Source organism: Kaistella sp. PBT33-4 (assembly GCF_029194425.1).
Classification (GTDB): domain Bacteria; phylum Bacteroidota; class Bacteroidia; order Flavobacteriales; family Weeksellaceae; genus Marnyiella.
In genome coordinates this window covers 576,717-634,387 of sequence record NZ_JARFYL010000001.1, presented here as the reverse complement: position 1 = coordinate 634,387, position 57,671 = coordinate 576,717, and the positions used below count along the sequence as shown (strand labels likewise).

The 57,671-nt window shown below is 42.2% G+C and carries 45 protein-coding genes (1 of these 45 only partly in view); 20 read left to right on the top strand and 25 right to left on the bottom strand.

All coding sequences use genetic code 11. The features are described from left to right. The 3 genes from P0M11_RS02890 to P0M11_RS02880 form a co-directional block, all read left to right on the top strand. On the top strand, positions 1–1,400 hold the 3' portion of the coding sequence (locus P0M11_RS02890; protein WP_275624374.1) for a T9SS type A sorting domain-containing protein. 76 nt of this gene lie to the left of the window's left edge; 1,400 of the gene's 1,476 nt are visible here — the last part of the coding sequence; the start codon falls outside the window, past its left edge; it ends in the stop codon at positions 1,398–1,400. A gap of 57 nt (positions 1,401–1,457) precedes the next feature. Further along, positions 1,458–1,961, top strand: a complete 504-nt coding sequence (locus P0M11_RS02885; RefSeq protein WP_275624373.1) for a DUF6602 domain-containing protein — start codon at positions 1,458–1,460, stop codon at positions 1,959–1,961. Between the two features lie 163 nt (positions 1,962–2,124). Then, entirely contained in the window at positions 2,125–2,637 is a 513-nt protein-coding gene (locus P0M11_RS02880) for a hypothetical protein (RefSeq protein WP_275624372.1), read from the top strand. 59 nt (positions 2,638–2,696) lie between these two features. Here the strand turns inward: P0M11_RS02880 and P0M11_RS02875 are convergent, their stop codons facing one another. The 8 genes from P0M11_RS02875 to P0M11_RS02840 form a co-directional block, all read right to left on the bottom strand. Further along, the gene (locus tag P0M11_RS02875) at positions 2,697–3,242 is read right to left on the bottom strand and encodes a hypothetical protein (protein WP_275624371.1); all 546 of its coding nucleotides are present in this window, start codon (positions 3,240–3,242) and stop codon (positions 2,697–2,699) included. Positions 3,243–3,334: 92 nt separating this feature from the next. Then, positions 3,335–4,108 (bottom strand): hypothetical protein, encoded by a 774-nt coding sequence (locus P0M11_RS02870; RefSeq protein WP_275624370.1) that lies wholly within the window; start codon positions 4,106–4,108, stop codon positions 3,335–3,337. A gap of 1 nt (position 4,109) precedes the next feature. Beyond that, positions 4,110–5,633 (bottom strand): hypothetical protein, encoded by a 1,524-nt coding sequence (locus P0M11_RS02865; protein WP_275624369.1) that lies wholly within the window; start codon positions 5,631–5,633, stop codon positions 4,110–4,112. 427 nt (positions 5,634–6,060) lie between these two features. Then, on the bottom strand, positions 6,061–6,702 hold the full coding sequence (locus P0M11_RS02860; RefSeq protein ID WP_275624368.1) for a hypothetical protein: 642 nt from the start codon (positions 6,700–6,702) through the stop codon (positions 6,061–6,063). A 44-nt stretch (positions 6,703–6,746) separates the two neighbouring features. Further along, positions 6,747–7,007 (bottom strand): helix-turn-helix domain-containing protein, encoded by a 261-nt coding sequence (locus tag P0M11_RS02855; protein ID WP_275624367.1) that lies wholly within the window; start codon positions 7,005–7,007, stop codon positions 6,747–6,749. A 213-nt stretch (positions 7,008–7,220) separates the two neighbouring features. Next, positions 7,221–8,342 carry a hypothetical protein gene (locus tag P0M11_RS02850; RefSeq protein ID WP_275624366.1) on the bottom strand — a complete coding sequence of 374 codons (1,122 nt, stop codon included), beginning with the start codon at positions 8,340–8,342 and terminating at the stop codon, positions 7,221–7,223. 447 nt (positions 8,343–8,789) lie between these two features. After that, entirely contained in the window at positions 8,790–9,074 is a 285-nt protein-coding gene (locus tag P0M11_RS02845) for a helix-turn-helix domain-containing protein (protein WP_275624365.1), read from the bottom strand. Positions 9,075–9,090: 16 nt separating this feature from the next. Further along, complete coding sequence (locus tag P0M11_RS02840) at positions 9,091–10,419, bottom strand: phage integrase SAM-like domain-containing protein (RefSeq protein WP_275624364.1); 1,329 nt, start codon at positions 10,417–10,419, stop codon at positions 9,091–9,093. Positions 10,420–10,976: 557 nt separating this feature from the next. Here P0M11_RS02840 and P0M11_RS02835 point away from each other — a divergent pair. The 13 genes from P0M11_RS02835 (at position 10,977) to P0M11_RS02775 (ending at position 25,567) form a co-directional block, all read left to right on the top strand. Then, entirely contained in the window at positions 10,977–13,325 is a 2,349-nt protein-coding gene (locus tag P0M11_RS02835) for a class I SAM-dependent DNA methyltransferase (protein ID WP_275624363.1), read from the top strand. Positions 13,326–13,328: 3 nt separating this feature from the next. Continuing rightward, the gene (locus P0M11_RS02830) at positions 13,329–14,576 is read left to right on the top strand and encodes a restriction endonuclease subunit S (RefSeq protein ID WP_275624362.1); all 1,248 of its coding nucleotides are present in this window, start codon (positions 13,329–13,331) and stop codon (positions 14,574–14,576) included. Between the two features lie 49 nt (positions 14,577–14,625). Then, the gene (locus P0M11_RS02825; RefSeq protein ID WP_275624361.1) at positions 14,626–15,741 is read left to right on the top strand and encodes a trypsin-like peptidase domain-containing protein; all 1,116 of its coding nucleotides are present in this window, start codon (positions 14,626–14,628) and stop codon (positions 15,739–15,741) included. Then, positions 15,741–16,535: a hypothetical protein gene (locus P0M11_RS02820; RefSeq protein ID WP_275624360.1), complete on the top strand. Its 795-nt coding sequence runs from the start codon at positions 15,741–15,743 to the stop codon at positions 16,533–16,535. The genes P0M11_RS02825 and P0M11_RS02820 overlap by 1 nt, the downstream gene beginning before the upstream one ends. Before the next feature lie 33 nt (positions 16,536–16,568). Continuing rightward, a complete protein-coding gene (locus P0M11_RS02815) occupies positions 16,569–19,595 on the top strand; it encodes a DEAD/DEAH box helicase family protein (RefSeq protein WP_275624359.1) in 3,027 nt (1,008 codons plus the stop codon). A 72-nt stretch (positions 19,596–19,667) separates the two neighbouring features. Beyond that, on the top strand, positions 19,668–19,994 hold the full coding sequence (locus P0M11_RS02810; protein WP_275624358.1) for a hypothetical protein: 327 nt from the start codon (positions 19,668–19,670) through the stop codon (positions 19,992–19,994). An 18-nt stretch (positions 19,995–20,012) separates the two neighbouring features. Next, positions 20,013–20,303 carry a hypothetical protein gene (locus P0M11_RS02805; protein WP_275624357.1) on the top strand — a complete coding sequence of 97 codons (291 nt, stop codon included), beginning with the start codon at positions 20,013–20,015 and terminating at the stop codon, positions 20,301–20,303. Next, positions 20,300–20,932, top strand: a complete 633-nt coding sequence (locus tag P0M11_RS02800) for a hypothetical protein (protein WP_275624356.1) — start codon at positions 20,300–20,302, stop codon at positions 20,930–20,932. The genes P0M11_RS02805 and P0M11_RS02800 overlap by 4 nt, the downstream gene beginning before the upstream one ends. Before the next feature lie 1,026 nt (positions 20,933–21,958). Next, a complete protein-coding gene (locus P0M11_RS02795) occupies positions 21,959–22,738 on the top strand; it encodes an ADP-ribosylglycohydrolase family protein (RefSeq protein WP_275624355.1) in 780 nt (259 codons plus the stop codon). Further along, positions 22,735–23,916 (top strand): hypothetical protein, encoded by a 1,182-nt coding sequence (locus P0M11_RS02790; RefSeq protein WP_275624354.1) that lies wholly within the window; start codon positions 22,735–22,737, stop codon positions 23,914–23,916. The genes P0M11_RS02795 and P0M11_RS02790 overlap by 4 nt, the downstream gene beginning before the upstream one ends. A gap of 294 nt (positions 23,917–24,210) precedes the next feature. Beyond that, positions 24,211–24,723, top strand: coding sequence for a hypothetical protein (locus P0M11_RS02785; protein WP_275624353.1), 513 nt, complete (start codon positions 24,211–24,213; stop codon positions 24,721–24,723). A gap of 58 nt (positions 24,724–24,781) precedes the next feature. After that, a complete protein-coding gene (locus tag P0M11_RS02780) occupies positions 24,782–24,997 on the top strand; it encodes a hypothetical protein (protein ID WP_275624352.1) in 216 nt (71 codons plus the stop codon). Positions 24,998–25,054: 57 nt separating this feature from the next. Then, positions 25,055–25,567, top strand: coding sequence for a GNAT family N-acetyltransferase (locus P0M11_RS02775; protein ID WP_275624351.1), 513 nt, complete (start codon positions 25,055–25,057; stop codon positions 25,565–25,567). On the opposite strand, the gene P0M11_RS02770 is transcribed toward P0M11_RS02775, so the two are convergent. The 6 genes from P0M11_RS02770 to P0M11_RS02745 all read right to left on the bottom strand — a co-directional run bounded on the left by P0M11_RS02770 (position 25,568) and on the right by P0M11_RS02745 (position 33,163). After that, complete coding sequence (locus P0M11_RS02770; RefSeq protein WP_275624350.1) at positions 25,568–26,155, bottom strand: DUF2911 domain-containing protein; 588 nt, start codon at positions 26,153–26,155, stop codon at positions 25,568–25,570. 274 nt (positions 26,156–26,429) lie between these two features. After that, the gene (locus P0M11_RS02765) at positions 26,430–27,029 is read right to left on the bottom strand and encodes a hypothetical protein (RefSeq protein WP_275624349.1); all 600 of its coding nucleotides are present in this window, start codon (positions 27,027–27,029) and stop codon (positions 26,430–26,432) included. A 377-nt stretch (positions 27,030–27,406) separates the two neighbouring features. Continuing rightward, positions 27,407–30,589 (bottom strand): carbamoyl-phosphate synthase large subunit, encoded by a 3,183-nt coding sequence (gene carB / locus P0M11_RS02760; RefSeq protein ID WP_275624348.1) that lies wholly within the window; start codon positions 30,587–30,589, stop codon positions 27,407–27,409. Positions 30,590–30,671: 82 nt separating this feature from the next. After that, a complete protein-coding gene (locus P0M11_RS02755) occupies positions 30,672–31,031 on the bottom strand; it encodes a four helix bundle protein (protein ID WP_275624347.1) in 360 nt (119 codons plus the stop codon). Beyond that, positions 31,024–32,130 carry a carbamoyl phosphate synthase small subunit gene (locus P0M11_RS02750; protein WP_275624346.1) on the bottom strand — a complete coding sequence of 369 codons (1,107 nt, stop codon included), beginning with the start codon at positions 32,128–32,130 and terminating at the stop codon, positions 31,024–31,026. Before P0M11_RS02750 ends, P0M11_RS02755 begins: the two co-directional genes overlap by 8 nt. Positions 32,131–32,272: 142 nt before the next feature. Beyond that, on the bottom strand, positions 32,273–33,163 hold the full coding sequence (locus P0M11_RS02745; RefSeq protein ID WP_275624345.1) for an aspartate carbamoyltransferase catalytic subunit: 891 nt from the start codon (positions 33,161–33,163) through the stop codon (positions 32,273–32,275). Positions 33,164–33,607: 444 nt separating this feature from the next. On the opposite strand from P0M11_RS02745, the gene acs reads away from it, so the two are divergent. Together acs and P0M11_RS02735 are read left to right on the top strand one after the other, a co-directional pair. Then, positions 33,608–35,515, top strand: coding sequence for an acetate--CoA ligase (acs, locus tag P0M11_RS02740; protein ID WP_275624344.1), 1,908 nt, complete (start codon positions 33,608–33,610; stop codon positions 35,513–35,515). A gap of 227 nt (positions 35,516–35,742) precedes the next feature. Next, the gene (locus P0M11_RS02735; RefSeq protein WP_275624343.1) at positions 35,743–36,924 is read left to right on the top strand and encodes a hypothetical protein; all 1,182 of its coding nucleotides are present in this window, start codon (positions 35,743–35,745) and stop codon (positions 36,922–36,924) included. 89 nt (positions 36,925–37,013) lie between these two features. Here the strand turns inward: P0M11_RS02735 and P0M11_RS02730 are convergent, their stop codons facing one another. The 4 genes from P0M11_RS02730 to P0M11_RS02715 form a co-directional block, all read right to left on the bottom strand. Beyond that, entirely contained in the window at positions 37,014–37,391 is a 378-nt protein-coding gene (locus P0M11_RS02730) for a hypothetical protein (protein WP_275624342.1), read from the bottom strand. 83 nt (positions 37,392–37,474) lie between these two features. Next, the gene (locus P0M11_RS02725; protein WP_275624341.1) at positions 37,475–37,711 is read right to left on the bottom strand and encodes a hypothetical protein; all 237 of its coding nucleotides are present in this window, start codon (positions 37,709–37,711) and stop codon (positions 37,475–37,477) included. Between the two features lie 46 nt (positions 37,712–37,757). Beyond that, positions 37,758–38,159 carry a hypothetical protein gene (locus tag P0M11_RS02720; protein ID WP_187695223.1) on the bottom strand — a complete coding sequence of 134 codons (402 nt, stop codon included), beginning with the start codon at positions 38,157–38,159 and terminating at the stop codon, positions 37,758–37,760. 43 nt (positions 38,160–38,202) lie between these two features. Continuing rightward, entirely contained in the window at positions 38,203–39,345 is a 1,143-nt protein-coding gene (locus P0M11_RS02715) for an acyl-CoA dehydrogenase (RefSeq protein ID WP_275624340.1), read from the bottom strand. 130 nt (positions 39,346–39,475) lie between these two features. Between P0M11_RS02715 and P0M11_RS02710 the strand changes: the two genes are divergently transcribed. Then, positions 39,476–41,260: a long-chain fatty acid--CoA ligase gene (locus P0M11_RS02710; protein WP_275624339.1), complete on the top strand. Its 1,785-nt coding sequence runs from the start codon at positions 39,476–39,478 to the stop codon at positions 41,258–41,260. 347 nt (positions 41,261–41,607) lie between these two features. Here the strand turns inward: P0M11_RS02710 and P0M11_RS02705 are convergent, their stop codons facing one another. Continuing rightward, positions 41,608–42,387, bottom strand: a complete 780-nt coding sequence (locus P0M11_RS02705) for a hypothetical protein (RefSeq protein WP_158064489.1) — start codon at positions 42,385–42,387, stop codon at positions 41,608–41,610. 3 nt (positions 42,388–42,390) lie between these two features. Continuing rightward, entirely contained in the window at positions 42,391–43,488 is a 1,098-nt protein-coding gene (locus P0M11_RS02700) for a Nif3-like dinuclear metal center hexameric protein (RefSeq protein WP_275624338.1), read from the bottom strand. Positions 43,489–43,536: 48 nt separating this feature from the next. On the opposite strand from P0M11_RS02700, the gene P0M11_RS02695 reads away from it, so the two are divergent. After that, positions 43,537–44,409 (top strand): ion transporter, encoded by an 873-nt coding sequence (locus P0M11_RS02695; RefSeq protein WP_275624337.1) that lies wholly within the window; start codon positions 43,537–43,539, stop codon positions 44,407–44,409. A gap of 162 nt (positions 44,410–44,571) precedes the next feature. Here P0M11_RS02695 and P0M11_RS02690 read toward each other — a convergent pair whose 3' ends face one another. The 5 genes from P0M11_RS02690 to P0M11_RS02670 all read right to left on the bottom strand — a co-directional run bounded on the left by P0M11_RS02690 (position 44,572) and on the right by P0M11_RS02670 (position 57,553). Continuing rightward, complete coding sequence (locus P0M11_RS02690; RefSeq protein ID WP_275624336.1) at positions 44,572–44,874, bottom strand: T9SS type A sorting domain-containing protein; 303 nt, start codon at positions 44,872–44,874, stop codon at positions 44,572–44,574. 199 nt (positions 44,875–45,073) lie between these two features. Beyond that, positions 45,074–47,788: a GEVED domain-containing protein gene (locus P0M11_RS02685; protein ID WP_275624335.1), complete on the bottom strand. Its 2,715-nt coding sequence runs from the start codon at positions 47,786–47,788 to the stop codon at positions 45,074–45,076. A gap of 363 nt (positions 47,789–48,151) precedes the next feature. Further along, positions 48,152–50,812, bottom strand: a complete 2,661-nt coding sequence (locus tag P0M11_RS02680) for a T9SS type A sorting domain-containing protein (RefSeq protein ID WP_275624334.1) — start codon at positions 50,810–50,812, stop codon at positions 48,152–48,154. A gap of 192 nt (positions 50,813–51,004) precedes the next feature. Continuing rightward, positions 51,005–54,475, bottom strand: a complete 3,471-nt coding sequence (locus P0M11_RS02675; RefSeq protein WP_275624333.1) for a fibronectin type III domain-containing protein — start codon at positions 54,473–54,475, stop codon at positions 51,005–51,007. Between the two features lie 201 nt (positions 54,476–54,676). Then, positions 54,677–57,553 carry a fibronectin type III domain-containing protein gene (locus P0M11_RS02670; RefSeq protein WP_275624332.1) on the bottom strand — a complete coding sequence of 959 codons (2,877 nt, stop codon included), beginning with the start codon at positions 57,551–57,553 and terminating at the stop codon, positions 54,677–54,679. Positions 57,554–57,671 lie beyond the last annotated feature (118 nt).

The following is a 57,671-nucleotide window of genomic DNA, read 5'->3' as shown; positions in this document are numbered from 1 at the left end:
CTTTCGGAATAAATGGTATGACAGAATATTTATATTCAGCTCCAAGTAAAGGATATTATAATTATGGTATGCAAATTACACCTACAAATAAGATCATTTCCGCAGGTCGTTCAACATGGGGGTGCACCAATAATAGTAGCTATGAATATTTTTTCGTGAGATTTAATTTGGATGGAACTCCTGATTCTACTTTTGGAGTGAATGGTGCTCAAAGCTTATCAAATGCTCAACCTTATGATATTCAAAAATTACAAAATTCCAATAATTATTATTATAGAAGTGGAGCTATGCTAAAAAAAATTGATGAAAATGGTTTAATTGATCCTAATTTTTCATATGCAGTGCCCAATTCTAATTTTTTTATGTATGCAGAAACACCAACAGATGATATTATTGTTGTAAGACGAGGTCCTCAAAACCCTTATCCAGTAATTGATAAAATAAATTCCAATGGAACAATTAATACTTCTTTTGGAGTTAGTGGGACTATAAGTTTTCCGCAATTAAACAATTGCTTTATTGAGCAAATTATTATGGACAGTAGTGGAAACTATTATTTTGTTGGCAGAATTCAGAATATAAATTCCTCATCCAACTATCATGTGATTGTTATTAAAACTGACCAGAATGGTAATTTAATTACTACTTTTGCCAATAATGGCATTTATAACTCGACTTATTTACTTCCATCTTCTCAATCCGAGTATTATCCTATTAATGCACATACAACTAATGATAATGGGATAATAATTATAAGTAGAGCGTCACAATTACGGATGGAAAAATTGACTGATACAGGACAGCTATCAACAAGTTTTTCAAATGGTATTAAAGTCACTCCAAGTTTTTTTTCTAGTACTTTCATTTTCGATAATAAATTATACCTTTTTAATGGTTCATCATACAACGGTAGTGGATATTCTTTAACAAGATACAATTTGGACGGAAATTTAGACTCCTCATATAATAATCAAGGATCTATATCATTTCCTGCATATACTATTTTAGCAACTACATCGCAAGCTAATATTCAAGATGGAAAAATAGTAATTGCAGAAAATGTAGAAAACTCTTATTGTGCACAAATGAATTGGAAGCTAATAATGAAAAGATATTATTTCGATTCTGCAGCTTTATCTACTTCAGAAATGTCTCATAATGACATTATTACTTATCCGAATCCGGTTAATAATTATTTGTACTTACAACACCCAAAAGCAAAAAAAATCTTTTTAATTGAGATTTATAGCACAGATGGAAAACTGATAAGAAAGTTTTTGAACCCAAATAGATATGGTGATGCTTATAAAATTTATTTAGGAGATATACAAGCCGGAAACTATTTTTTAAAAGTTACTAATGAAAGTCAAACATTTAGAACTAAAATAATAAAAAAGTAGATATTCACTTTGCTTATTGAATAGAATTGCAACTACAGATAACAGTGTATTTATGTTATGCAATATTCACCTTTTGTATTCAATCAAGATGGAGCAATTTACATTCCTGCCGAAAGTGTTTATGCAGTTTTTGAAGTAAAACAGGAACTTGACAAAGCTAATTTCTTGTATGCTGCTGAAAAAATAAAAAGTGTCAGGTTACTTAATAGGACATCTGCACCAATTGTTCACGCTGGCGGACACATACAAGAACCAAAACCTCCTTTTAGAATTATGGGTGGAGTTTTAACTTTAGCATCGGGTTGGGCAGACACTTTTGGAGAGGGGTTTCAGAATTGTGTAAGTTCATTAGATGAATATTCTCAAATTGACATCGGGTGTGTTCTAGAAAAAGCTTCTTATTCGTTGACTTATCAAGAAGCATCATATTCATTGGAGACAAGTCAGAACGAAGAAACCTTAATTTATTTTTTCTTAAAACTGCTTATCAACCTACAAAAATTGGGAACAGTTCCTGCAATGGACATTGAAGCATATGCAAGAGCAATAAAAAGTATTTAATGGACAATAAGGAAGCACTAGGCAGTAACATCGGTTTGGCAAAAGTGGCGGTTCAGTGGTTAATTAACCATTCTACCTCGCATCAACTTTTGTGGTGTATTGACAGTTTTGTACTCCGAAATCCCGCACGAACACCAGTCGCCCAATCGTTGTGAAGCATTAAATGATACAGGAAATAAAAATATGTGATAAATGTGAAAGTGAGTATTACGCTGGTACATCAGAAATGAAGGAATTCTGTCCTGACTGCTCTCGTTATTTATATAACTATAAAAACTGCTCTCATTATTTTTCGAATGGACGCTGTCTCAAGTGTTATTGGAATGGAATGAGTTCTGAGTATGTTAAAAGCCTCAAATCTATTATGTGGAAACCAATTACTTTCTCGGAATTGAATGAATTAATTGAGTTTGCCATTTCAAAAATGTCACCTGATGAAATTAAACTGTGGAAGGAGGTTTCAATTAACCCTGAAAAATGGCAAGAAGTTGAACTTGGGGAAGAAGGCAAAGGGTTTTGGGCCGTTGCAATTACAGGCAACCTAGTAATTTGGTATAATGACATTGAAGAAGGTTTTAATATCTCACCTTATTCTAACTATGGAAAAATTGATGAGTATAATGCAGAACAAGACGAACTTCAAATGACAATTAGAAAAGTAAGAACGTCCAACTAACGTTTTAACTAAAACGTAAAAATTGCATTCAAAATAGAAATTGGAGTGAACCTTACTGCCTAATTTATCTGCTTCGTGAAGTCAAACAGTTCTTGCCTATAAAACGCATTTGCAATCGATTTATGGACTTTTACATCCTTCTTGATGGTGAGTGTCGCTAAATCCATTTCAGGTGCGAAATGAAGCTTAAATCGCTCCACATTGTCCAGCTCCAGCATTGCTATAAATAATTCCATCTTAATCGGTCTGGTAGGTACTTCCAAATAGTTTCTGTGGAAATAGTCCGTTGCGAGTGCCTCCAGAAAAAGGCTGCGTTCGTTCGCAGACATTAGCTCGGCAATGTCCTTAATCTTTTCGATCCTATATTCGGCAATTGCCCGTTTGTAGTGATTGAAGCTGAAGATTATATCACGGAAGAACTTGAAGTTAAAGCTCATGCGGTCGATGAGGTACTCTGTGCGCTCGGCATCACACTCCACATCGAAAGTGAAATGGGCATGCTTGCTAGTAAACGGGTAAACAATTCGAGTTTCCACCATCCCGCCATAGATCTCGTTCTCGATCACTACTATGAATCCTTCAGTTTTAAATTTAATATATTCCATAATTGTGTTTTATGTTGCAGAGGTACTGTAAAAGTTTTGCAGCGTATTATTTTTTATTTGTTATTACTGAAATAATTTAAACTGCACAACAGTTAATATCGGTTAATCCACCAGCTGGCCAGATGTTTATTGTACAGGAACAGGTCCTTTTTCGCATTACATATCATAAAGAGTTTTAGTTTCTTTTGATCTGTGAATGTGTTGAATCTTTCAGCAAGTAGTCTTCCGACAATCGCCTTGCCCTGTTCTGCGTCCCCAAACAATGGTGATGACATAATTAACTCTTGGAGAAGTTTTTCAACAGGTAATTCCTCTGTTGAAAGATCAAGAGTAACTATTGGACTGTTAGCTGTGTAGGGAAATAAGACAACATCACTAACGCTCGAGTCCAGGACTGCATTTAAGGCGTTTTGGATCTGCAAATCTACTGGATGGCATAGTCTTTCAGACTCACCTTGAAACCGCCTTGAATCAAGCGTATGAAGGTAACTCTGGAACAAGAGGTCATAAGAATTAGAGGAGAAAAAATCTCGGTTTAGATTTGACTCAAATTGCAGCTTCAAAAACCTATGGATGGCCATCTCGACTGTTTCAGTAGGGTAAGCCACTTTTGCATGCTCTACATAATCCAGGATGGACTGTCGATTGGCGATTAGGTCCCGATAAGCCTTACATATTTCCGCTGAGAACTCGTGGATCTTATGAAGGTTTTCAGAAGAAAGAAAGTCCCCATTCTCGCAGTAGTAGTCGGCAGTAATAGCTTTAAAAGGATAAAGCAACTCAATCGTGACAAACTGTTCAGAATGGATGGCAGCTGAAACCGCCATCAAATTCTGCTCGATATAAAATGTTAATACGTTTACCATTCTATGAAGCTATACAGTCTGGACAGTAGTACTCCTGTTTTATACTTGGCTTAACTCCTGTGAAAGCCATCACGTGCTTTTCTATCATCTCTTTCATGTTTACCTTGTGACTCCAGGAACGTGGAATGGCAATTGAGTCATGTACGGTAAACATGGGCATATCTGGATGCTCTTTCGAAATCTCCTTGGTAACAAAGTCAATTATACAGGTTGATTCTACCTGTTGAAGCATCAATGCGAGTTGATTACTGCTGTCGGACTTTAGATCCTTTAAGAACCTCCCAAAAGCTGGGAAGTGCTTATTAAAAAGCTTTATGTCATCACCAGCATTATCCACACTCCCAAAAAGGATTACAAAGATGGCATCTTTAGTCATCTTCCTCTTTTGATCTTGTGCGTAGAATTTTGAGTCTGTAGTGCATTTATCCTTTCCGTTCGCATTCTTACCTATGATCTTTTTATATCTGCGCTCCCAGCTTCCGTTGAGAGGCTGCCCTGGGTAAAGAACATCTCCTAAATCCTCATAAAACTCCCCCTTTAATATCCATCTTTTCAGCAACTTATACTCCTCGTTAAACTGCGATGAACAGAGGCTTTCCTCTAACTTAAGCAGGATTAAAGATCTAGATGAATATATTTTATTTATAATATTATAAATTATTAAACTTTTATTATCACTGTGTTTATCAATTATATCATTAACAGAAAAGGCCCCACCTTGAATTTGAGCCTTTAGTAACTCTACAATAGCAATCAGGAAGAAAGGCTGACTGTTCTTTATGTCGTAGTTTACCAAATCCTCGCCTGCGTAGCTCAAAAAAGGTCTGAAATCAGCACATAAATTTGTAAGATTAGTATGTAAACGATTATCAGATGTAGCCTTACGGGTTGCGTAAAAAGACCCCTCTGAAATTTGTAAAATTCGGGTACTAGTCGACAGTTTATTAAATGAACTGTTGTTTCCAGATTCTATCACCTTAGCGGCAGCTTCGCAATCAATTTGCAGCTGAGAATTAAGCCATTTTGTCAGATGCGAACATTGCGCCTGAACATCCTTACTAATCATTCGTCCGACATAAAGCTTATCTTGCAATTTAGATTCCCTCATATTTATCACAGAATTCTCTGGAAACCGTTCCACAGTTTCTAACAAAGATCTCAGATCGGCTGAAAATCTATACCTGTAACAGGTTCCCTTACCACCTTTGTTGAGATAATTTAGACGCTCAAGAATTCCGCTGTCAATAAAATAATTAAAGTAAAAATGGAATTTTTGATAATACTTTCTCAGTATGTTTGCACATAGCGGTACATAAAGGTCAAAGGTCTCATTCTCCCAGCCCTTGGTTACATTATAATAAACTTGGTTTAGGAAGAATTTCGCCAGCCGCATGTTCATCTTGAAGGGCGGTGGGTTTTGGCTGACTTTCTCCTCCAGAAATTCTGTTATAATGACTGGTAGGTAGATGAATTTGTGCATCGGTACCCTTGTCTTCTCATTGTTTTTAAATCGTGATTTTTGCATAGTGTTTTGATTAACACTAAGAATTGTAGAAGGTTATGAATCTGATCTTGCGATCTGGAGCACCATTCCCATACTTCCTCAAGCTATGGGTGGTTGCCGTTACTCACTGAGAACTTCTAGGGATTCTTAGTCGATTTTGGTATTTATTGGACTTTAATAATTTGTGTTTAAACATTAATATTATATGCAACCCGCCTCATGGCAGGAAACATCACTGAAATTTTTCGAAAAAAAATGGTAGAATTTGAAGTAAAGAACACTTAGAATAAAGCGTCAGAAATCGATTCTACCATTTTGGTTGGGCTACGAAACCCCGCATCAATTTTCCCACAGTTCAAAATGATAGCAAAAGCTGTTGGACGCCTACTTAAAGGTTCTCGTGCTAATTACTTAAGAGCAATTAACGATGCTTGTGATAATACTGGACTTAACTCGTTACTAGATCTTTAGCTAATGGGAAAGAGCATTTGCTCTGTCGTTTTCTAGATAAGCTCGTGTATATAGAAGAGAAGTATTTTTCAACATCTGTATGTTCGAATCCTACAGTAATAAAATCTGTTTTGGATATTGAGTACAAGTTTTTAGATTGTGAGTCCAGAAGAGCATGAAAATATGATCTCATCTTTGCATGTTGACTTTCACCATCCTTTTTCCTTCGCTTAATTATGTATCGGATTTTGTCTGTAGTGTCCAGTGCATCGCTGTTCGGAAAAACGTATCGTGCAACACTATTTGGAATAAGATCTTGCGGACCATCTAAATAAGATTTACTACATACTTCGTTCAATAGATCCATATGTTGATCAAGTGGCAAGTAGAATTTGCAGAGTTGGCCCGTGCTATAAATTAGACTTTCAAGATCTAGATTTTCGTTTAAGGATAAAATTGTATCAGCTGCAATCTTTAAGAGTTTCTCGGGTTCTATATCCGCCTTCTTTCCTTTATCAAGCAGCACGTATAGATCAGTGTACTCTACCCCTTTCCGAAAGTCGATTACGGTCCGTCCTTTACTTTGTTTCCTAAGTGCCGAAACTTTCTTTTGCATTTCCTCTAAATTGTTTGTTCTCATTTTTTCTTTTTTTTATTGTTGATGATTTTTAATAGCATGTTATTCTAACTTCCGAAATATTGCCTTGTAAAATGATTTTCCATTTTAAATCCGTTTTTTATCCAGTCTACAAGCTCATGTCGCAAGTAGATTACTTTCTTACCCGTTGGGTTGTAATATGGAATTTCATTCAAGGAATTTTTTTTGTACAATGTCTTAATTGAATAGCCTAAAAATTCAGCTGCCTGTCTTATCGACATTGTTTGGATGTGGTGGCTGAAATTGCCATCATTTCGCATGTTTTTAGCGTGTACATTTTGTTTCATAAATTTTACTTTTTATTAATTATTATATTATTTTAATCGGTGGAATTCCTGTTATTCTGAGAAACTAAATAGCTCATCTCACACTAATTACCTTCTCTAAATTCCGTTATCAATGATCGTCTGCTCTAATAACACTACAAAGGTATGGCTGAGAAAAATCCATAAAAATACCCCTTCGGAAAAGGGGTATAAAAAAAGATTAAATAAGTATGTTTAATCTATGGAAAGCACGAGTTTGGGTGGCTTAGTGTCAGGCTTCAGATACTTTTTCATAGTATCCTCTTTTATATCAATGGGCTGCCCATTGTATAAGCACTTAAAGTTAGAAGTGATCCATCTTCCCATAACCTGCTTTGAGGTAGCAATTAGTGAATGCTCTTCAAATAGTCTCTTAAAGAAATAGACTAATACGATTGCAGATTGTTGAAACATTAGTTTCCGACCCTGCTCAATAGTGCAACCGAAAATGAGATCTCGTAACTGAGGCTGTTCATCCTCTGAAAAATATCGGTAGAGAGCCGCAAAAATCTTAGGACAATCATCTTCTTTAAAACTAACTGTATTTGCAGAAAATGTCAGACTATATTCCTCCTCAAGACTCAGGGCCTCAACTTGGTCTACAGGAATTTCAATTGCTGAAAAAAGACTCGTTAATTCCGCTAATCTAGTTTGATATATTAGTGAAGTTGTGTTATAAAGATCGTTGAGGGTTATTTTCACCTTATTATTTAGAAAACCTATTTGCTTGGCAAGATTGCTATCATCCTCTGAAGGGGAATAGAGATCGTGACTAAATTCTTTGTAAATGGCTCCAGTTCTGGAGGAAAGTAAAAGCTTTAGTATAACAAGCTTCTCCAGATTGATTATATACCGCTCATACCACTGGATCTTAAAATCGCTGCTTAGGGTAGGAAATCTTTTATTTAATGCTGCTTCAGTCATGAAAGGCAGAAGAAAGGGTTTTGCAACTGTCTCAGCAGGCGAGAAGTTTTGCTTAAGGAAAACCAACATTTTGAGTAAAGATAAGGTGAGCTCATTCTCATAAGTCCGCAAACTTAAGTTTAAACTATCAGAGACATTTGAAATGTGTGGATGTTGCGGAAAGCTTAGCTTCCAGTTAGTGTAAGCCTTCAGACCATATTCTGAAGTAGTGGTGAGCATTGCTTGATAATTACTTTTCACACTGGAGAGAAAAGCATCGTGCAAATAATTATCCAGGTTTTCCTGGATTTGAATTGGAACATATGATCGAAAAAAATGATCAAACCCAGCCTCATACTTAAGGTTGGTAATTAGGAATGATCTGGAAAATAAGGTCCGTAGTTCTGCAAACATCTAATCTCATTTTAGTTGTCGTAAAACTAATAATTTTAAGATTGGTGGCCGCAGCTCTAGATCTTTGGGGCTGATATAAAGTGAGATCGTTTGTGCTCTGAATACTGACTGAAATTAAAATATTTATAATACATCATTAACCTATCAATTACCTTAAAAATAACATCCAATTCATAAAAAAGTCAATTCAAATTTGTCTAAAGATTAAAATTAACATAAGACCAATCCTAAATATTTTTACTAAATCTAATAATTATTGAAATCCTGAAGCAGATATTGACCTTTAAGTGTTTAAAATTTAACTAATTAAACGGCCTGATCATTAACTATCTCTTACGAAAATCAATTGCTTACACCCTAAATGGTTGGGATTTTTTATCCTCGATCAAAATCAGTAAGGCATACTCCTCTAATGAGGAGCATGAGTACTGAACATCCTATCTGGTGCTAACTACAGTTTAATGCAATTAAGGATGCTTCTAATTCGGATAATTTATAATACACCCGTGCTCCACATCCGTGTGAAGGAATTATGCCTTGCTTTGTCCACCTGGACAGCGTAGAGCTACTCACTTTTAGGTAGCTCATGGCTTCATTCCTGTTCAGAATTTTATCTTCTGTCTTAATCATATTCATAAAATTGTTCGCAAACTCCTTTAGCTGCTCTTGAACCACTTCCCGAATAATACTTCTGAGACTGTGGTGATTGGTTACAATAATTTCTTCGTTCATATTTTCTATTTGTCTTTTATTTAATATAATTTGATAGTTCAATTGAATGTTGCTCCTCTATTTTTCCAATATATTTCATCAGCATTTGAGGCGTTTGGTGGCCCGTCATAACAAGAATGTAAGGCGTTGGAATGATACCATAGTTATTGGTAGCAAAGGTTCGCCTGCCGATATGGCTGGAGATTAATAAATGTTTTGGGTACATACCTTTAACCTTCCTGGGTTTTCTTTTGGATCTTTTCGGGCTTCTAACTATTCGACCATTTTCTACCTTATCCCCTCCAGCCAGTGAAAGACTGCCTTCAACTACCTGATTGATTCCCACGTAATCACAGACCGTTTTGATATGTTCGTTATACTTAGATTCAGACATTTTTCTAGGAAAGGACCAATTCCTTCTTTTTAGAATATCCACTACCCTGCTGTCCAATGGTATTAGCACCTGTTTATTCGTTTTTGTCTGCACAAATTCTATAAACAATCTTTTACTACCATCTTTATCTTTTTCTACGATCATATCTGTGCTGAATCTCATAAAATCACTAATCCTTTGTGCTGTGAAGCAACTAATCAGTAACCAGTCTTTCGCTGTTTCCAGATGATCATCGCTGAAACTAGCTTCGGAAATACGATTCAATTCATCGGGAGACAACACCTGAAATAATGTCTTTTCGCTCTTCCCCTTAATATTTGACAAACCCGCAAAGATTGAGTAGCCAAAGCTTTTAGCATGGTAAAGGATGGTTTTAATGAACCTAAAGTTTCTTTCAAAATAGTTAATTGCATAACCTTCTTCAGCAAGACAGTATTTCTCAAAGTCATTCTTAAAACTAACATCTATATCAGTGAGCTTTAAAGATTTGATCTTACGGTTAATTTGGTACCTGGAGATGATTTCTTTAATACTCTTGACCTTGGTTACGTAGTCATTGCCAATGGTACTCCCTTTAGATTCTAAGAAAATATCACAATAGTCCAGAAACTCTTTATCGTTAAAGTCATTTTCTTCATTGGACGGATGCACAACACCCTTAAGCCAAGAAGAGTTTACTTTTCCAGACCCTTCTCTGTAGGCCTCTTCCAATTTCACCTTCAGCTTTTTTAGCCTACTGTTAACCAGCTCGTTTTCGGCAATTTTATTTTTTAGCTTAATACCTCTCAGTCCGTTGCCACGGCTATTGGTATACCTTTCCAACAATAGCCCCGCATCGGCATCCCAATCTTCCAGCAAGCATACTTCTTTGGTTGCAATTGATAGATCGATAGACCTGCCTACCCTTACTCTCATGTGGATTTTGTTTTCCATCCCATCCTTAGGATTTTTCAGATAAAATTTTACATTCATAATTCTTTCATTTAAATTTTGTTTCAATTGATGGCCTTAGGCTATATTTTACACCCCGCCTGCATGGGGTTGGCTTACGGATTTTTCATTTCATCTCATTTGGTTAAATACAGTTCTTATTGTTAATCGTATCGAACCTGTTAGGACAAAAAAAATCCTGCAAGCTGAAGCGCAAGCAGGTGGATGGAATGGAAATTACGTGGAGTATCCTACAAGGGATAGGAATCCCAGGATTGTAATTTTTTTTACCAAGCATCTGCTTAGCCGAATCCAGTCCTTGTGGAACATGTACCACCGTGGGTTTTAAAACCTCGGTTGGTGATGAAGTTCATTTATAATGTCTTCATTCTCCAAATTAACTAGTCGTTAACTTGTCCGTAACGGGGATTCGATACTTAAATCTGGTGCAAATATACGTAAAGTTTTTGACATACGCAAATTTTTCTGCATTTTTATTTGGTCAGGTGCAAATTAATTAATATTTTATAGGCCGAGTAAAACAAATCGATTGTACGGGATGGCCTTTTTTTGTGTATTTTGGTGAATAAAATTATTTAATGAACCACGCAGTACACAATAGGCTCATATCGTTTATATGGAGCATAGCAGATGATTGCTTACGAGATGTTTATGTAAGAGGGAAATATAGAGATGTTATATTACCAATGGTCGTATTACGTAGATTGGACGCTCTGCTGGAGCCAACCAAGGAAGCTGTCTTAGAGGAAGTGAGGTTTCAACGGGAAGACATGCAATTTACCGAGTGGGACGACAGGGGAATGGAACAGGCTTCTGGATTTGTATTCTACAACACTAGCGAATGGACGCTCCAGAAACTTTACGCAACTGCCACAAACAGCCAGCAGATATTACTCGGCAACTTTCAGGACTATTTAAATGGTTTCAGCCACAATGTACAGGAGATAATTGAAAAGTTCCAGCTTAGACGTCAGATTAAGCACATGGCCGATAAGGATGTGTTGCTGGACGTGCTCGAAAAGTTCACATCACCAGATATTAACGTAACTCCATTTGACAAATTAGACAGTCAGGGACGTAAACTGCCTGCACTAACCAATCTTGGAATGGGATACGTTTTCGAGGAACTGATTAGGAGATTCAACGAGGAGAATAATGAAGAGGCTGGCGAGCATTATACCCCAAGAGAGGTCATAGATCTAATGACCCACGTCATTTTTGATCCTATTAAAGATCATATGCCTTCAGTGATTACCATCTACGATCCCGCTTGTGGTACTGGCGGAATGCTCACCGAATCTGAAAATTTCATCATAGATCCAGACGGTGAAATAAAAGCCACCAAAACAGATGTGTACCTGTTCGGCAAGGAGGTAAACGATGAGACTTATGCCATCTGCAAGTCAGATATGATGATTAAAGCAAAAAATCCTGAACACATCAAAGTAGGTTCTACGCTTTCTACCGATGAGTTTGCGGGCACGACCTTCGATTTTATGCTCTCCAATCCACCTTACGGTAAATCCTGGGCTTCTGAGCAGAAATACATCAAGGACGGTAAAGACATTATCGATAGCCGTTTTCAGATAAAGCTCAAAAACTATTGGGGTGAGCTGGAAGACGCTGATGCAGTACCCAGAAGCAGTGATGGGCAGTTACTGTTCCTTATGGAAATGGTTGACAAGATGAAGCCTGTTTCCAAGGGTGGCCTTGGTAGCCGAATAGCATCCGTTCACAATGGTTCCAGCCTTTTTACAGGCGATGCAGGAGGTGGTGAAAGCAACATAAGAAGATTTATCATAGAAAATGACCTGCTGGAGGCCATTATCCAATTACCTAATAATATCTTTTATAATACGGGAATCACCACCTACATCTGGATTCTATCTAATAACAAACAAGAAAAACGTAAAGGAAAAGTTCAGCTTATTGATGCCAGCGAAATGTACCAAAAGCTGCGGAAGAACCTTGGTAACAAGAATTGCGAATTGACCAAACAGCACATCCAGGAAATTCAGGACTGTTATATGCAACTAAAAGAGCTCGACAAGAAGGGGACTGGCAATCTTGCCAGTAAGGTTTTCGACAACGAGGATTTCGGATACTACAAAGTCAATATCGAAAGGCCGAAACGGTTAAAGGCACAATTCACCACTGAAAAAATTGAAGCGTTGAAGTGGGACAAAAGTGTTCCAGAATTCAGCAAGCAACTCTTCGAAATGTATGGGGTGGAAGTTTACACAGGCCTAGAGAAACACCGTAAAGACATCAATGCCTTTGTAGAGAAGCATGAATTGAGCATCTCTCCCAAGCAGATTGCTTCACTTCTGAAAAAGGAAACCTGGGAGAAACAGGAAGCTCTGTACCAAACCGCTAAAAGGCTGATGGATGTATTAGGTACTGAAACCTACACCAATTTCAATAGTTTTTCAGATAAGATAGATGAGGTTCTTAAGCAGGATAAGACCAAGCTTTCCGCTACCGAGAAGAAGGCGATACTGGATGCCGTGAGCTGGTACGATGAAGAAGGCGACAAGGTGGTAAAGAAAACCGAGAAGCTGAATGATAAAAAGCTGAAGGACCTTCTGGAATTTCTCGGTTGTAAAGAACAGGACCTGCCGAACTTCGGGTATTTCCCAACACGTAAGCCAGGAGAATATATCATCTACGAAACGGAAACCGACCTTAGAGATGCAGAGAGCATCCCGCTGAAGGAAAATATACAAGAATACTTTTTACGTGAAGTGAAACCTTATTCCGAAGAAAGCTGGATAGCTCTGGACAGCGTCAAGATCGGCTACGAACTGAGCTTCAATAAGTACTTCTACGAACCTGCTCCATTAAGAACCTTGGAGGAGGTTACCGAGGAGATCATTGCGCTGGAAAAAGAAGGAGACGGACTGCTGGCTGAAATCTTAAACTTTTAAGAAATGAAGCGGTACGAAAAATACAAAGACAGTGGCGAACATTGGTTGCGTGAGGTTCCTGAACACTGGGAGCTTACCAAACTAAAGTGGGTTTTCGTTGAAAAGAAGAAAATAACAAATCCCCAATTGAATTCGGGAGCAATAAGTTTTGGAAGGGTTGTTTATAAAGATGACGAAAAAATTCCTGAGGCAACCAAATTATCTTATCAAGTAGTAAATAAGGGCGAATTTCTTTTAAATCCGCTCAATCTAAATTATGACCTCAAAAGTTTAAGAATTGCTTTGTCCGATATAGATGTAGTAGTTAGCTCGGGGTATATTGTTTTAAAAAATAAGGTTGAGATTAACAAGGAATATTTTAAATGGCTTTTACATATCTACGACATTTTCTATATGAAAACTCTAGGTGCTGGTGTTAGACAAACCATCAACTTTAAAGATATTTCAGAAAGTTTATTAGTTCTTCCATCACCAGTTGAACAACAAGCCATATCTGAGTTTCTGGATGATAAAACTGCCAAAATAGACCAGCTTATTGCCATCAAAGAAAAGGAAATCAACCTACTGAAAGAAAGACGGCAAATCCTCATCCAGAAAGCCGTCACCAAAGGCCTAGACCCCAACGTAAAAATGAAGGATTCTGGCGTGGAGTGGATTGGCGAAATTCCAGAGCATTGGGAGGTGATGCCAGGACGAACGATTTTCACAGAACGGAAGGAAGGCAATAAAGGATTAAAAAACTCAGTTGTTTTATCGTTAAGCTATGGTAAAATTATAATAAAACCTGACGAAAAAATGTTCGGTTTAGTTCCCGAATCTTTTGAGACTTACCAATTAGTTTATCAAGGTGATATAATCATAAGAGGTACAGATTTGCAAAATGATAAAACAAGTTTAAGAACAGGACTATCTTATTATAATGGTATCATAACAAGTGCTTATTTAAATCTAATAGTTATTAATAGCTCTCCTTTTTTCATACAACAATTCTTATATGTAATGGATATTTCCAAAGTGATATATAAGTATGGAAGTGGACTTCGCCAAAACTTGAGTTTTAACGATTTTAAATTAATGCCAATTCTTAAAGTTCCTCTTGATGAACAAACGCAGATAACTTCCTATTTAAAGAAAATAGAAGAGAAAATCACCAAAGCCACTTCCCTCAAGCAGCAGGAAATCGAAAAACTTAAAGAATACAAAACTATATTAATTGATAATGTGGTTACGGGTAAGATGAAGGTTGTCTAATTCGCAAAAATATTTTAAATTTAGTACTTTAATAAAAACACAAAACCCTATGAAGAAACATTTATTCCCTGTTTTAATAGTAATTATTTCCCTGACCTTTTTTACGAGTTGCCAAAAGAAGGAAGTTGTTAAAAAGGCACCAGAACCCATAAAACTCTTGCCTCTAAGCGGTGAACAAATCTTTAACAAATATCAGGATGCAGTGGTTCTGATAAAGCATTCTTTTGTGTACAAAATTACTATAGATGGTGAAGATTTTTTCTTTAAAGATTACGATAAGAGAACAGGGGAGATTTCAGAGTTTTTAAGCTACGAGGAGGCTAAGGCCGACCCGAATGTTACCTGGGGAACAGGTTTTTTCATAGATCCTCAAGGCACATTGCTTACCAACCGTCATGTTGTAGATGTTAGGCCTTCAGATGAAGAAGGAAAGCTTATTTTATCAGGTATTAAGTACAGGCTGGAGAGTATGTACTACGCAGGCGCTGAAGATTACCGAAGTAAAAGAAGTGATTACGAGCGGTTGCAGTACAATAATTACAACTACGATGGTTATGGAAGCACTGTACCCGAAGCAGATATGATACGCATGGGACAGATTTTAGATGAAGCCGAAGATAGGTTGAATGCACTCGGAGATTATATTGAAAATTTCGAAATGATGAAAAACCGAGTAACGAAAACTTCGATCCAATTTGGTGTCTTTTTCAATAACCAGAAATCGGAGTCACTAAATGATTATGTGCAGTACAAATCTGTAAAGATTTCTGAAAACCCTGAGGTGGATTTAACCATGATGAAGCCTGTAAATCCTGGTGAATTAATTGGGAGAAAAATCGTTAGTGCGGATATGAGTAAGATTGATTCGATACAAATAAAACCTCTTAAGATAACTGAAAAAGTAACCATGCTTGGATATAACCATGGTGTTGCAATAGGAAATACAACGAGCGGCATGAAACCGCAATTAACCGAGGGGAACATCAGTCAGGTTACCGATGAGAACAAGGTCCTTTACACTATTCCAGCCTTGCCAGGCTCCAGTGGAAGTCCAGTTTTTGACAAATTCGGACGATTAGTTGCTGTAAATTTTGCAGGAAGGACAGGAACCCAATCTTTTAATTATGGCATTCAGACACAACAAATAGCGAGATTCATTAAATAATGATGAAAGGGAAATCCATTTTTACAAAAGCAGAAGCGGACCAGATTATTGCGTTGATAGAGCAAAAATTGGTTTCAGAAAGCAGCAAGCAAAAAGGCATTCGTGATAAAATAAGAAAACTGGGCTTCTACGCAAAAGATGATTTCGGCCTTGGTGGAGGCTACACTGTTGCAGATTTCAGAAGAGTTGTCAGGATTGTAGGAACTCTTTCACCAGTGAATAAACCTGAAATAAAAAAAACCAGGTCATCTGCTGATCTGGCGAATGCTTCAAAGTCCAGTACGACATCATTAAATTTGGACAACGAGATCACTGATGAATTAAGGCTCAATGGATTTAAAGGATTTAAAACAATTGCAGAAATTGTAAAGAACAATTATGCAGATATCCCGAAGGTTAAAGGCATCTATATTTTGCTTCATCAGGACATAACTCCAGAATTTGTCGAGGTAGGTCCTGGTGGACATTTCAAAGCGAAAAATCCCAATGTTAGCATCGACCTTCTTAAAGAAAATTGGATAGAGAACTCATCCATAGTTTACATTGGAAAAGCAGGTGCGGAAAACGGAAATGCAACCTTGCACTCCAGACTCAAGCAGTATTTTAGATTCGGCCATGGTAGCCCCGTTGGACACTGGGGAGGACGGTACGTTTGGCAATTAAAGAACTGCTACGATATGGTGGTCTGCTGGAAAGAATTGCCTGCTGGAAATCCTCGAGATGAAGAGAGCAAATTAATCCAACAATTTATTAAATCATATGGGAAAAGGCCTTTCGCTAACTTAAAAGATTAATTATAGAACCTTATATGAAAAGCCAAACCAAATATGAAAAGCCAAACCAACGAACTTGCCCTTGAAATAGCCATCGAGAAATCGCTGGCTGGTATTTGTAAGGAGGATTTGAAAACCATGCAGGTGTCGGATCCTGCCACAACTTACGGTGGTAACGGATACTTTATTGGAAATCCTTCTGATTATAATAAAAAATTTGCCATTGATGAGGTGAGGTTTTGGGATTTCCTGGAAAAAACACAACTTGAAGAACTCGAGAAGCTAAAAAGGCAACCCGATTGGAAGCTAAAGATTCTGGACCGTCTCGATAAGCTGATCAAGAAATATGGGGTTCTGAAAGTTCTTCGAAAAGGGCTGGCGGTCGATGACGCTCAATTTACCCTTTTTTACGTGTACCCTTTACAAAATAGCAGCCAAGCCATCAAAGACAACTTTGAGAAAAACCAATTCAGTGTCACCAGACAATTAATGTACTCTCAGTCCAATCCACTGGAGGAAATCGATATGGTCCTCTTCCTAAATGGTATTCCTATCTCGACAATTGAACTTAAAAATCATTGGACAGGCCAAAATGCCAAAGTTCATGGGATTAACCAATACAAATACAAAAGGGATGTCAGTCAACCGCTTCTGAATTTCGGCAGATGCATCGTGCATTTTGCCGTGGATACAGATGAGGTCTACATGACAACTAAACTCGATGGAGCCAATACCTTTTTCCTGCCATTTAACTTAGGGAACGATTTCGGCAAAGGTAATCCTCCGAATCCATTCGGTCATAAAACATCTTATTTGTGGCAGGATGTACTGACAAGACAGAGTTTGGCTAACATCATTCAGCATTTTGTGAGATTTGACGGTACCGAAAACGAACCCTTAAGTAAGAAAACCCTATACTTTCCCAGGTACCACCAGCTTGATGTAGTTAGACGGCTAATTGCTGATGCAGAGAAAAAGGGATCAGGCAGGCGTTACCTAATACAACACAGTGCAGGATCAGGTAAAAGTAATTCCATAACCTGGCTTGCTTACCAATTAATTGAGGCCTACCCAGAGAGCACACACAGCGCAAATGGCCGCAGCCTGGATGCTCCAATTTTCGACTCTGTAATCGTGGTTACGGACCGCAGGCTTCTTGATAAGCAACTTCGTGAAAATATCAAAGAATTTTCCCAGGTTAAAAACATTGTTGCGCCAGCATACAGTTCCAAAGATCTGCAAGCAGCCCTGGAAAATGGTAAAAGAATTATTGTCACCACCATTCAAAAGTTTCCCTTCATTGTAGATGGTATAGCCGATATGAGTGGCAGACAGTTCGCAGTCCTTGTGGACGAGGCCCATAGCGGAAATTCTGGAACCACGGCAGATAATCTGAACCGTGCTTTGGGCGCCAATGAAGATATTGATTCAGATGACTGGCAAGACAAGATGAATGAAGCCATGAAGTCCCGCAAAATGACTCCTAATGCATCTTATTTTGCATTCACAGCTACTCCAAAGAATACTACATTGGAAAAGTTTGGAGAAGTACAGGAAGACGGATCCTTTAAACCCTTCCATTTGTACTCCATGAAACAGGCAATTGAAGAAGGTTTTATTTTGGATGTACTTGCAAATTACACCACTTATAAAAGTTACTACGAACTGGAGAAATCAATAGAGGAAAATCCGTTGTTTGATACAGCAAAAGCGCAGAAGAAACTCAGAGCTTATGTTGAAAAGCATCAGCAGACCATTAACACTAAGGCTGAGATAATGCTCGACCATTTTATGCAAGCAGTGGTACAGCCTAAAAAACTCAAAGGCAAGAGCAAGGCAATGGTGGTTACACAAAGCATCGAATCAGCCATCCGATACTATAACGCACTAAAAAACCTGCTTAAAGAAAAAGGGAGTCCTTTCAAAATAGCAATTGCATTCTCGGGCAAAAAGGTAGTCGATGGGATTGAATATACCGAAGCGCAGATCAACGGATTCCCTGAGGGCGAAACACGGGATAAATTCGATGAAGATGACTACAGGATGTTAGTCGTAGCAAATAAATATCTCACGGGCTTCGACCAGCCCAAGCTAACAGCAATGTATGTCGATAAGAAATTACAGGGCGTCTTGGCTGTCCAGGCCTTATCCAGGCTTAACCGATCAGCGGATAAACTTGGAAAGAAAACAGAGGACCTCTTCATCCTTGACTTCTTTAATTCCACCGATGACATCAAGCAATCATTTGATCCTTTTTACACTTCCACCTCTCTTAGCCGTGCAACAGATGTTAATGTGCTGCATGAAATAAAAGATTCATTGGACCAGACAGGAGTTTATGAACAAACGGAGGTAGATGATTTCAATGCGAAATATTTCATGGGCGTTGATTCCCAACTGTTGAGCCCGATAATCGATTTAGCAGCGCAAAGGTTCGATAAAGATCTCGAACTGGATGACAAACAGAAAGCAGACATTAAAATTAAGGCCAAGCAGTTTGTAAAAATCTACGGACAGATCGCAGCATTGCTCCCATATGAAATAATAGGATGGGAAAAACTTTTCTGGTTTCTAAAGTTCCTCATTCCGAAACTTAAAATCCAGGATCCCGATCAGGATAAACTTGACAAACTTTTAGAGTCGGTTGATCTCTCAACATATGGCCTTGAAAGGAGTAAACTCAACCAATCAATCGAACTTGATAGCAGTGAATCTGAAGTTGATCCACAGAAATCCAATATGAGAGGAGCTTTTGGAGGTGATGATGAAAGAGATCCGTTAGACAGCATTATTCAATCCTTTAATGAACGATGGTTTCAGGGCTGGGAGGCAACCCCCGAAGAACAGCGGGTAAAGTTTAGGTCTCTTAGCACCTCTGTCCAGGCGCATCCAGACTTTCAGAATAAGGTTGCAGATAATCACGATGTTCAAAACCGAGATCTGGCTTTAAAGAAGATTGTTGATGAGGTGATGTCTAAGCAAAGAAAACAGGAGCTTGAGCTCTATAAATTGTACGCACAGGATGCCTCATTTTACCAAGCGTTCTTTAATACAATGAAACAGGTGATTAACGTGAAGTAAATAAAAAACACAAACATGAAGAGAAAGATTTTATTAATTGGATTACTGAGCTTAGGACTTCTAAGTACTGTAGTGTCTTGTAAACAAGGGAGTGAAGGTGAAACCAAAACGGTGTATGGTGATACCTCTTCAGAGGATAACCTGCATACGGATTCCGATTATAAATACGAATACCGAACTGGCACTTCTGGAAACTACGAGTATAATTATGATGTCGTGGGACAAGATGAGTATGGCAACGACATTGAGGGCAATGTTGAAATGCAGGGAAGATATGGCTCAGGTACTGTAATAGATGCGGACGGTATCGAAAAGGATGTAGAGCTCGAATGGGTCGGCTACGGAGAATTGGAGGCTACCGATGATGATGGCAATACTTATACAATGGAAACCGAATAATAACCCTAAATTTTGAGTATGGACTACCAGGAAATAGCAGATGAGGTTTTAGGAAAATATTCACCGCATCGAACTTTAAGAACCATCTTTGACCCCCTATCTGATGAATGGACGAGAACTACGCCAGATAAAAAATTAGAAATTCTTGCAAATATTTTAGACACAAAGAAGATAACCCTGTCACAAATTCTGATGCAATATAGATATTACTATGAGGAAGAACTATCGAACAAAGCTTATGTAGTGGATGCCATACCAGATGCTTTACAATTACTGCTTGAACATTCTCTTCTTAAGAAAAACATATGATGACTTTAGGTAAATACAGACATCTAATTGCTGAGATGCCTGTGGAAGATCAAGCGTTCACAACTAAAAGATCAACTTGGGAAGGAAAGATCAATGCACATATTCTGAATCATATATTCGAAGGTCAAGATACAGTTAAGATTTCTAGAAAGGACTTATCGACAAATAATGACATTAGCACTTTCATCTATAAAGTAATTATGTGGGGTTACCCCAGAGGTATGCGAGGAAGCGCTAATGACAGACGGATCTTTGATCAGTTGGAAAAAATTATTTCAATCGTTAACCTGCCCTCGAGAGCTCTACTTTCTGAAAATGACTTGGATACAACCTTAAAACGATTATCCGACATCCCAGGCTTAGGTATTTCGACCATTTCAAAATTACTACACTTCAGAACCCATAAATACGGTGCCTATGACTGCCTTATTTTAGATGAACGGTTGATGCGGATCTTTAATGCAAATCTGTTTGCCGAATTTCAAGGTCTTGGAGGTTTTAGGTATGACAATGCCTGCCTTAAGTATCTGGGATATCTAAAAACCATGCACGAGGTATCTTTGCAGTTAGACGTTAAGCCAGCTAATTTGGAGATGTTTCTGTTTACCTTTGGTAACAATCTTAAGTAAAGGGATTAATGGCTGGGGACGGACTGGTAAAGAAAAAGGCTGACAGTAAGTTAAGCGGGCCTACAAAAACGCTATAAAGGATTTTGATCCCTTTTATAGCAAGTTTTATTTGCAAAATGCTATATTTTGCACCTAGCTTTGTAGCATGAAACCTCGGGCACTAATAGCATAATCGGTAGAACCAAAGAAAGGTTCCCTCCCGCAATCAGTAATAGTCGAATTAGTTCAGGATAAAAGTAAGCAAAAATTCGAGGTATTGTTTTATGACCTTGATCCTCCCCAGCATAAACTTAGAAAGTGGGAGGTCTGGGATCTGAGCATCCGTTGAAAGCGAGACATTCACGATTCATAAAACAGTGATTAAGTTCTACTTCACTTATCTAATCTTCGATAATGTATGGCCTATAACTGTAATGACCAGGAAAACTTAGAGTGTCGAAAATGCAGATCTTCTTCCCCACCTCCTCCCCACAACACTGATAACTAGGGTGAATTGATGGTAATTGGTAGGAACCCTATTTTCAGTAATATACTGTAAATCAACTCATTTATTTCTATCCTTACTCACTGATTATCAGCTACTCGGAACCTCTTTCTCCGCAAAGAAAGCCGAAACGCAAGTTTCGGTTTTTTTTATTTTTCGGCAATGTCAAAATTTGATCATAATGATATATTGAATTTTTTTATCATCCGTACAAAGCAACGCTTCCGCCGAACCGTTCAATGTAAAGATCCAAAATTTCAGAATCCAGTTACGAGGAGTAAAAGGCAAGTCTTTCTTCATCTAAATACTCACCACGCTTTCTGCCTAATTCCCCCGTTTTGTTGCAGATCCTATAAAACCCTTTCTAGATCAATTTCTTAAGTCACAACTAACTGTATCTACTTCTCCCCCGTTGGCATGCCGATGTTAACCTGACGGGTGCAGAGTCAATTTACGGCAGCTAAGTAAGATCAGTTTCCTGCAACCTTGCAGAAAAACGCGCACAGAAAATTTGTAACTAAGTTTGTATTCACAAAACACAAATGATGAAAAACAGCATTTTAGGCGCTATCGCAGGAGACATTATCGGGTCGGTGTATGAGTTCAATAATCACCGCTCCAAAGATTTTCCGCTATTTAATGACAGAGCTAAATTTACGGATGACTCAGTGATGACTCTTGCGGTCGCCGATGCACTGACTAACGGCCGGGACATGGCTGCCACATTAAAGGACTACGGCCGCAAATACCCCAACCGCGGATATGGCGGCAGGTTCTACCAGTGGCTCGTCTCCCCGAAAAATGAGGCTTACAACAGTTTCGGAAATGGTTCGGCTATGCGTGCCAGTGCAGCAGGATTTATGGCGGGTTCCGTAACGCAGGCAAGCCTCCTGGGACGTATGTCTGCTGAAGTGACCCACAATCATCCCGAAGGCATAAAGGGCGCGAAGGCAGTTTCAGTTGCTGTATTTATGGCTAAAGCCGGCCACTCTAAAGAGGAGATACGTAATGTGGTTACTGAACTTTATGATTATGACCTGAATTTCACCTGCGATCATATCCGTTACAGTTATAAGTTTAATGAGACTTGCCAGGAGACGGTTCCTCAGGCACTGGTAGCATTTCTGGACTCCGTCAGTTATGAAGACACCATACGGAACGCGATCTCGATTGGTGGCGACAGTGATACGATAGCCTGTATTGCCGGCGGTATCGCATCTGCATTCTACGGTGGCGTACCTTCACAGATCCGGCATTATGCATTATCCAAACTCACTCCTGAACTTGTACATAAGGTGATTGAATTCGAAAATTTCAGATGATTGTATGGGGACGTTTAAGTATCTTTCGGGTACTAAACATGCCCGAAGTGAATATTCATCTTATATCTTCACCCGACGTACACCCCGATTTAATGCTTGCCCTAAAGGATTTGCTCCACGACAGCGGGTCCTTTCTCCAAATTCATCTGCCGCGCCTTCGTTGGCAGTATGGCGATTTAATGAGCATTAACCAACACCGGTTCCATGGCGGATTTCGGTTCCGGATCGAATCCGAATCTCAAATTGAGCAGTACGATTCAGCGCGCGGATATCCGCTCAGCTGGCGGGAACTCTTTTATCTCTGCGAAAAGAGCCGTACCAATCTGAAACTTCCAAAGGACGATTTTATCATCGTTGTCACCAACCGACGCAACTCACTCAACTGGTTCAGTGCATTTTCTGCAGATGGAGAACGGAATGCCTTCGTGCAGGCCTCGGATTGGGATGTCTTCCTGGACAGTTCGCCGGAATATCCGGTTGCTTATGAGATTGTAGCTAATGTACTGCGAATTCTTATGAAGTTTGACCTTCACCTCCCGGTGGAGCAAAACTTCCACCTTACCGCTTTAGGTTGCGTGAACGACTTCTGTGCAAACAAGAACGATATCCTCCTGAAACTGCGAACGGCCGACATTTGTCCGGAATGCATTGCACGGCTGACCGCAAATGGTGTTCCTGAGAAGTTGATTTCCGATGTGCTGAATTTCTTCGAAAAAATAAGGATGCAGATGAAGTTTTCACAGGGTTTTCTCGGTGCTGTTCAGCCTAAAGCAGTTCACATTTCTGGCAAAGGAAAAATCAGTATTGGAAGCGCAGATCTGAAACTGACTCCGCTGGAGGCTACCCTATTCATATTTTTCCTTCAGCATCCAGCTGGACTCAGAATTGCTGAACTTTCAGACCATGAGGAGGAACTTTTCTTCATTTATCAACGTCTGAAATCCAATGCCGATCCCAAAAACATCCGCGACCTCGTTACCAAAATTGACGGCACATACAGCTATAATAAGTCGCGATTGTCCAAAAAAATAAAACTTTTGCTGGGAGAGCCACTCGCGCAGCACTACCTTATAAGCGGTAATCCCGGTGAAACTTTTAAAATTCCACTGAACAGAAACCTTGTTACCTCCGATTTTACGTCAAACAGCACCTCAAAGCCGGGATTTAAGTTTTGGTAAAAATGAAACAATAAGTTATAAGTACCAGTTGTGAGGGCTAATTTCACCAGGTATAAAGATTTGTATTAAGATTATTTTGTCAAAATCCTGTATGGCCTTGCTTACAAAATGCCGCCAGCGTCAGCCGTAAAGTCTCATACCCAAAAACGTGCACACTGCGGTCCTATAGATTAAAATTCGTTTCCCAACTTTTTTAGCCTTATAATTAGCTACTGCTCTGAAGCACTTTTTCTGTTGTAATGAAGCCGCGAGGCTTTTATTCGGACGAAACAAAAATTAAATATTGAATATAAAATGTCTAAAAAAGATCTTATAAAAAGATTAAAATGGTATTATCCAATGGAAATGGTACACGCATTTATCACATTTCCAATTATGGTGGTCTGGCTGCTTTTTAACAAACCGCTTCAGGACATCGTGTTCATTCTCTATGGACTGGCGCTCTGCATTTTCATCCTGTATCAGGGCCAACATTACTGGAAGCTGAAACTTTATACGCTCACGGGTAGGTCATTTGACAGAACTAAGAATCTGACTTTCTTCCGAAAGTCAAAAAAGATTAATCTTGTGATGATTGCTCTGGTGCCGCTGGTATTGATGCTACAACTGTATCTTAATGACTGGTCATATAACGGTAATTTAATCTGGTGGGCTGTTCTCGCGAATGTATTCGGCATTCTGGAGCATATTAATTATTATCACAGGCAACTGATGGTAGATAACACGTCAGATATTAATTACCTTATCAGAAACAGAAAGTTAAAAACGGCGAGTTTGGCCAAAGACCTTTTGGAGAACGAAATATAAGGTATCGTTTTTCATCCTGCGGTTAATTTCCGTAATTTAGTCCTTAAAAATAGAACTTATGAAAAATCCGGTACCTGTTTTTGAAAGTGAATCAGAAAAAGAAATCATAACGGTGAAGGCGCTGCTGGAAGATGCCGGTATAGCCGTTACCGATTCAGGTGCAGATCATCCAAAGGAAGATAATGGCCTTGCTAGCCTTTTCGTAGATCTTCCTGACGAAGCCATGGCGTTTAAAATCATCGATGCCTGGCTTCAGGAAAATGAAAGCGAATAAATAATCATCATCGCCTCTTTCCTTTTTTATTTGTTTTTTTTACTTTTTACTTTTATATTGTCTCTTACTCCCACCCTCCGAAAAGCAAATCCAGACGATGCTCCAATAATCTGGGACATCCTGAGCGGCGCCATACAACTGCGAAAAGAACAGGGCTCCGCGCAGTGGCAGGACGGCTACCCTAACCTGCAAACTATAGAAAACGATATTGCGCAGGACCAGGGTTATGTTTATGATTCCGGCGACGAACTCATTGGATATGTAGCCATTATTCTAAACACTGAACCGGCCTACGATGAAATTGAGGGCCAGTGGCATAGCGATGGTGATTTCTATGTAGTTCACCGCCTGGCGGTAGCCCGTGAGACGGCCGGAACCGGCGTGGCAACTTCCATTCTGAAAGAGGTTGAGCATCTTGCGCTTAAAAACAAAATTTTCAGCATCCGCGCCGATACCAATTATGATAATGCCGCCATGCTGAAAATCTTTAATAATCTGGATTACGTTTACTGTGGCGAAGTGTACTTCCGCGGCAGCGCACGCAAAGCTTTTGAGAAATTATTGCGATAACTATTTCTCACGCTCAATCGTATTGATTTCGCGCAGTTTTTCCACTATCCGTGAAACCGCCTCAGGCTTGGCCACCTTCACCGGAACCGTCACCTTGGTCATGTCCCATTTAATCACCATATCCAGGGCATGATCATCAACAGGGTTAAGTTCAATCTCAAACCATTCCTGCTTTTCAGTCATTTTCTGAACCGGCACGGATACCTCCGATACATTCAGTTTTTCATCGTATTCATAGGCGCCCCACTGTTGGGCATCTTTATTTAAAATGATTTTCCATTCCTTGTCGGTTGGGTTTATAAACAGACCGTAGGTTCCGGCGGGTACTGTTTTGCCGCCAAAATTTACAGCCTGGGCAAAGGTAACTTTGGTGGCACCATTAGCGCCTGCACGCCACACCTTGCCGTAAGGCACGAGTTCGCCGAAAACTTTTCGCCCTTTAACACCCGGGCGTCCGTAATCTACTGTAATTTTGGAGGTCGAGAACTGCTGTTCCACCTTGGCCCTTGGGCTGGCAGCCGGCAGGCTGTACTGCGCCGCTGCAGAAAGGGAGGCTACAAGAAATGCGCTTACTAATAGTTTCTTCATAGTATATTTTTTTTAAAGATAGAAAATTTCGCAGGAAAGGAGAAGCACATTCAGCCGGAGCTTTTTTCTACAGCTTTGCCAAAGTTCCAGACTTTGGCAAAGCTATTCACAGATCAGTCTATCAATCCACTTGGCAATTTTTTAACCCTATCCTCATCCGCAATAATTTTTACAGCCCGTTCAGAAATATTGGCCACAACCGGTGGCTGAATTGGCCAGGAAGATAGATTCTGTGATGCACGCAACTTTGCCAAAGTTCCGAACTTTGGCAAAGTTATATTTCGTAATTATTTTCGAAACGATGGAGATATTTAAAATTGTCAACTGTTTCAAATAATGTCAGAACTTCATCTGTCTGCACTGCTGTCTTTGAGTCTGAGACGATTCTCCTGTAGGACGAAAATCGATACTCTTCAATGTTTTCGCCAATATTGACAGGGTTTCTGTGAATATATACTATAGCTTTTCGAAGGTAATCCTCAGAAGTGATACGCTTTCTTTTGAAAGGCCTTTCGAATATACTACCGTGCCGATTGTGATACTTGTTAAAAGCCTGCGTGTAACTACTGATCAGCTTAGCAAGCTGTTTACTTGCCATTGACTTCTCTGCATGGAGACCCTGCTCAACTTTGCCAAAGTTTGGAACTTTGGCAAAGTTGTCTTCAAGCCCTTCCTTTATCCTAATCATCAAATGAAAATAGTTGGGCATGAGACAATAAGCATAGAGCTCAGCTACGGGCAAAAGGTATAATGATACTTTCCGGAGAAAGAAAAGCCTGTTATCATCATTTAAAAATACCTTTCCACCATTAATGCCGCGATTGAATATATGATAGAAGAATCCAGGTTCCAGATTGTCTGATCTAATGTCCATGTCTTCCTTTCAATTAGAGTTCAAATCAACTTTGCCAAAGTTTGAAACTTTGGCAAAGTTATTTTGGTTAATAAGCTTGGTAACTGATATAGTGGTCAGCGACCTTAAAATTAACATTTAGCCGGGAATTAAAGTTAAATACACTGACTTATGATTATCAGCTAATGTTTCAACTAAAAATTTGGTAACAGAATGGTACGATAAATATTTAACCAATCTACAAACATTAAAAGCGTCAGGCAACACCTGAATTATAATTATACAAACAAGTATTGTAAGAGAATTTTAATCAGTTTTCTCTAGCTCATTATTTTGCCAACATTTCAACCAAAAAACGCGCCCTCCCGGACGCGTCTTCACTTATAAAAAATTGGATTTTACATCTTCTCCATCTTAAAACTCATGCTTTCAATTACCTTCAGAATAGCCTCTACCGTATCCATGGAGGTCAGACACGGCACACCGTTCTCCACCGAGGTGCGGCGGATCTGGAATCCGTCGCGCTCCGACTGCTTGCCTTTGGTCATGGTGTTTACAATGTACTGAACCTTGCCGGTCTGGATCAGGTCAATAAGGTTAATCTCAGGATTTTCCTCGATCTTGTAACCGATCTTGGCACGGACGCCGCGTTCTTCAAAGTAGTTGGCTGTTCCCTCGGTGGCCCAGATCTTAAAGCCGATTTCCTGGAACCGTCGGGCCACTTCGCAGGCTTCTTCTTTATGCTTATCTGCAACGGTGAAAAGTATAGCGCCGTGCAGCGGCATCTTGCGGCCGGAACCAATAAGGCCTTTGTACAGTGCTTTCTCCAGCGTGGTGTCCTTGCCCATTACTTCACCTGTAGACTTCATCTCAGGTCCCAGTGAAATATCCACTTTGGTCAGTTTGGAGAAGGAGAATACGGGTACTTTCACATAAACGCCGTCCTTCACCGGTGCCAGACCGGATTCAAATCCTAAATCCTTTAGTTTCTGACCCAGGATGACTTTGGTAGCCAGATTGGCCATCGGTATCTCCGTGATCTTGGAAAGGAAAGGTACGGTACGGCTTGATCTCGGGTTTACCTCAATGACGTACACGTCGCCATCGGCCAGAACAAACTGGATATTCATCAGACCTATTACGTTAAGACCGCGCGCCAGTCTTTCGGTATAATCCACCAGCGTGTCAATCTGCTGCTGGGTGATATTCTGCGGCGGATACACAGCGATGGAGTCGCCGGAGTGAACACCGGCCCTCTCAATATGTTCCATAATCCCCGGAATCACTACCGTTTCACCATCGGAAATGGCATCTACTTCAACTTCCTTACCGGTAAGGTAACGGTCGATGAGAATCGGATGCTCAGAGTTTTCTTTAACGGCGTTGGTCATGTAATAGTCCAGTTCCTTTTCATCGTATACGATTTCCATGGCGCGGCCACCCAGTACATAACTTGGTCTTACCAGAACCGGGAAACCTATTTCGTTGGCAATCACGAGTGCTTCCTCTTTTGTGAAGCAGGTCTTACCCATAGGTTGCGGAATGCCGAGTTCCTGCAGGGCCGCTTCAAATTTGTTACGGTTTTCGGCGCGGTCCAGGTCTTCAAGCGTAGTGCCGAGAATCTGAACACCGTGTGCCGCTAACTTATCGGCCAGGTTGATGGCGGTCTGTCCGCCAAACTGTACCACAACGCCTTCCGGTTTTTCCAGTTCGATGATGTTCATCACATCTTCTTCGGTAAGCGGTTCAAAGTAAAGTTTGTCTGAAATGGAGAAATCTGTGGATACGGTTTCCGGATTATTATTGATAATGATGGCCTCGTAACCCATTTCCTTGATTGCCCAAACGGAATGCACGGTCGCGTAATCAAACTCCACACCCTGCCCGATACGGATAGGACCGGAACCCAGGACAATTACTTTCTTACGGTCGGAAGGAATGCTTTCATTCTCTTCTTCATAGGTACCGTAAAAGTAAGGGGTGGCACTTTCAAACTCAGCGGCACAGGTGTCCACCATTTTGTATACCGGCATTACGGCGTTGTCGCGTCTGAAATCGAAGACAGTTTTCTGGTCGGATTCCCAAAGGTGTGCAATGTGCAGGTCCGAGAAGCCTGATTTCTTGGCTTCAAGCAGCACATCTTTATTAAATTTATTCTCTGTGATGGTTTTTTCGAAGTCAATGAGTTTCTTGATCTTCCAGATAAAGAACTTGTCGATCTTGCTCCACTCCACAATCTGTTCCCAGTCGTAACCTCTTCTTAAGGCATCACCGATGATGAAAAGACGCTCGTCATCACAAACGCGGATCCTTCTTTCAATTTCCTCGTCCGTCAGCGCTTCTGCCTGCTTGGATTTGAGGCCAATATGTCTCAGACCTGTTTCCAGTGAACGGATGGCTTTCTGCAGGGATTCCTCAAAGTTCCTGCCGATGGCCATTACCTCACCCGTGGCTTTCATTTGAGTGGAGAGACGGCGGTCGGCCGTTTCAAATTTATCGAACGGAAATCTTGGGAACTTGGTTACTACATAATCTAAAGCCGGCTCGAAACAAGCGTAGGTTTTTCCTGTAACGGGATTCATGATCTCATCCAGGGTAAGTCCTACGGCGATCTTGGCTGCGATCTTGGCAATCGGATAACCGGTAGCCTTACTCGCCAGGGCTGATGAACGCGACACACGCGGGTTCACCTCAATGATATAATAGTCGAATGAATGCGGATCCAAAGCCAGCTGTACGTTGCAGCCGCCTTCAATGCCCAGCGCACGGATGATCTTCAGTGAGGAATTCCGGAGCATCTGGTACTCACGGTCCGAAAGCGTCTGCGAAGGTGCTACAACAATGGAATCCCCCGTGTGAACACCTACCGGATCTATGTTCTCCATATTACAGACCACGATGGCATTATCGTTTTTGTCGCGCATCACTTCATATTCAATTTCCTTGAAACCCGCGATAGATTTTTCAATCAGACACTGGGTTACAGGTGAATATTTAAGTCCAAAACCGGCGATTTCCTTAAGTTCATCGTCGTTATGGGCAATTCCACCACCGGTTCCGCCCATGGTAAAGGCAGGCCTCACGATCACAGGATAACCGATATTATGCGCAAATTCCAGAGCACCGCGCACGGTATTTACAATGTCTGATTCCGGCACCGGCTCGTTCAGTTCTCGCATAAGCTCGCGGAAAAGGTCACGGTCTTCGGCCTGATTGATTGCTGAAAGTTTGGTACCCAGGACTTCCACTTTACATTCTTCCAGGATGCCGGATTTCTCCAGTTCCACCGCCATGTTCAGACCCGTCTGACCGCCCAGTGTAGGCAGCAGCGCGTCCGGTCTTTCCTTTCGGATAATGTGGCTCACAAAAGGCAGTGAGATAGGCTCAATATAGACTTTGTCGGCAATTTCAACATCCGTCATAATGGTTGCGGGGTTGGAATTGATAAGTATTACCTTATAGCCTTCTTCCCTGAGGGCCAGACAAGCCTGGGTTCCGGCATAATCAAACTCGGCCGCCTGTCCTATTATTATGGGGCCGGAACCGATAACAAGTATGGTTTTTATATCGTTTCTTTTCATTTCTTTTTAGATTCAAGATTTCAGATGTTAGATGTCAGATGTCAGATTCAAGAGCTAAGAGCCAAGAACCAAGAGCCAAGATTCAAGACTTTAATTGAAGGTTATTTTTGAAGGAATAAATCATTTTTTGAATTGCTGATAAATCTTCCAAAAGTTCATTTGCTGTTTCTAAGTTGAGTAATTCGAGTTCTTTGGCCAAAATGATTTGGGTCTGGAGCTCAAAGGCAGAGCCTAATGAAATTGAGAGGAAATGATTGAACTCCCTGTTGCTGTTTCTACCCGAGCCTTCCGCAATATTTGAAGGGATTGAGATGGCAGCACGTTTCATTTGAGAAATCAAACCAAATCTTTCATCTGATGAAATATTCTGGGAGATTAAATAAATCTTTTTTGCAAAGCCAATAGACTTTTGCCAAAAAACCAATTTCTCAAAATTATGCATAATCTTGATTCCTGGTTCTTGGCTCTTGGTTCTTAAAGACATGCATCAACTCAAGGAACTCATCAAACAGATAATTGGCATCTTCCGGGCCGGGGCTGGCTTCAGGGTGGTACTGTACCGAGAAGCAGGGGTGGATCTTGTGTTTCAATCCTTCGTTGGTTCTGTCGTTCAGGGCGATATGGGTTTCTTCCAAATCAGTATTTTTCAGGGATTCCTGATCTACAGCGTAGCCGTGGTTCTGGGAGGTAATGGCCACTTTGTTTTTCTGAAGGTCCAGTACAGGGTGGTTTCCGCCGCGGTGACCAAACTTCAGTTTGAAGGTTTTGGCACCACAGGCCAGCGCAATAAGCTGGTGGCCAAGACATATCCCGAAAATCGGCACTTTACCCAAAAGTCCGTTGATCAGTTCTGAAGCACCTTTCACATCTTCCGGGTCGCCGGGACCGTTGGAAAGCATGACCCCGTCCGGGTTCATAAGCAGGATTTCTTCGGCAGTTACGTCCTGGGACACTACGGTTACATCGCAGTCACGCTGCGTAAGTTCGCGCAGGATGCCCAACTTGGAACCGAAGTCTACCAGTACCACTTTCAATCCGCGGCCGGGACTTGCGTAGGCGGTCTTGGTAGAAACGCTGGCCACCTGATCTGTTGGGAAAGTGGTGTTTTTAAGGCTTTCAATTACCGACTGTTCATCGGCATCAGCGCTCACAATCTTACCTTTAAGCACCCCTTTGCTTCTCAGGATGCGGGTAAGACGTCGCGTATCGATACCACTGATTCCCGACAGGTCTTTCTTAGCAAAAAGCTCGTCCAGGGTAAGCTGGTTACGGAAGTTGGACGGAAGGTCACAAAGTTCCTTTACGATGAGACCTTTGATCGCTGGTTCAATACTTTCGTAGTCGTCGCGGTTGATACCGTAGTTTCCGATAAGCGGATAGGTCATACATACGATCTGGCCGCAGTAGGACGGATCGGAAATCAGTTCCTGATAGCCGGTCATTCCGGTGTTGAAGACTACCTCGCCGGCCGTTTCCAGGTCAGCCCCGAAACCGGTTCCGTGAAACACCTCCCCTGATTCTAATATCAATTTCTTTTTCATTTTTATTTAGATGTGAGATTTCAGACTTCAGATTTCAGACTGAAAAACTCTTATTACTGCTTATTTTAAACCTTCATATCAGACTGCTGACATCCGACATCTCAAAACTGACATCTGACATCTAAGATCTGAAATCTGATTTCTATTTAAACTTAAACCCTTTCTCTTCCAGCGCTTCCTTCAGGATGGCCATGCGCGCATACACGCCGTTTTCCATTTGTTTGAAAATCCGCGAACGCTCACTTTCCACAAGTTCATCGGCGATTTCAACTCCGCGGTTGATAGGCGCAGGATGCATGATGATGGCACCCTCCTTCATGGTTTTTACACGTTCAGTGGTAAGGCCGAATTTCCTGTGGTAGGATTCCAGGGAGATCTTCATCTTCTCGCCGTGTCTTTCGTGCTGTATGCGCAGCAGCATAAGGACATCCACTTCTTTTACAAGATCATCTATAGACAGGTAGGTTCCGTTGATGATGGTCCCCTCGTCAAACCACTTCTCGGGTCCGGAGAAATAAACTTTGGCACCGAGTTTACGGAGCGCCTCAGCATTTGAGTTGGCCACGCGGCTGTGTTTTACATCGCCCACGATACCTACTTTCAGACCTTTGAACTTTCCGAACTCCTGGTGGATGGTCATCAGGTCCAGGATGGTTTGCGTAGGATGATTTCCGCTTCCGTCGCCACCGTTTATAACCGTCAGCTTCACATTTTTCAGCTCTTCGTAATACTTGTCTTTCCCATGGCGGATCACGGCTAGGTTAACACCCAGACTTTCCAAAGTGCGTACCGTATCGTACAGGGATTCGCCTTTGTTCACGGAACTGGAGGTTACATCAAAAGGTACCACATGCAGTCCCAGCCTGCGCTGCGCGATATCAAAACTCGTTTTTGTACGGGTACTGTCTTCAAAAAATAGATTGGAGACATAAATCTCATCCACCGCCTTCAGTGTTTTGCCGGCAGCAAAATCTTCCGCGGTTTTCAGTAAAGAATTGATCTTTTCTACCGTTAAGTCTGTGGTTGTAAGCATGGTTTTGTAAGTTAAGGTCAAAAAAAAACGAAGCCCAAAGGACTTCGTTAAATAAAATAAATATGGTAGTTACCGGCATCGCTGCCTTTGTGTAAATCGTCTAATGGAAATATTCTTTTCATTAGCTGCAAAGATAGGAATATTTTTAGGAACTGCAAATTCAGCAGGTAAAATGACCAATAATCGATTCGGCGGTTCAAACAATATTTTCTGTGCCTGTATTAAATCCTTAAAAATGTAACCTGACTGTAATAAAGTTGAGAAGAAAACCGGCTCACTTTGATATTTATACTAAATTTAGGCTCCTGAATTTTCTAAGCATGCCACACCGTTACCAGCCCTGATTGCAGCGGAAATCCCGCAGTCCCGTCTGAAGGACGGGACGAGGAATTGCAGCGGAAAGCAGGAAAAAGCTCCTAAAAATTAATCAATATAAAGGCGAACATGAAAAATTATTTTATAGATGACCTACCGGACTACTTTAAACAGTATAAAAAATCAATTAAAAACCCAAAGAAATTCTGGGACAAAATAGCGGATGAGAACTTTGTGTGGTACCAGCGCTGGAATAAGGTAGTGGAATATGACATGAATGAAGCTAAAATAAAATGGTTTAAAAATGCCAAACTCAACATCACCAAAAACTGCATAGACCGGCACCTGAACAGCCGCGGCGACAAGACCGCCATTATTTGGGAGCCCAACGACCCCGCCGAGGCCGCACAGCATATCTCTTATGCCGAACTGAGGGAAAGGGTGTGCAAAATGGCCAATGTGCTTCGCGACCAGGGAATAGAAAAGGGCGACCGGGTATGTATCTATCTGCCTATGATTCCCGAACTGGCCGTTACGATGCTGGCCTGCGCCAGACTGGGAGCCGTGCATTCGGTGATTTTTGCAGGTTTTTCGGCGTCGGCGGTATCTTCGCGGGTAAATGACTGTGAAGCCAAAATGATAATCTGTTCAGACGGAAGCTACCGCGGCAGTAAAGCCATTGACCTGAAAGGTATCATAGATGAAGCCGCTGAAAGCTGTCCAACCGTTGAAAAAGTCCTTGTTGTAAAACGTACCGGCGGAGAAGTTAATATGAAGGAAGGCCGCGACCTTTGGCTGGAACCCCTCTATTTAAAGGCGCCGTCGGATTTCATTTCGGTGATTATGGATGCTGAAGACCCGCTGTTCATCCTATATACTTCTGGCTCAACCGGCAAACCGAAAGGCATGCTGCACACCACGGCGGGTTACATGGTTTATACTGCATATACCTTTAAAAATGTATTCAATTACCGGGAAAATGATGTGTACTGGTGTACTGCGGACATTGGCTGGATTACAGGACATTCCTACATCCTTTACGGACCACTTGCAAACGGTGCTACGACGGTAATTTTTGAAGGCGTACCAACGTATCCGGAACCGGACCGTTTCTGGGAAGTAATTGAAAAACACAAAGTTACTCAGTTTTATACGGCTCCAACTGCGATACGTTCTTTGGCCAAGGAATCATACGAATGGGTGGAGAAGCACGACCTTTCCAGCCTGCGCATTATCGGGTCCGTGGGCGAACCCATCAACGACGAAGCCTGGCACTGGTACAACGACCATGTGGGCAAAAAGAAATGCCCTATTGTAGATACCTGGTGGCAAACCGAGACCGGCGGTATTATGATTTCGCCGATACCATTTGTAACGCCAACCAAACCCACTTACGCCACGCTTCCACTTCCGGGAATTCAGCCCGTTCTGATGGATGACAAACGCAATGAAATTACCGGAAATCAGGTGGACGGCAACCTCTGTATCCGTTTTCCGTGGCCCGGAATTGCAAGGACGATTTGGGGTGACCATCAGCGGTATAAGGAGACTTACTTTACCGCTTTTCCGGGAAAATACTTCACCGGCGACGGCGCCCTGCGGGATGAGGTAGGCTACTACAGGATTACCGGACGTGTAGACGATGTCATTATCGTGTCCGGACACAACCTTGGCACCGCACCGATTGAGGACAGCATTAACCAGCATCCGGCGGTGGCCGAATCGGCGATTGTGGGTTATCCGCACGATATAAAAGGCAGCGCGCTTTACGGCTATGTCATATTAAAAGATGTGGGCGAGAGCCGTGACCGCGACAACCTGAGAAAGGAAATCAACCAGGTAATAAGTGATACCGTAGGACCGATTGCGAAGCTGGACAAGATCCAGTTTGTAAGCGCTCTACCAAAAACACGTTCGGGCAAAATTATGCGGAGGATTTTAAGGAAAATTGCGGAGGGTGACTTTGCGAATTTTGGAGACACTTCTACCCTTCTGAACCCCGAGATTGTGGAGGAGATTAAGGAGGAGAGGATTTAGTGAATGGTGGACGGTGGTTGGTGGATGGTTTTGGTAATTTATCAATATGCTGATTTGTAAAAATCCACTGACGTTGTTGTATTTGATATTTTAATACTTTTCAGTCTTAATGCCGCAGAACTTGAAAGTAAGCAAGATGGTCTAAGTTAAACTGTGTAAATATGATATTTACTTAGTACTTAACTTAGGAATACATTTTGATTGACCGCATCCGTTATTTGTTATAAATGAAAAACTTACTATATGCACTCGCTTTGGGAACAGCGGTGATTTCCTGCTCCAAATCGGAGATGCAGCAAACCAGTGATACAATAAAAAGTGCCGACAGCCTCTTTACGCGTGCCAATGACGGCGTGCGAACGCTGGATTCCATTTCGAAAATCGTGAGAGATACGGCAAAATTTAACAAAATTGTCGTTCCGGAAATAGAAAAAACCAAGGAAAGTGTGGGCAAAGTGATTCAGGAGAATGCGAAAAGCCTGGACTCGCTGAACGCCGTGCTTAAAAATGCCAGAAGGGATATCCAGAAGGGTTCGGAAGTTCTTAAGACTGTGGATTCTGCCGGCAGAGTTCTGAAAGAGACCTCAAGCCCTATTGATGTTCTTTCCACCATTTCCAAAACCATTGACAAGGTCTCAAAATCGGCAAGACAAAGTACACAACCTGAAAAGAATGAGGAGAAGGCGGAGGGAAAATCTGTCATTCCGGACGATAATACTGCAGAGCCGCCGGTGGCTGCACCAGCACCCGTTATTTCAAATCCCGTAACCAAAAGCGGTGTGATGGAGGTTACAGTGTACGACCTCAGCAATTCACGCGACGACCTGGCGCTGGCGTTAAGGAGGTTTGATGGCAATATTGTTTCGGAAAAATTTGAAGATATCAACGGTGACCGGAAGCAGGTGATCCACATTCAGATTCCGACTCAATATTTTGACGAAGCCGCCACCCACTTACCTGAAAGGCTGGGTACACTAACCACCCGAAGCGTAGAAAGCACCGGCACAGATTACGACCCGAACCGTATATCCAGCCTGGAGTTTATTCTTAGAGAAAAAAAGCAGGAGGGCATGAGCGATATCCTGACGGAAACCGGACCGGAGAGTTCCGCGGAGAAAAGTGAGGAAAGCGCGTCGGGTGCATTTATGAAAGGATTTGATGTATTAGGCAAAGTCCTGCTGGCACTGTTGCCTTTTTGGCCCGTGGCCGTAATCGGAGCGATAATCTGGTATTTTATGCGTGGCCGAAACCGGAATAAAAAATTCGAGGAAACCGCTTCACCTTACGTGGAAGAAGTCCCGCAGGAGGAATTTATTGAAACTCATCCGGAAAAGAAGGCCGAAGAAGTTAATCCACCGGCGGAAGATCAAAACGGTAAAGATCCTTATGAGAAGTACCGCCCCAAATAATATTTGTCAATATAATTAAAGTATACAACTCACTAACAAAAATCCCCTGAGCTATTGCTCAGGGGATTTCTGCAAAAAAAGAAGAAAAATTAATTTCCATAATGTGATTTTACTGCTTCCAGAACCTGCTGCTCACCCATCTGCTGCGAAGTCTGAAGTGTAATATCCAGATCTTTAAATTCCGGAGTGGAAAGAAGATGGCTTTTGAGTTCCTCCTGAATTGTTCCGGGTCCTGTAATCAAAACTTTTTCTGTGTTTACAAGCAATTCCGCTATTTCCTTGAAATACTTTCGCTTATTGGTTTGCTCAGCGTTATTGCCGGTATGCTCATTTGAGTTTCCATGCTGAATTTCATGCTTCACGGGATTGCAGAGAAAAAATTCAGACGCGGATTGCGCATCATGATTTTTGGCTACAATTGCTTTTTCGGTATCGATCCACAGACCGGCTAATCTTTGATTGTTCATCTTTTAATTGTTTATTTAAGAGGGATGAACAACAATAATGCAAAGCTTCTGTTAAGATTTGTTAAAGTTAAGCAATAATATAATCAGATTGTGCCAATTGATTTTAGGTAATAAACGGCTAATGTAGCTACGAAAAGGACACAGAAAATAATCAAAGTAACCTTTTGCTTACGGTACCAGGCCAGGGTGATCAGCCCGCCTATTCCAAGAACCAGTAAGCCAACTTTAAGCACCGGTTCATCCAGGAATACAGACACAGTAATGGCAATCAAAGACAGAAGCCGTATTACGCCTTCACGTTTTAAAAAGTATTCTTTCATCGTTATCATTTAAAAAAATCCCTCCGATATCTCGGAGGGGCTGCTGTTATTTCATGTTGACAATCCTGTCCACCACGTATCTGGTATTACCACGCCATGGAATGGCTCCGTTGTACTCCTTATAATGAAGGTCAAAATGTTTTCCGCTGTTTTCCTCGAGTTGTTTAAAAACTTTGGGATCATCTACAGAAAATTCAAACTCATAACTGGTAAGCGCTCCGGTCCGGCCTTTACCAAAACCTTCCTGTATAATCTTACCCTCATAAGTTTTGAAGACATAACCTTTCTTCACCACATAGTTCAGGTAACCGGATTTCACTCCTTCTCCAAATACAAAATAGTATTTATACCAGATGAATACACCTCCGAAAAGGAACAGTACAAGCAGTACCCAGAAAAGGATCTTTCCGTAACTGCCTTTTTTTTCTTCAAACTGATACTCGGCCATTTTTGTGGTTATAAATTTATTTTCAGGACTGACTTTTAATCAGTTATTTCTTTGCAATGCTTCTGGAGATCACGATGCGCTGGATTTCAGAAGTTCCTTCGTAAATCTGGGTAATCTTCGCATCACGCATCATACGTTCTACATGGTATTCTTTCACGTAACCGTATCCACCATGGATCTGCACGGCTTCAATGGTGGTATCCATTGCAACCTGAGAAGCATACAGCTTTGCCATCGCGCCGCTTTCACCGATATCTTTACCTTCGTCCTTTTCAGCAGCAGCTTTAAGGCACAGCATCCTGGCGGCAGTGATCTGCGTTGCCATATCAGCAAGTTTGAAGGCAATAGCCTGGTGGTTAATGATCTCTGTACCGAAAGCTTTTCTCTCCTTAGCATATTTCAGTGCCAGTTCATACGCACCGGAAGCAATACCCAAAGCCTGGGAAGCAATACCGATACGGCCGCCGTTCAGTACACCCATTGCAAAGTTGAATCCAAATCCATCCTCACCGATTCTGTTTTCCTTTGGAACTTTAACATCGGTAAAAAGAAGGGAGTGCGTATCACTGCCGCGAATTCCGAGTTTATCTTCCTTAGGACCTATTTCGAAACCTTCCCAACCTTTTTCTACGATAAAGGCGTTAATTCCCTTATGCTTTTTCTCAGGATCGGTTTGTGCGATAACGATATAATAAGTGGCATTACCACCGTTTGTAATCCAGTTCTTGGTTCCGTTCAGGACATAATGATCACCCATATCTACCGCGGTAGTTTTCTGGGAAGTGGCATCCGACCCGGCTTCGGGCTCTGAAAGGGCAAAGGCACCGATCACTTCGCCACTGGCAAGCGGTTGCAGATACTTCATTTTCTGCTCCTCGTTGCAGTATTTTTCCAGACCGGCACATACCAGAGAGTTATTTACGGACATTACTACAGCTGCAGAAGCATCCACTTTTGCAATCTCCTCCATGGCCAAAACGTAGGAAATACTGTCCATCCCTGCTCCGCCGTATTTTGGGTCCACCATCATGCCAAGAAAACCGAGTTCCCCCATTTTCTTAACCTGTTCGTGCGGAAATTTCTGAGCATTATCCCTTTCGATAACACCAGGCAGCAGTTCAGCCTGTGCAAAATCTCTGGCTGCCTGCTGTATCATTAGATGCTCTTCTGATAAATTAAAGTTCATAATACATTTTTGTTTGCGCGCAAATTTACGGTTTTTTGCTGCAAAACGGAAATTTGTTTCGTGTTGTTAATTTCACGGAAAATAGCTACATTTACCCATAGGATTGAATTTTTAACAAAAAAAACACCGTATGTCTATAAGAAGATTATTTGATATTGCGCACCATGCCCTGAAGAATTTCCCGAAGGAGGATATGTTTGTCACTAAATATGATGGTGAATGGAAAAAGACCTCCTCTCAGGAATACATCAACCTGGGCAACCGCATTTCGCGCGGGTTACTTAAGCTCGGTATTAAACCCGGCGACAAGATTGCGCTTATCACCACAGCCTCACGTACGGAATGGGCCGTTATGGACCTCGGGATCTCTCAAATCGGTGCCATCAGCGTGCCTGTTTATCCTACTATTTCGGCGGAGGACTATGTATACATTTTTAACGATGCGGAAGTAAAATACTGCTTTGTATCAGACCGCGACCTGCTGACCAAGGTGAAGACAGCCAGGCCCGGTGTACCGTCACTGCAGGGTATCTTCACCTTCGACAGTATTGAAGGTGCGGCTAACTGGCAGGAAGTGCTGGACCTGGGCAGCGACGAAGCAAACCAAAGTGAGGTAACTGACCTGTCCGCAACAATAAATCCCGAAGACCTGGCCACGATAATTTACACCTCCGGTACGACCGGAAAACCAAAAGGTGTAATGCTTACTCACCTGAATATTGTGTCCAATGTGCTGGCCTCCGACAAAAGGATTCCGCGCGACAGAAAACTGGATTACCATGATGCACGCGTGCTGAGTTTCCTGCCCATCTGCCATATTTTCGAAAGGATGCTTTTCTACCTTTTCCAGTACAATGGTTTCAGCATCTACTTCGCAGAGAGCATTGAAAAGATGGGCGACAATATCAAAGAGGTGAAACCTCATTATATGAGTGTGGTACCGCGACTTATTGAGAAGGTCTATGACAGGATTTATGACAAAGGAACCAGTGCAGGCGGACTTAAATCAAAAATATTCCTTTGGGCTCTGGGCGTTAACAAAAATAAGAAAGGCATCGGAAAACCCTCCGGTCTTAAGGAAATCATTGCGGACAAACTTGTATTTTCCAAATGGAGAGAAGGTTTGGGCGGTAACATCATTACACTGGTTTCGGGTTCGGCGGCACTTTCGGAAAGGCTCAACAAAATGTTCCAGAATGCCGGAATTCCTATTCTGGAAGGATACGGACTGACAGAAACTTCGCCTGTTATTTCGGTGAATTCATTTGAGAGAATGAAAATCGGAACCGTAGGACATGTGCTGGACAATCTGGAAGTAAAGATTCAGGAAGATGGTGAAATTACCGTAAAGGGACCTTCCGTTTTCAAAGGTTATTTTAAGAACGAAGAGATGACCCGTGAAGCTTTTACGGAAGACGGCTTTTTCCGTACCGGCGACATCGGACACATAGACAGTGAAGGTTTCCTGAAAATCACGGACCGTAAAAAGGAAATGTTCAAGACATCCGGCGGTAAGTATATCGCACCGCAGGTTATTGAAAACCAGGCCAAGGCTTCTAAATTCATAGAACAGATTATGGTGGTGGGCGATGGCGAAAAAATGCCCTGCGCTTTTGTTCAGCCGGATTTTAATTTTGCCAGACACTGGGCCGAGCGTCATAAACTGGATATTGGCTCCACCCCGGAAGAGATTGCACAAAGCCGCGAACTTAGAGAACGGATCGGTAAGGAAATAGACTACCTGAACACCAAGTTGGGAAGCTGGGAGCAGATTAAGCGCTTTGAGCTTACTCCTGAAGTCTGGTCCATAGATGACGGCCTGCTTACACCCACTTTAAAACTTAAACGAAAAGCCATCAGGGAACGTTTCTTAACCCTGTACAACAGGATGTACGGACATGATGGCGACAGATAACTGATCATTAATAAAATTGGAATAATCCGGCTCCACGCCCATGGAGTCGGATTTTTTGCCTCTGATCCTATATGAACATTTCCTTGCGCAATGCAGAATATCTATATCTCATTAGATTTCGCATCGCCTCGATAACTCAACTGCTTGGTAGAGCAATAAGAGCACAGGTCCTTATAATACAAATGTTTACAGTCGCAGAGCCCCGGCGATGCTTTTCGCTAAATTATGAAGGCGAAACGGGAAATGATGACATTGCTAATGCAGGCAAATCACCCTCCTAAAAAGCTATCGAACAAAAAAATCCGACTCAGTACTGAATCGGATTTTATATATTTCGTAAAGTAACCTTAAAACTTGATGATCTCCTTCATCTTTTCGTTTTCTTCATTTACCATTTCATCGTCAATCAGGATTTTCCCGGAATGCTCGTCTATGATAATTTTCTTACGCTGTGCAATCTCCATCTGCTTCTGTGGCGGAACGGTGAAGAACGATCCCTTTGGAGCACCTCTTTCCAGACCAACTACCGCAAGACCGGTGGTCGAATTGGAACGGATCCTGTTATATGAAGCCAGCAGACGCTCATCAATCTTCTTGGAAAACTCGGCAGATTTTTCAACCAGGAAATCCTCCTCTTTCTGGGTTTCGGCTACTAGGTTCTCAAGCTCTTCCTTCTTGAATTTCAGGTGGTTCTTCAACTGCTCAATTTTAGCATTCAGCTCATCCAGAGTTTCATTTTTGTGGGAGATCTTGGCCTCAAACTCATTTATTCTTTTTTCCGCCAGCTGGATTTCAAGTTCCTGAAATTCGATCTCCTTATCCAGAGATTCAAATTCCTTGTTGTTGCGTACGTTGTCCTGCTGCGATTTGTATTTTTCTATCAGGGAATTGGCATGGTTAATCACTTCCCTTTTGGTATTGATCTCGTCGTTCTGCTCCTTAATCTCAGCCTGAAATTTCTCTGCCCTTTTTTCCAAGCCTTCAATCTCAATTTCCAGATCCTCCACTTCAATAGGAAGTTCGCCTCTGGTATTGCGAATATCGTCTAATCTGGAATCAATAATCTGCAGGTCATACAGCGCCCTTAATTTTTCTTCAACAGAAATTTCTACGTTTTTCTTAGCCATATATTATAAAAAGTAATTAACAGGATTGGTATTCCCGGTTGATTTTGAGACTGCAAATTTAGGAAATTTTTCCGACAAAATCTCAAATAATTGTTGAGTTACAAACTGTTCCGATTCATAATGGCCGATATCACAGATCATCATTTTATCCTCGGCCTTAAAGAAATCGTGGTACTTCACATCGCCGGTTAGGTAAGCGTCACACCCCGCGGCTATCGCAGCATCAATTCCTGAAGCACCACTGCCACCCAGCACTCCTACCCTTCTGATGGCTTGTGGAAGCTGAGCGCTGTGACGGATTACTTCCAGGCTGAATTTTTCTTTCACCAGTTTCAGGAAATCGGCCGGAGCCAAAGGTTCAGGAAGATCGCCGTAGCGCCCCAGTCCGGAATAGGGATTCTCATTATCCAGCCGGATAATATTATAGGCCACCTCTTCATAAGGATGCGCCTCTTTCATCGCCCTCAGGATCCGGTTCTGTTTATAAGCTTCAAAAACAACTGAAACTTTTTCCTCGTCTGCCTTACTGCGCTCGCCCTGCTTCCCTGAGTAAGGGTCCGAACCTGCTAGAGGCCGGAAGGTACCTGTACCGCCATGACTGAAACTGCACTGGTCATAGAAACCGATACCGCCGGCACCCGCTGAAAAAAGGGCCTCGCGAAGAGCCTCTGCATCGTCTGCCGGAACCATGACTTCCAGCGTTTTGAGGTTTTCTCTTTTGGGCAGCAGTATCTTTTGATCCGAAAGTCCGAGTCGTTTGCAAATCCCGAAGTTCACCCCGTAATAATCATTGTCAAATGCAGTATGAATGGCATAGATGGCAATTTTACTTTCGACAGCCTTCAGAACTGCCCGCTCAACATAGTTTTTACCGGTCAGAGATTTCAGTCCTGAAAAAATAATGGGGTGAAAGGTCACAATCAGGTTGGCAGAGCAAGCAACAGCTTCATCCACCACCTTTTCCAGCGCGTCATGACATACCAGAATGCCGGTAATTTCACGTTCCGGGTTACCGCAGAGCAGGCCCACATTATCAAAGTCTTCTGCCTGCTTCATTGAAAATGTATTTTCAATTTCAAAAACCACCTCCTTTAAGTTCATTTCATTAAGTTTGTAACGAAAATAAGGAATAATTCCAAACAGAACCCTATGGAGCCGCATCACGCCATTGAAAAGGAGCACGATTTCATTCCGGAAAGAAAAAAGTGGAAGCGGCAGCTGTTCAGGATTATCTACCGCGCAGACACCCCTTTGGGTAAGATGTTTGATATTTGCCTGCTCATCCTGATTTTCCTGAGCACCTTCATCGTTATGTTGGAGAGTGTGCCTTCCTTTGACCTTCAGTTTCATACACTCTTCATTGTTCTGGAGTGGACCATCTCGCTTTTCTTCACCGCAGAGTACATTTTAAGGATCATCACCATCCGCAACAAACGTAAATACATCTTCAGTTTCTTCGGAATCATAGACCTGCTGGCCATTCTGCCTTTTTTCCTGAGTCTTTTACTGCCCGTAACCAAGTTTTTCCTGATTATCCGAATGCTGCGCATCCTGCGTATTTTCAGGATTCTGAACCTGCTCGATTTTATGAATGACGGCTATCTCATTGTACGTGCTTTAAAGAACAGCTCACGTAAAATCTACATCTTCCTGCTCTTCCTGATGATATTTTCCGTAATTGTAGGTTCCATGATGTATATGGTGGAAGGTCATAAAGAAGGTTTTGAAAGTATTCCGCAGAGCATTTACTGGGCGGTAGTAACTGTGACCACCGTAGGTTACGGCGATGTTTCGCCCACTACTCCACTTGGAAAACTGTTTGCCATACTTCTTATGTTGGCCGGTTATTCCATCATTGCTGTTCCTACGGGCATTGTGACCGCTGAAATGCGCAACAAGAGGCAGAATTTTGAAAAAGTGTGCAGCAGATGCATGAATGATGATATAGATGATGATGCCAACTACTGCAAGCGCTGCGGCGAAAAAACTAGCATTCCTGAAAGATATCTGGGCAACCAATAAAACCAAATACTGCCCTGCGCACTTTAGGACTATTTACCAATTATGCTTTTTAGCGTCGTTCGCCCAATGAAATACACTATTAAAAGCAAATCCGTTTGTACCTGTATGAAACAGGAAACAGCCCCGTTAACGAGGCTGATGTTTGTATATTTCATCTGAATTTTACTTCTTAATCACTTTTCGGGAATACTGGGTACCATCCTGTAGGGTAAGTACCGCCACATAATTCCCGGGTATCAGTCTTCGAACATCAACTGCGTTGATTTTTCTGCCACTCTCGGACAGTACCAGGCTACCAGTCATTGAGTAGAATTCCACCTTAATAACATCAGGTTTTGTACTGATAGTGGCAAGATCTGCCATCGGATTCGGACTTATCGCTATTGAAACGGGTGCAGCTGCTACATCGGTTACACTCATGCTGCAGTTGGGACTTGTATCCAGTGTGGCAACGACTTCCTGCAAAGCAGATTCACACTTTGAAGAAAGTTGCCAGTTATAAAAATAATAATAAAGGTCATTTCGAGTAGTGTTAGCAGGTGCTGCGGTTAGGGCACCTGTATTTATTGCTAAATGCCAGCAATACACAAGGGAAAGCAAAAATAATTATCGTCTCATCCATAAAAAAAAGCGGCCAGATTTGGCCGCTTACATTTATGAATTTCTACTTTTTAATTGCTTTCACTGACTTTGAAGAACCGTCTTTAAAGTCAAGCTTCAAAATATACAGTCCCGATTTCAGCTCAGACAAATTAACTTGTCTTCCCGGATTACTGATTGATTTTACCAATCTACCGGACATATCAATAACAGAAACAGATTTCAGGTCCTTGGCATCGGCAATGTTAACAACATCGGTAAATGGATTTGGATAAACCCTCACTTCACTGCTCTGAGCTGCGATTTCTGAAGTTGAAAGTGCACCGGTCGTTACCGCAAAATTATCAACATGGAAATCATAGTCTTCAGCATCATCCACTGTACCGTCGGTACCAAAAATAGCGAACTTCACCTGCGCGGTAGCCTGCGCTGCCGGAACGGTATAAGTAAAGGTATTGGAGGTGTTGCTGATATTGTCCACAAAAGTGAAATCCTCAATAATAGTCCATGTAGCACCGTTATCAGTGGATATAAGTACATTCACCACATCATCGGAACCCATCGCAATCGGATCTGAACCGTAATATTCTGTAACGCCATAATTGAAGGTCATCGTATGCGTACCTGCACCAGACAAATCAAAAGTTGGGCTGATAAGCCATCCGGCACGGTCAAAATAATAAAGATTCAGTGCTGCACCACCTGTGCCTCCGTTACCCAACAGGAAGGCTTCAGATCTCCAGTTATAGCTTACAGTTGCACCAGGTGCAGGTCCCGAAGCCGGGGAACCACCGGCCGCAATTAACCAGCAGTTACCGGGTACTGTATTAAAGTTATTGGTATAGTTAGGCTGGATAGCAGCGCAAGCTGTAGTGAAAGTTCTCACTGTACAGGACTGCGAAAGTACAGTACCGTTAGTTGCATTCACCGTATAATAATAGGTGGTGCTGTTTGCAAGTGCTGTAGGTAGTGTATAGGAAGTTACATTGCCAACATTAACGGCATTCAGGACATCGGTCCCGCCGGAAGTGGTTCCCATGGTGATAATATAGGAGGTTGCACCCGGCATTGCATTCCACGTGATTGTTGGCGTGATAGAGACTCCGCTAAGGGCGTTAGCCGGTGCAGTGACCACAGGACAGAAAGACACGGTGGTAAATGAAGGTCCCGCCGCCCAAAGACTCTGAGCACTGGACGAACATTTTGATCTCACCCAAACATAATACGTGGTTGACGGCAATAAACCGGTTAACTGGTATGCAGGTGTCGTAAGACCAGTGGCTGTTGGCACTGTAGCTGCTGTAGGAGCAGTGTTGGTTGCACTGTAATAAAAGTCATACCCGTTTGCCGGCACCGGAGAGGTTGCATTCCATACGAAATCAGCGGTGAAACTGGTAACGTTAGATACAGCTACACCCGTAGGTTGTACACAGGTTGGCGTTTCCATCACACGTACCTCGTCCAGGAGAAGGTCATCATAAAAATAACCGTTTCCTGCAGCATCTTTATCCACGGTGAATCTAATACGGATGGTAGCTCCCGAATATGCCGTTCCAAGTGGAATTCCCTCAAGTCTCCAGTTACTTGAATTGGTATCAGCTGTAAATATCTGGTTCCAGGTGGTTCCGTCGCTGGTTACGTGTACCGTAAGCTTGTTATTATCATAAGGTGGCAGTGTTCCTGTAGCTGACGTAAGGTGATTCTTATACCATTCAAACTGTATATAAGGATTGGTAAGTCCTGTCAAATTGATTTGAGGAGAGATGAGCTGAACCTGATGTTCTCCCAGGTACGGTGAACTTGCATCCACCCAGGCAAATGTACCTGCTGTCCTACCGTTATTCACCGGGCTTGCACCATACTCAGGGTTCCCTGCAAACTTCCAGAAAGCATTGGTACTGGTGGAAGTGGTAGTCGGATTGATATTTGTCCAGCAGTTAGGCAATGTACCCGAACTGAATGCTTCGTAAAACGGAGCTGCAAATGCGACACATGACGTTACTGCAGAACCTGCCGCCACCCATATACTCTTGTCTGCTGCTGAACAGTTGGAGCGGATCCACACATAATAGGTTGTGGCTGGGGAAAGAGACGGAATCAGGCCGGGTGATGACGGCACATTTAATATTGGTGAGGTAGTCGCTGTAGGAGCAACATTCGTTGTATTGTAATAAATGTCATATCCCAGAGCCGGAGCAGTTGGAGGAGCCGTGAACGATACCTGCAGTGAAGATGAGGATATTACGGTTGTGCTTGCCGCCGTTGGAATTGTACAGCTAGGCGGTGGTGTTACAGCCAGTGTATAGTCATGTGCTTCACCATAACCATCTGTGTTACATGGTATCGGTGCAGTATTCCAACGGTCGGCTACGCGCATTCTGTAAGTACCCACCGGGGTTCCCGCAGGAACTGTAATTGTGGAAGCCGTCTGTAATCCGGACCCACTTGATCCTGAACCTATAAGTTCAGAAGCAGGATCAAAGGTCCCGTCATTGTTAAAATCTGCCCAGATACTTACATACTGACCGCTGTAACCATGATCCACCGTAAAATTGTAAGGTAGTGAGGCCTGCAGAGTGACGGTCTGGGTAGCACTGAAATCTCCATAAGCGGCATTGGAACAACCCGTGTTAAGATGACTGAATCCAGCGGAGGGGATGGAGAAACTGTTAATTTGATCTCCGTCCGCACATCCACTTGCAAATGCGGGCACACAGTAGGTTTGCGCCGATGCTCCGAGCCCGAGGGACAAAAAGCATGATAGTAGTACTTTCTTCATAATTTATGATTTATAAGGTTAGGGCTAATTTATAAAATTTTAATATATTATAGATAAAAAAAAGCACATTAAATCAAAAGGTAATTAAACAGTCAGCATAATTGTTGCGAAATAGATTTACACAGGACAAAATCAAATTTGTTGAAGATGGACACCGTTTATCTAATCTTCAAAAAAAATCAGGAGGTAAATTAGAACTGCTGTCAACGTTCTCGCAGCATTCTCACATCACCATCATTAACCCCTATTATAATATAAGGCTTTCAGTGCAGTCATGTTAATGTGATTGCCTGAAGGATAGAGGTATAAAAAAACTGTCCCACCGGTTGGTGAGACAGCCTTTTCTATTGATTAGATAACTGTTTACTTTTTAATGGCTTTCACAGTTTTGGAAGTTCCATTTTTATAATCCAGTTTCAGGATATAAAGTCCGGCTTTCAGTTCACTCAGATTGATCTGTCTTCCAGGATTGGCTATTGTTTTCACCATTCTTCCGGACATATCAACTACAGTTAATGATTTCAGATCCTTCGCATCCGATATATTAACGATATCAGTAAACGGATTCGGATACACAGAAGCTTTATCTGTTTCAGCTACCACATTTGAAGTACCCAACGTACCTGAGGTAGAAATTGTATAAGTACCAAACTGTGTTGCGGAGTATCCGGTTAGCAGGACATAATAAGTAGTTCCCGCTGTAGCATTAAACGTCACAGTCGGAGCATTGTTAATACCAGGACAACCAGCGTCAGCATACCCCACACCTGATGTATTAGCCACACAGGTTAAAGTGCTGCAATCACCGGTATAAACTCTCATATAAGCATCAAACTGTGTCCCGCATGCACTGATGGTAATAGGACCGGATACCTGTGAAGTAACCGTATACCAAACACCGTTATAACTAGCTGTTGATCCAGTACTTCCGCAAGTAGAGGTAGGCAGCGTGTCGGCCGTTGCCAGCGCATTAGTACCTGTCACACTTCCGTTTGGAGCAATCGCAATAGCGGTGCTGCAGGAATCATTTGCCGGCACTTCAGGCGTCGTTACACAAATAGTAAAATTAGAAGTGGTAGCTGCTGTACTTGTTGAAGAAAAAACTCTGACATAATAGGTTTGTCCTACGGTCAATGTAGTAAGCAGGACATTGGAATTTCCGTAATTCCCGGCAAAGCAGGCTACGGCTGTCAAGCTTCCGCATGAACCGGAATAAACCTGCGTAGTGGTAGCGTTATCGGAGTAAATTACATTTACCAAATGTGTTGTGGATGTAGCAGTGAATGAATACCAAACATCATCATTTATACCCGTAGCTGAACATGTAGGTGTTGTACCTGTACTTGCACTGGCACTGGCGGTACTACCAGACACCGGATTTGCACACACACCTGTTGAACTCGGTGTAAGTACAACCGCTGCGGAGCAGTCATCATTGGCCGGCACCGGTGGCTGTGTCCCTACACAGATATCAAACGAGGCCCTTGTGGTTGCAGATGTAGAATTGGTCCACACCCGAACATAATAGGTAGTACCAGCTGTGAGTCCCGTAGCATTTAACGTATTTGGATCACTGCAGACTACCTGTACAAGGGAACCACAGGCACCACTATAAATAGCCATTGCCATATCGGTGCTGCCTGAAACGTTGGATAATGTAATTCTGTGCCCCGTACCGGTGGCTGTAAATTTAAACCAAACATCATCATTGGTCCCTGTAGCAACACATGACGGTGCAGTTTCAGTAGAAGCAGTTGCGTTGACTGTTGTACCCGAAGCAAACGATGCACATAAATAATCGGGATTTACCGTAAGGGTAACTGCACCAGCACAGTCATCGTTTGCCGGTGGAGGTGGCGGACTGGTTACACAGATATCAAAAGAGGCTGCTGCTGTTTGTGTGCCTGAATATGTATATACCCTGATATAATAGGTATTTCCAACAGTGAGGCCCGTCACAGTACCCGTGTTAGGATCCGAACAGAGTAAACTGGTTGTTGAACCGCAGGCTCCGCTCAGTACCTGAAAATACATATCAGTTGTGGAAGGATTACCCACCGAGACAACGTTTGAAAGGGTAACAATGTGGGTAGTGCCCGTAGCTACAAACGAATACCAAACATCATCATTAGGTGTACCGCCGCAAGCGCCTGCCGGCATTGATTCCGTGGCTCCCAGTGTAGTACCGCTTACGGGCGTTGCACATGTTGCACCGGTATTAGCGGTAAGCATAACCGCATTCGCACAATCATCATTGGCAGGTGCCGCAGGTGCTGCAGGACTTGTAAATGACCAGATTACAGCATCGCAACCCAACGCATCGGCACCTCCATTAGTAGGCACAATATACCAGTAGTACTGCGTATTATATTGAGTAAGACTGGCTGTATAGGTTGTGGCCGGTGCGGTAACTGTTGAAACCAAAGTTGTGGGCGGATTGGTGGTCCCCAGGTATACCTTGTATCCGGTTGGCGGTACACCTGAGGCAGGAGCGGTCCAGCTTAACGTAGGGGTTAGCGTTGTGACAGTACTTCCATTGGCCGGCCCCGTAAGCGTTCCGCAGTTTGGCGGCGGTGGCCCCTGAGTGATATCAAGTGTGAAACTACCGCAGTCTGGAGTGGGCCAGGTATCAACGATGATATAGTACGTACCGTTTGTTGGAATGTTAATTACACCGGAACCGGAACTTGCAGAACTTGTGGTCACATTTCCTACGCTGTTAGCTGGTGTAGGTGCACATGCCGAGTGAACAGAAGCAATTTTCCATGTTGCGGAACCCCCCAAAGCCAAATTCAAAGTTGTAGGAGCATTCGTGATATTAATGGAATATACAAAATCCTCGCCTGCACCATAGTTAGCGTTGGCGTAGCTTCCCGCAGGAAAATCGTTCACTTTTCCACATGTGGTTTGAGCACCACTTGAAAAAGGAATTGCGGTAATCGGAATTGCCGTAGCACAGTCGTTCTGTGCTTTAGCGAATGTGCCCACTATTGACAGAAGACACATCAGTAAAATTTTCTTCATAATAAATTGTTTTTAAAATTAGCGTAAATGTACATCATTTTTACCAACATAAAACATTTTAATGCAATTTGTGTATTTCATTACGTAAAACAATGTATTAAAACCTTTTTATTAAAAAGTAAACAATTGTTCAAATTACAGTGCACAAAAAAGGCAGCCGTAAAGCTGCCCTCCAAAAAATTATTTAAGTTACTACTTTTTAACAGCTTTCACTGTTTTTGCAGTTCCGTCTTTATAATCCAGTTTCAGGATATACAGACCGGATTTCAGCTCAGACAGGTTAATCTGCCTGCCCGGGTTGGCGATGGTCTTCACCAGTCTTCCGGACATATCGATAACTGATACTGATTTCAGGTCTTTCACGTCAGAAATATTCACCAGATCCGTAAACGGATTAGGATAAACTTTTATATCATCAGCCTGGCTAATCACTTCAGTTGTGGCAAGATTTGGGTTCTGTATAACAGCTACCTCATCCAGCAGAAGGTCATCATAGAAATATCCATTTCCGGCAACATCTTTATCCACAGTAAAACGGACCTGAATTGTACTACCTACAAAAGATGATGGAATTGCGATTCCAACTGTCCGCCATACACTGGAGTTCGTGTCATCAGCAAATACTTCCGTCCAGGTTGTTCCATCGGAAGAAATATGTACAAGAAGCTTGTTATTATCATACGCCGGTACAGTAGTGCCTGTAGCAGATGTAAGATGGTTCTTATACCATTCAAACTGAAGATATGGTGCCGTTAGTCCAGCAAGGTTAATTTGAGGAGTTATAAGCTGTACTGTATGCTCACCTGTATAAGGTGTACTGGCATCTACCCATGCGAATGTTCCTGCAGGTTTCACACTGTTTACGATGGAAGCACCATATTCAGGAGCTCCCGAAAATTTCCAGAACGCGCTGGTACTCGTTGAGGTCGTTGTAGGGTTTACATTGGACCAACAGTTAGGAACGGCACTGGAACTGAAAGATTCAGTAAAAGGTGCAGTAAACGGTGCACACAAGGTTGTGAATGAGATTCCACCCGACCATACACTAAAATCCGAACCAGAACATTTGGACCTTATCCAAATGTAATATACAGTACTTGGAGCCAGACCGCTAACCGTTGCGCTAGTTGTAGTACTAGCTACCGAATTGGATGCATCCAGAATGGTAGCTGCTGTTGGAGCGGTATTCACAGTGCTGTAATAGACTTCGTAACCGTTTGCTGGCGGAGTTACAGAAGCAGTCCACGAAACCTGTGCGGTATTAGAAGTTTCATTAGATACCGTGAAGTTGCTTGGCGCAATGCATCCTGTTGGAGCGACTACGACAAGAGTAAAATCTACATAACTACCATTTGCAGGTGTACCACAGGCACCGATTGTAGATGCTGTAGCGGCGGCCACACGTACTCTGTAAGTACCTAAGGGAGTTGTAGAGGGAATAGTTAAAGCACCGACAGCTGTAGCAACTGAACCAGTTCCCAACACTTTTTCTCCGGCATCTTCAAAATCCAGGTCATTATTCCAGTCTACCCAAATATAATAATAGGTACTTGATGTTGTAGAGGCATCAATCGAATAATTGATAGTTCCGGAAGGATATGTAGAGAAGGTATTTGCAGACTGATCTACATACGGGGTGTATGATGATGCAGAGTAATTTAGGTTGGTCATCCCACCTGTTGTAGTTATTGTTTCTACATAACGTGTTGTGGTGGTACCTGTTGCAGGAATACAGTATCCGGTATAACCACTCACCACCGTATTAGTCCAAGTACTTACATCGGATCCCGCACAATTGGACCTCACCCAGAAATAATAGGTTGTATTGGCATTCAGTGCTGGCACTGTGGCAGATAGCCCACTCACTGTTAATGAGTTGTTAACATCAAGTACAGTTGAAGCTGTAGGTGCCACATTGCTGGTGCTGTAATAAACTGTATAATTTTGCGGGCTGGTAACAACTGGAGCGACCCAAGCCAGCGAGACAGAATTTGCTGTGAAGCCGGTAACAGCCAGATTATCAGGCCTGTCACATGCAGGAGTCACCTCCACAAAGATGTCGTCAATACGAATTGAGGTACCAGAGCCGGTCTGCCCGGGATGCCTGAAAGCCAGATACTGGTTGGTACCGGCTGGAATATATACCGCATACTCATCCCAAGCACTACTTGTTGGTCCCAAATTGATAGGAGAACCAATCGCCGTAAATGTGCTTGGATCATTTGGATCCGAAAGTGTTCCCACTTCCATAAAATAATTGGCACCACCTGCACTGGCCATAAAGCGAACCCTGTTAAGGCCGTTCATAAGATTGGAAGTAGGCGGCGAAACCAACATACCACCTCCTGTGGTATTTGTAGAGTAGATGTAATAGCTGTTTGGAGCACTGAAGTTTGCAGTGGAGTAAACGTAGCCATATCCTGGCCATCCGGCAGGTTCCAGGTATTTCCAGCAGTTTGGTGCATTGTTATTGGTAGTTGTACCTACCGGTGTAGAATCAAAATTTTCAGAATATGGAACTGTAAAAGAATTACACAACGTACTGAAACTACCTGCAGAAACCCATGCAGTAGTGTCGGAACTGCTGCATCTGGATCTAATCCAAACAAAATACTGAGTGGCAGTAGCAAGACCCGTAATTGCAGCTGACGGTGCTCCAGCAGGTACAATTACAGAATTTGATGCGTCAAGAACTGTTGATGATGTAGGTGCCGTATTTGTTGTGCTGTAATAAACCTCATAACCCGCTGCCGGAGCAACACCAGGTGCGGTCCAGCTTAAGCCTGTGGAGTTCACAGTAGTTGCATTGTATGTAAACGGTGCCAGCGGCAGGAAGCATGTAGGAGGTAACCAGTTGTAGGTTAAACCGTCTGACGGCATTCCGGGAGGATCGTTAAGTGTATTAAAAGCCTGTGTACTGCTGTTTGCTGTTCCATCCGTAGAATTTACAAATTTTATGCTTGTAGAATTTGTACGGTTAATATAGTCCGCGTTGGAAGCGCCCCTCAAGCCAATCTGTAAGGTTCCGCTGATTGATGATGTTCCGCCAACGATGTACCCACCGTTTGAATACACAAAACTGATCTCATTACTAGATTCTTTAAGCCTTACCTGAAATGACAATGTGTAAACACTGGTAGTAGAAGTACTTTGTGTAGGACGGAAGTTCTTCCATTGAAAAACCATTTCCCTGTTTGGTGCAGTACCCACAGTTTGCCAACGCATTTCACCTGTTTGTCCTGCAATATCAAAGACAGAACTAATATTTCGGCTAAAAGGAGAAGCGGCACCGTCGTATGCTATGGTACCTGAAACAGGAGTCGCGGTTGAGGCATCCGGCGGCGTGGCGCCAAAGGTTATAAAGCCATTTGCAGACATATTAATGTTTGTAACCGGACTTCCGTTATACATGAATGTGAAAGACGGAACCACGGCAAAGACTCCCGTGTCCAAACTTGTGGCAGCAGTATTGCCTGTAGCAGTAGCCAGCACAGTGCCACCTGTAATTTCGGTGTATGTACTGGTAGTTTGCGAAAACGTGTACGTGCTTACCTGTGCCGTGAGCCCGTTTCCGAGAATTGCACACAAAAGCAAGAAAGCCCAGGTGTGTAAAGCCAGTAGCCGCTTAGGAACCCTGACTTTCATCGTGTAATTTTTTTTCATTAATTATAATTTAATATTCGGGCACTAAGTTATACATTCTATTATTATTTTATGATAATAATTGTTATAATGTTATGAGATAGCAGAACACAGTACCGAAACGATAATCATCTTTAAATGAGATGTAGTACGTAAAGAATTATTTGACATACAAAAAGCGACCTCCACCGGAGGCCGCTTAAAATCAAGTGTTATAAGAGATTACTTTTTAATTGCTTTGAGTGACTTGGAAGTCCCGTCTTTGTAATTCAGTTTAAGGATATACATTGCGGCTTTCAATTCAGAAAGATTAATCTGTCGTCCAGGATTGGCAATAGTCTTCACCATTCTGCCTGACATATCAAGCACTGTGACAGTTTTCAAATCCTTCACGTCGGAGATGTTTACAATATCCATAAATGGATTAGGATAGATCACCGGTTCGTTAGTGTTTCCTGCCTCAGAGGTTCCCATTGTACAGTTAGGGTCTACAGTAACGGTTACCACCGATCTGGCACTTTCGCAACCAGTGGAATAATTCCAGTTGTAGATATAATACCAATAGTTAGGACCGGAGGTGAAGTTGTTTCCGGTAACATTGATAGCCGGCGATGTAAAAGGATAATTTGCACCTGAGGTATTTCGCTGAAGATTGATGCCGACACCCTGCCCGATTCTGTAGCCGGTGCCCACAGGTAGCAGGTAATTAAGCGTTACAGTTTGTGGTGTCACCCCATCATTCACCGCAACTGTATACGGAACTGAAACCAATGTTGTACCACTGCTGTCCCTGATCTCTATAGAAGAGGCGGTACCGATGGCTACAGTAGACGCCGGATAAACATCGACAGAATTTAAAGTTACAGGTGTAAGTACATCAAAAATCTGGTAATAGGTACCAATTGCATAATTAGAGGCACTAATGGTCCCAAGTGATGATGGACTTGCCGGACCCACATTTCCTGTAGTTCCTGATCCTGAAGACACATAGAAATCTGTGGTTACATTCAGTGGTCCTGTAGTATATGCAGTTCCCGTTGCTAAAGGAGTGGTATCTGTAGCATTTGCATACCAGTTAATCTGTGCACCGGCATCTGCTGTCGCAGTAATCGTAGCAGTTCCGCCTACACATACAGGCACCGGATTTACTGTTGTTGCAGATATAACCGGTGGCTGACAAAGAGTAACCATTGTTACCGCGGTGGGTGTCCAGACACTTTTGTCCGAAGCCGAGCACACAGACCTCACCCACACATAGTATACTGTTGATGAATTAAGTCCGGACAGGGTTGCAGTTGTTCCCACCACAGAGAGTGAGTTGCTACCGTCCAGTACGGTACCGGCTACAGGAGGCGTAGGATCTGTACTGTAATAAATTTCATATCCGGTAGCCGGCGTGGAGGGAGCCGCCCAGCTAATGGTACCACCCGTACCGGTTACGCTTCCTGCAGTTACAGAAAGTGCAGTAGGTTCAAAGCAGGTGGGAGCATCTTCAACGGTGATATCATCCATATAGATGCCACGGTAAGTACCGCCCAGGCCATGTCTGAATACCAAATACTGATGTGTGCCGGCAGGAATCATTACCGTATATTCCTGATGGGAATTCGTTAAGGGAATTGTAGTCAAAAGTGAAAGACTGCCCAGATTGGTTGGGCTGTCCAGGGTTCCTACTTCAAGGATAGAGGCGCTGCCGCTTCCTCTGGCTGAAAATCTCACCCACTTTGTTCCGTCAGCCAGGTTTAATGTCTGGGGTGAAATCAACAGAATATTACCGGTAGTGTCTGAGCTATTATACATATAAAAGCTGTGCGGAGCCGAAACAGAGTTACTTGTGGACACATAACCGTAAGCAGCAGACCCGGATTCTTCGTAATAGGTCCAGCATACCGGAGCAGTATTATTTGTACTGCTACCAACCGGAGTAGTATCAAAGTTTTGGGTATATGGTGCACTCACGGGCACACATTCAGTACTCAATGTAATTCCTGACGACCAGTTTGCGAAATCCGATGAAGAACATTTACCCCTTATCCAGATATAATACTGAGTTCCGGAGCTTAGCCCGGAAAGCGTAGCTGAAAGGGCCGAACCTGACACAGATAAAGAGTTTGTTCCGTCCAGTACTGTTGAGGAATCCGGTGCAATGCCGGTAGTGTTGTAATAAATATCGTAACCTAAAGCAGGAACCTGAGCAGGCGCCGTCCAGTTTACCACTGCTGTACCCAAGGTTACAGATCCGGGTGTAAATGAAACCGGCGAAAAGCAAGTGGGTGGTGTCCAGGTATAGGTAAGGCCGTCCGTGGGCATTCCGGGGGGAACATTTAAAGTGCTGAAAGACTGATCCAGACCGTTTGAGGTACCTGCTTCAGAATTGATGAATAAAGTTCCGGTTGGATTATAACGGTTATTAAAATCGGAGTTTGTAGCACCCCGCAGTCCGATCTGATTGACGGATGATGAATATGAGGTGGAACCTATTAAATATGATCCGCTGGTATACACAGTGGAAATAATATTCGTAGTCTCATGTAGCCTTATCTGGAAAGAGAACGCATACACACTGGTCAATGATGTGGTATTGGTCGGTCTGAAATCTGTCCATTGAATCACCACCTCCCTGTTTGGAGCAGTGCCTACTGTTTCCCAACGAATGTTTCCGGTGCGTCCTGCAATATCATAGAAAGAGGTTAAATCACGTGCAAAGGCCGCAATGGCGCCCTCGTAAGCGATAGAAGATGAGATAGGTGCAGATAAAGTTGCACTTGGCGCAGTAGCGCCAAAGGTCACAAAGCCGTTCGAGGAGACATTTAACTCCGTGTAGGTTTGCTGGTTAAAATTAAAAGCGAAAGGAAGAGTTACAGAATAAACCTGACTGTTAAGATTGGTTGCTGATGTATTTCCTGTTGCTGTTCCTAATACTGTTCCTCCAGTAATCGGAGTAAAAGTTCCCATACTTTGGGAGAAAATATAGGCACTAACCTGTGCCTGCAATTTAGTTCCCATACCTGCCGTAAGCAGTAAAACACTCAAACCAGCCAGCATACTGCGTATGCTAACCCTCAAAAGACTTGTTTTTTCTCTGTAATTCTTACTCATAAGCTTTAATTAATTGGTTGACCATAAATATAGTATTTTCAAATAAAAGCGGTCAAAAAGGCCTCAACAAGCCACCATTAGGACCTTTAACTGGTGATTCAGCAAAATTTCTGGAGGT

What these genes read in the sequence shown, in the direction of transcription:
- P0M11_RS02795 (WP_275624355.1), top strand. Translation starts at nt 21,959, where the DNA reads ATGATGAAAAACAGCATTTTAGGCGCTATCGCAGGAGACATTATCGGG.
- carB (WP_275624348.1), bottom strand. Translation starts at nt 30,589, where the DNA reads ATGAAAAGAAACGATATAAAAACCATACTTGTTATCGGTTCCGGCCCC.
- P0M11_RS02840 (WP_275624364.1), bottom strand. Translation starts at nt 10,419, where the DNA reads ATGAATGTAAAATTTTATCTGAAAAATCCTAAGGATGGGATGGAAAAC.
- P0M11_RS02770 (WP_275624350.1), bottom strand. Translation starts at nt 26,155, where the DNA reads ATGAAGAAACTATTAGTAAGCGCATTTCTTGTAGCCTCCCTTTCTGCA.
- P0M11_RS02735 (WP_275624343.1), top strand. Translation starts at nt 35,743, where the DNA reads ATGAAAAACTTACTATATGCACTCGCTTTGGGAACAGCGGTGATTTCC.
- P0M11_RS02805 (WP_275624357.1), top strand. Translation starts at nt 20,013, where the DNA reads ATGGACTACCAGGAAATAGCAGATGAGGTTTTAGGAAAATATTCACCG.
- P0M11_RS02680 (WP_275624334.1), bottom strand. Translation starts at nt 50,812, where the DNA reads ATGAAGAAAATTTTACTGATGTGTCTTCTGTCAATAGTGGGCACATTC.
- P0M11_RS02835 (WP_275624363.1), top strand. Translation starts at nt 10,977, where the DNA reads ATGAACCACGCAGTACACAATAGGCTCATATCGTTTATATGGAGCATA.
- P0M11_RS02865 (WP_275624369.1), bottom strand. Translation starts at nt 5,633, where the DNA reads ATGCAAAAATCACGATTTAAAAACAATGAGAAGACAAGGGTACCGATG.
- P0M11_RS02885 (WP_275624373.1), top strand. Translation starts at nt 1,458, where the DNA reads ATGCAATATTCACCTTTTGTATTCAATCAAGATGGAGCAATTTACATT.
- P0M11_RS02780 (WP_275624352.1), top strand. Translation starts at nt 24,782, where the DNA reads ATGAAAAATCCGGTACCTGTTTTTGAAAGTGAATCAGAAAAAGAAATC.
- P0M11_RS02710 (WP_275624339.1), top strand. Translation starts at nt 39,476, where the DNA reads ATGTCTATAAGAAGATTATTTGATATTGCGCACCATGCCCTGAAGAAT.
- P0M11_RS02675 (WP_275624333.1), bottom strand. Translation starts at nt 54,475, where the DNA reads ATGAAAAAAAATTACACGATGAAAGTCAGGGTTCCTAAGCGGCTACTG.
- P0M11_RS02850 (WP_275624366.1), bottom strand. Translation starts at nt 8,342, where the DNA reads ATGTTTGCAGAACTACGGACCTTATTTTCCAGATCATTCCTAATTACC.
- P0M11_RS02785 (WP_275624353.1), top strand. Translation starts at nt 24,211, where the DNA reads ATGTCTAAAAAAGATCTTATAAAAAGATTAAAATGGTATTATCCAATG.
- P0M11_RS02700 (WP_275624338.1), bottom strand. Translation starts at nt 43,488, where the DNA reads ATGAACTTAAAGGAGGTGGTTTTTGAAATTGAAAATACATTTTCAATG.
- P0M11_RS02860 (WP_275624368.1), bottom strand. Translation starts at nt 6,702, where the DNA reads ATGAGAACAAACAATTTAGAGGAAATGCAAAAGAAAGTTTCGGCACTT.
- P0M11_RS02730 (WP_275624342.1), bottom strand. Translation starts at nt 37,391, where the DNA reads ATGAACAATCAAAGATTAGCCGGTCTGTGGATCGATACCGAAAAAGCA.
- P0M11_RS02825 (WP_275624361.1), top strand. Translation starts at nt 14,626, where the DNA reads ATGAAGAAACATTTATTCCCTGTTTTAATAGTAATTATTTCCCTGACC.
- P0M11_RS02845 (WP_275624365.1), bottom strand. Translation starts at nt 9,074, where the DNA reads ATGAACGAAGAAATTATTGTAACCAATCACCACAGTCTCAGAAGTATT.
- P0M11_RS02765 (WP_275624349.1), bottom strand. Translation starts at nt 27,029, where the DNA reads ATGGACATTAGATCAGACAATCTGGAACCTGGATTCTTCTATCATATA.
- P0M11_RS02670 (WP_275624332.1), bottom strand. Translation starts at nt 57,553, where the DNA reads ATGAGTAAGAATTACAGAGAAAAAACAAGTCTTTTGAGGGTTAGCATA.
- P0M11_RS02715 (WP_275624340.1), bottom strand. Translation starts at nt 39,345, where the DNA reads ATGAACTTTAATTTATCAGAAGAGCATCTAATGATACAGCAGGCAGCC.
- acs (WP_275624344.1), top strand. Translation starts at nt 33,608, where the DNA reads ATGAAAAATTATTTTATAGATGACCTACCGGACTACTTTAAACAGTAT.
- P0M11_RS02830 (WP_275624362.1), top strand. Translation starts at nt 13,329, where the DNA reads ATGAAGCGGTACGAAAAATACAAAGACAGTGGCGAACATTGGTTGCGT.
- P0M11_RS02695 (WP_275624337.1), top strand. Translation starts at nt 43,537, where the DNA reads ATGGAGCCGCATCACGCCATTGAAAAGGAGCACGATTTCATTCCGGAA.
- P0M11_RS02875 (WP_275624371.1), bottom strand. Translation starts at nt 3,242, where the DNA reads ATGGAATATATTAAATTTAAAACTGAAGGATTCATAGTAGTGATCGAG.
- P0M11_RS02705 (WP_158064489.1), bottom strand. Translation starts at nt 42,387, where the DNA reads ATGGCTAAGAAAAACGTAGAAATTTCTGTTGAAGAAAAATTAAGGGCG.
- P0M11_RS02820 (WP_275624360.1), top strand. Translation starts at nt 15,741, where the DNA reads ATGATGAAAGGGAAATCCATTTTTACAAAAGCAGAAGCGGACCAGATT.
- P0M11_RS02800 (WP_275624356.1), top strand. Translation starts at nt 20,300, where the DNA reads ATGATGACTTTAGGTAAATACAGACATCTAATTGCTGAGATGCCTGTG.
- P0M11_RS02790 (WP_275624354.1), top strand. Translation starts at nt 22,735, where the DNA reads ATGATTGTATGGGGACGTTTAAGTATCTTTCGGGTACTAAACATGCCC.
- P0M11_RS02685 (WP_275624335.1), bottom strand. Translation starts at nt 47,788, where the DNA reads ATGAAGAAAGTACTACTATCATGCTTTTTGTCCCTCGGGCTCGGAGCA.
- P0M11_RS02755 (WP_275624347.1), bottom strand. Translation starts at nt 31,031, where the DNA reads ATGCATAATTTTGAGAAATTGGTTTTTTGGCAAAAGTCTATTGGCTTT.
- P0M11_RS02815 (WP_275624359.1), top strand. Translation starts at nt 16,569, where the DNA reads ATGAAAAGCCAAACCAACGAACTTGCCCTTGAAATAGCCATCGAGAAA.
- P0M11_RS02725 (WP_275624341.1), bottom strand. Translation starts at nt 37,711, where the DNA reads ATGAAAGAATACTTTTTAAAACGTGAAGGCGTAATACGGCTTCTGTCT.
- P0M11_RS02745 (WP_275624345.1), bottom strand. Translation starts at nt 33,163, where the DNA reads ATGCTTACAACCACAGACTTAACGGTAGAAAAGATCAATTCTTTACTG.
- P0M11_RS02720 (WP_187695223.1), bottom strand. Translation starts at nt 38,159, where the DNA reads ATGGCCGAGTATCAGTTTGAAGAAAAAAAAGGCAGTTACGGAAAGATC.
- P0M11_RS02855 (WP_275624367.1), bottom strand. Translation starts at nt 7,007, where the DNA reads ATGAAACAAAATGTACACGCTAAAAACATGCGAAATGATGGCAATTTC.
- P0M11_RS02870 (WP_275624370.1), bottom strand. Translation starts at nt 4,108, where the DNA reads ATGGTAAACGTATTAACATTTTATATCGAGCAGAATTTGATGGCGGTT.
- P0M11_RS02750 (WP_275624346.1), bottom strand. Translation starts at nt 32,130, where the DNA reads ATGAAAAAGAAATTGATATTAGAATCAGGGGAGGTGTTTCACGGAACC.
- P0M11_RS02880 (WP_275624372.1), top strand. Translation starts at nt 2,125, where the DNA reads ATGATACAGGAAATAAAAATATGTGATAAATGTGAAAGTGAGTATTAC.